Source organism: Jannaschia maritima, from assembly GCF_030973515.1.
GTDB classification, from domain to species: domain Bacteria; phylum Pseudomonadota; class Alphaproteobacteria; order Rhodobacterales; family Rhodobacteraceae; genus Jannaschia; species Jannaschia maritima.
In genome coordinates, this window is record NZ_JARGZA010000003.1 from 1 (window position 1) to 56060 (window position 56060).

Annotated in this window: 53 protein-coding genes, 2 tRNA genes and 1 riboswitch (1 of these 56 running past the window's edge); of the genes, 27 read left to right on the forward strand and 28 right to left on the reverse strand. The window is 70.2% G+C overall.

Going from position 1 to position 56060, the window contains the following annotated elements; translation table 11 throughout:
- The coding region (locus P0084_RS02915) for an efflux RND transporter permease subunit (RefSeq protein WP_308915309.1) at positions 1-1807 on the forward strand (1807 nt) is incomplete at its 5' end.
- A 572-nt stretch (positions 1808-2379) separates the two neighbouring features.
- Here P0084_RS02915 and P0084_RS02920 read toward each other — a convergent pair.
- The 6 genes from P0084_RS02920 to P0084_RS02945 form a co-directional block, all read right to left on the reverse strand.
- Complete coding sequence (locus P0084_RS02920) at positions 2380-3081, reverse strand: DUF4167 domain-containing protein (protein WP_308915310.1); 702 nt, start codon at positions 3079-3081, stop codon at positions 2380-2382.
- A gap of 189 nt (positions 3082-3270) precedes the next feature.
- Positions 3271-4083, reverse strand: a complete 813-nt coding sequence (gene prmC / locus P0084_RS02925; RefSeq protein ID WP_308915311.1) for a peptide chain release factor N(5)-glutamine methyltransferase — start codon at positions 4081-4083, stop codon at positions 3271-3273.
- Positions 4080-5135, reverse strand: coding sequence for a peptide chain release factor 1 (gene prfA, locus P0084_RS02930; RefSeq protein WP_308915312.1), 1056 nt, complete (start codon positions 5133-5135; stop codon positions 4080-4082). The genes prmC and prfA overlap by 4 nt, the downstream gene beginning before the upstream one ends.
- Positions 5136-5217: 82 nt before the next feature.
- Positions 5218-5685, reverse strand: coding sequence for a DUF1499 domain-containing protein (locus P0084_RS02935; protein WP_308915313.1), 468 nt, complete (start codon positions 5683-5685; stop codon positions 5218-5220).
- Positions 5686-5700: 15 nt separating this feature from the next.
- On the reverse strand, positions 5701-6894 hold the full coding sequence (locus tag P0084_RS02940; protein ID WP_308915314.1) for a glycerate kinase type-2 family protein: 1194 nt from the start codon (positions 6892-6894) through the stop codon (positions 5701-5703).
- A gap of 65 nt (positions 6895-6959) precedes the next feature.
- Positions 6960-7044 (reverse strand) — tRNA-Leu (locus P0084_RS02945).
- 205 nt (positions 7045-7249) lie between these two features.
- Between P0084_RS02945 and P0084_RS02950 the strand changes: the two genes are divergently transcribed.
- The 6 genes from P0084_RS02950 to scpB all read left to right on the forward strand — a co-directional run bounded on the left by P0084_RS02950 (position 7250) and on the right by scpB (position 13423).
- Positions 7250-7588: a P-II family nitrogen regulator gene (locus P0084_RS02950; RefSeq protein WP_308915315.1), complete on the forward strand. Its 339-nt coding sequence runs from the start codon at positions 7250-7252 to the stop codon at positions 7586-7588.
- A 40-nt stretch (positions 7589-7628) separates the two neighbouring features.
- Positions 7629-9035 (forward strand): type I glutamate--ammonia ligase, encoded by a 1407-nt coding sequence (gene glnA / locus P0084_RS02955; RefSeq protein ID WP_308915316.1) that lies wholly within the window; start codon positions 7629-7631, stop codon positions 9033-9035.
- A 105-nt stretch (positions 9036-9140) separates the two neighbouring features.
- On the forward strand, positions 9141-10886 hold the full coding sequence (gene argS, locus P0084_RS02960; protein WP_308915317.1) for an arginine--tRNA ligase: 1746 nt from the start codon (positions 9141-9143) through the stop codon (positions 10884-10886).
- Between the two features lie 114 nt (positions 10887-11000).
- A complete protein-coding gene (locus P0084_RS02965; RefSeq protein ID WP_308915558.1) occupies positions 11001-11948 on the forward strand; it encodes an SPOR domain-containing protein in 948 nt (315 codons plus the stop codon).
- 66 nt (positions 11949-12014) lie between these two features.
- The gene (locus tag P0084_RS02970; RefSeq protein WP_308915318.1) at positions 12015-12797 is read left to right on the forward strand and encodes a segregation and condensation protein A; all 783 of its coding nucleotides are present in this window, start codon (positions 12015-12017) and stop codon (positions 12795-12797) included.
- Positions 12794-13423, forward strand: a complete 630-nt coding sequence (scpB, locus tag P0084_RS02975) for an SMC-Scp complex subunit ScpB (RefSeq protein WP_374213587.1) — start codon at positions 12794-12796, stop codon at positions 13421-13423. Before P0084_RS02970 ends, scpB begins: the two co-directional genes overlap by 4 nt.
- A gap of 26 nt (positions 13424-13449) precedes the next feature.
- Here scpB and trmB read toward each other — a convergent pair whose 3' ends face one another.
- Together trmB and nusB are read right to left on the reverse strand one after the other, a co-directional pair.
- Positions 13450-14145 (reverse strand): tRNA (guanine(46)-N(7))-methyltransferase TrmB, encoded by a 696-nt coding sequence (gene trmB, locus P0084_RS02980; protein WP_308915319.1) that lies wholly within the window; start codon positions 14143-14145, stop codon positions 13450-13452.
- Positions 14142-14627, reverse strand: coding sequence for a transcription antitermination factor NusB (nusB, locus tag P0084_RS02985; protein WP_308915320.1), 486 nt, complete (start codon positions 14625-14627; stop codon positions 14142-14144). The genes trmB and nusB overlap by 4 nt, the downstream gene beginning before the upstream one ends.
- 114 nt (positions 14628-14741) lie before the next feature.
- On the opposite strand from nusB, the gene P0084_RS02990 reads away from it, so the two are divergent.
- On the forward strand, positions 14742-15380 hold the full coding sequence (locus tag P0084_RS02990) for a PRC-barrel domain-containing protein (RefSeq protein WP_308915321.1): 639 nt from the start codon (positions 14742-14744) through the stop codon (positions 15378-15380).
- A gap of 107 nt (positions 15381-15487) precedes the next feature.
- Here P0084_RS02990 and P0084_RS02995 read toward each other — a convergent pair whose 3' ends face one another.
- From P0084_RS02995 to P0084_RS03030, 8 genes are all read right to left on the reverse strand, one after another.
- Positions 15488-15991: a 6,7-dimethyl-8-ribityllumazine synthase gene (locus tag P0084_RS02995; protein WP_308915322.1), complete on the reverse strand. Its 504-nt coding sequence runs from the start codon at positions 15989-15991 to the stop codon at positions 15488-15490.
- 1 nt (position 15992) lies between these two features.
- Positions 15993-17114, reverse strand: coding sequence for a 3,4-dihydroxy-2-butanone-4-phosphate synthase (gene ribB / locus P0084_RS03000; protein WP_308915323.1), 1122 nt, complete (start codon positions 17112-17114; stop codon positions 15993-15995).
- A 10-nt stretch (positions 17115-17124) separates the two neighbouring features.
- Positions 17125-17895: an SDR family NAD(P)-dependent oxidoreductase gene (locus P0084_RS03005; RefSeq protein WP_308915324.1), complete on the reverse strand. Its 771-nt coding sequence runs from the start codon at positions 17893-17895 to the stop codon at positions 17125-17127.
- A 64-nt stretch (positions 17896-17959) separates the two neighbouring features.
- On the reverse strand, positions 17960-18514 hold the full coding sequence (locus P0084_RS03010; RefSeq protein WP_308915325.1) for a hypothetical protein: 555 nt from the start codon (positions 18512-18514) through the stop codon (positions 17960-17962).
- Positions 18502-18717, reverse strand: coding sequence for a hypothetical protein (locus P0084_RS03015; RefSeq protein ID WP_308915326.1), 216 nt, complete (start codon positions 18715-18717; stop codon positions 18502-18504). Before P0084_RS03015 ends, P0084_RS03010 begins: the two co-directional genes overlap by 13 nt.
- Entirely contained in the window at positions 18710-19312 is a 603-nt protein-coding gene (locus P0084_RS03020; RefSeq protein ID WP_308915327.1) for a riboflavin synthase, read from the reverse strand. The genes P0084_RS03015 and P0084_RS03020 overlap by 8 nt, the downstream gene beginning before the upstream one ends.
- Before the next feature lie 10 nt (positions 19313-19322).
- Positions 19323-19967, reverse strand: a complete 645-nt coding sequence (gene parA / locus P0084_RS03025) for a ParA family partition ATPase (protein ID WP_308915328.1) — start codon at positions 19965-19967, stop codon at positions 19323-19325.
- A gap of 165 nt (positions 19968-20132) precedes the next feature.
- Positions 20133-20208 (reverse strand) — tRNA-Ala (locus tag P0084_RS03030).
- A 220-nt stretch (positions 20209-20428) separates the two neighbouring features.
- Here P0084_RS03030 and P0084_RS03035 point away from each other — a divergent pair.
- Together P0084_RS03035 and P0084_RS03040 are read left to right on the forward strand one after the other, a co-directional pair.
- Positions 20429-21592, forward strand: coding sequence for a hypothetical protein (locus P0084_RS03035; protein ID WP_308915329.1), 1164 nt, complete (start codon positions 20429-20431; stop codon positions 21590-21592).
- Positions 21592-22413 (forward strand): mechanosensitive ion channel family protein, encoded by an 822-nt coding sequence (locus P0084_RS03040; RefSeq protein ID WP_308915330.1) that lies wholly within the window; start codon positions 21592-21594, stop codon positions 22411-22413. Before P0084_RS03035 ends, P0084_RS03040 begins: the two co-directional genes overlap by 1 nt.
- Positions 22414-22539: 126 nt before the next feature.
- Here the strand turns inward: P0084_RS03040 and P0084_RS03045 are convergent, their stop codons facing one another.
- Positions 22540-23292: a YsnF/AvaK domain-containing protein gene (locus tag P0084_RS03045; protein WP_308915331.1), complete on the reverse strand. Its 753-nt coding sequence runs from the start codon at positions 23290-23292 to the stop codon at positions 22540-22542.
- Positions 23293-23349: 57 nt separating this feature from the next.
- The gene (locus P0084_RS03050; RefSeq protein ID WP_308915332.1) at positions 23350-23748 is read right to left on the reverse strand and encodes a DUF2382 domain-containing protein; all 399 of its coding nucleotides are present in this window, start codon (positions 23746-23748) and stop codon (positions 23350-23352) included.
- A 253-nt stretch (positions 23749-24001) separates the two neighbouring features.
- Between P0084_RS03050 and P0084_RS03055 the strand changes: the two genes are divergently transcribed.
- The gene (locus tag P0084_RS03055) at positions 24002-24220 is read left to right on the forward strand and encodes a hypothetical protein (RefSeq protein ID WP_308915333.1); all 219 of its coding nucleotides are present in this window, start codon (positions 24002-24004) and stop codon (positions 24218-24220) included.
- A gap of 71 nt (positions 24221-24291) precedes the next feature.
- On the opposite strand, the gene P0084_RS03060 is transcribed toward P0084_RS03055, so the two are convergent.
- The 5 genes from P0084_RS03060 to P0084_RS03080 all read right to left on the reverse strand — a co-directional run bounded on the left by P0084_RS03060 (position 24292) and on the right by P0084_RS03080 (position 31316).
- Positions 24292-24420, reverse strand: a complete 129-nt coding sequence (locus tag P0084_RS03060; protein WP_308915334.1) for a hypothetical protein — start codon at positions 24418-24420, stop codon at positions 24292-24294.
- A gap of 209 nt (positions 24421-24629) precedes the next feature.
- Entirely contained in the window at positions 24630-27461 is a 2832-nt protein-coding gene (gene gcvP / locus P0084_RS03065; RefSeq protein WP_308915335.1) for an aminomethyl-transferring glycine dehydrogenase, read from the reverse strand.
- A 106-nt stretch (positions 27462-27567) separates the two neighbouring features.
- Positions 27568-27927: a glycine cleavage system protein GcvH gene (gcvH, locus tag P0084_RS03070; protein WP_308915336.1), complete on the reverse strand. Its 360-nt coding sequence runs from the start codon at positions 27925-27927 to the stop codon at positions 27568-27570.
- Between the two features lie 28 nt (positions 27928-27955).
- Entirely contained in the window at positions 27956-29080 is a 1125-nt protein-coding gene (gcvT, locus tag P0084_RS03075) for a glycine cleavage system aminomethyltransferase GcvT (RefSeq protein ID WP_308915337.1), read from the reverse strand.
- A 111-nt stretch (positions 29081-29191) separates the two neighbouring features.
- Positions 29192-29283: riboswitch (glycine riboswitch) on the reverse strand.
- Positions 29284-29333: 50 nt separating this feature from the next.
- Complete coding sequence (locus P0084_RS03080) at positions 29334-31316, reverse strand: protein-disulfide reductase DsbD family protein (RefSeq protein WP_308915338.1); 1983 nt, start codon at positions 31314-31316, stop codon at positions 29334-29336.
- Between the two features lie 157 nt (positions 31317-31473).
- Here P0084_RS03080 and P0084_RS03085 point away from each other — a divergent pair, with 157 nt between their 5' ends.
- Positions 31474-32199 carry a DsbA family protein gene (locus P0084_RS03085; protein WP_308915339.1) on the forward strand — a complete coding sequence of 242 codons (726 nt, stop codon included), beginning with the start codon at positions 31474-31476 and terminating at the stop codon, positions 32197-32199.
- A gap of 12 nt (positions 32200-32211) precedes the next feature.
- Here P0084_RS03085 and P0084_RS03090 read toward each other — a convergent pair whose 3' ends face one another.
- Complete coding sequence (locus P0084_RS03090; protein ID WP_308915340.1) at positions 32212-33078, reverse strand: methylenetetrahydrofolate reductase; 867 nt, start codon at positions 33076-33078, stop codon at positions 32212-32214.
- Positions 33079-33184: 106 nt separating this feature from the next.
- On the opposite strand from P0084_RS03090, the gene P0084_RS03095 reads away from it, so the two are divergent.
- Positions 33185-34105, forward strand: coding sequence for a LysR family transcriptional regulator (locus P0084_RS03095; protein ID WP_308915560.1), 921 nt, complete (start codon positions 33185-33187; stop codon positions 34103-34105).
- Here P0084_RS03095 and P0084_RS03100 read toward each other — a convergent pair.
- Complete coding sequence (locus tag P0084_RS03100; RefSeq protein ID WP_308915341.1) at positions 34088-34666, reverse strand: TetR/AcrR family transcriptional regulator; 579 nt, start codon at positions 34664-34666, stop codon at positions 34088-34090. The two genes, P0084_RS03095 and P0084_RS03100, sit on opposite strands and share 18 nt — an antisense overlap.
- Positions 34667-34735: 69 nt before the next feature.
- Between P0084_RS03100 and P0084_RS03105 the strand changes: the two genes are divergently transcribed.
- From P0084_RS03105 to argB, 9 genes are all read left to right on the forward strand, one after another.
- Entirely contained in the window at positions 34736-35404 is a 669-nt protein-coding gene (locus tag P0084_RS03105) for a glutathione S-transferase family protein (RefSeq protein ID WP_308915342.1), read from the forward strand.
- 148 nt (positions 35405-35552) lie between these two features.
- On the forward strand, positions 35553-36347 hold the full coding sequence (locus P0084_RS03110) for an inositol monophosphatase family protein (protein ID WP_308915343.1): 795 nt from the start codon (positions 35553-35555) through the stop codon (positions 36345-36347).
- Positions 36348-36661: 314 nt separating this feature from the next.
- Positions 36662-36943 carry a hypothetical protein gene (locus P0084_RS03115; protein ID WP_308915344.1) on the forward strand — a complete coding sequence of 94 codons (282 nt, stop codon included), beginning with the start codon at positions 36662-36664 and terminating at the stop codon, positions 36941-36943.
- A 253-nt stretch (positions 36944-37196) separates the two neighbouring features.
- Positions 37197-38783 carry a bifunctional diguanylate cyclase/phosphodiesterase gene (locus P0084_RS03120; protein ID WP_308915345.1) on the forward strand — a complete coding sequence of 529 codons (1587 nt, stop codon included), beginning with the start codon at positions 37197-37199 and terminating at the stop codon, positions 38781-38783.
- An 87-nt stretch (positions 38784-38870) separates the two neighbouring features.
- Positions 38871-40886 (forward strand): membrane protein insertase YidC, encoded by a 2016-nt coding sequence (gene yidC, locus P0084_RS03125; protein ID WP_308915346.1) that lies wholly within the window; start codon positions 38871-38873, stop codon positions 40884-40886.
- Positions 40883-41611 carry an MOSC domain-containing protein gene (locus tag P0084_RS03130; RefSeq protein ID WP_308915347.1) on the forward strand — a complete coding sequence of 243 codons (729 nt, stop codon included), beginning with the start codon at positions 40883-40885 and terminating at the stop codon, positions 41609-41611. Before yidC ends, P0084_RS03130 begins: the two co-directional genes overlap by 4 nt.
- Positions 41608-42267, forward strand: coding sequence for a ribosome biogenesis GTP-binding protein YihA/YsxC (yihA, locus tag P0084_RS03135; RefSeq protein WP_308915348.1), 660 nt, complete (start codon positions 41608-41610; stop codon positions 42265-42267). The genes P0084_RS03130 and yihA overlap by 4 nt, the downstream gene beginning before the upstream one ends.
- Positions 42264-42761, forward strand: coding sequence for a GNAT family N-acetyltransferase (locus P0084_RS03140; protein ID WP_308915349.1), 498 nt, complete (start codon positions 42264-42266; stop codon positions 42759-42761). Before yihA ends, P0084_RS03140 begins: the two co-directional genes overlap by 4 nt.
- A 13-nt stretch (positions 42762-42774) precedes the next feature.
- Positions 42775-43638, forward strand: a complete 864-nt coding sequence (gene argB / locus P0084_RS03145; protein WP_308915350.1) for an acetylglutamate kinase — start codon at positions 42775-42777, stop codon at positions 43636-43638.
- A 104-nt stretch (positions 43639-43742) separates the two neighbouring features.
- Here the strand turns inward: argB and P0084_RS03150 are convergent, their stop codons facing one another.
- Together P0084_RS03150 and kynU are read right to left on the reverse strand one after the other, a co-directional pair.
- Entirely contained in the window at positions 43743-45017 is a 1275-nt protein-coding gene (locus P0084_RS03150) for a DUF3422 family protein (RefSeq protein WP_308915351.1), read from the reverse strand.
- 25 nt (positions 45018-45042) lie between these two features.
- A complete protein-coding gene (gene kynU, locus P0084_RS03155; protein WP_308915352.1) occupies positions 45043-46254 on the reverse strand; it encodes a kynureninase in 1212 nt (403 codons plus the stop codon).
- Between the two features lie 108 nt (positions 46255-46362).
- Between kynU and P0084_RS03160 the strand changes: the two genes are divergently transcribed.
- The 3 genes from P0084_RS03160 to P0084_RS03170 all read left to right on the forward strand — a co-directional run bounded on the left by P0084_RS03160 (position 46363) and on the right by P0084_RS03170 (position 52227).
- Entirely contained in the window at positions 46363-47928 is a 1566-nt protein-coding gene (locus P0084_RS03160) for a Re/Si-specific NAD(P)(+) transhydrogenase subunit alpha (protein WP_308915353.1), read from the forward strand.
- Between the two features lie 12 nt (positions 47929-47940).
- The gene (locus P0084_RS03165) at positions 47941-49458 is read left to right on the forward strand and encodes an NAD(P)(+) transhydrogenase (Re/Si-specific) subunit beta (RefSeq protein ID WP_308915354.1); all 1518 of its coding nucleotides are present in this window, start codon (positions 47941-47943) and stop codon (positions 49456-49458) included.
- An 828-nt stretch (positions 49459-50286) separates the two neighbouring features.
- Positions 50287-52227, forward strand: coding sequence for a cation:proton antiporter domain-containing protein (locus P0084_RS03170; protein WP_308915355.1), 1941 nt, complete (start codon positions 50287-50289; stop codon positions 52225-52227).
- 186 nt (positions 52228-52413) lie between these two features.
- Here the strand turns inward: P0084_RS03170 and P0084_RS03175 are convergent, their stop codons facing one another.
- Entirely contained in the window at positions 52414-53832 is a 1419-nt protein-coding gene (locus tag P0084_RS03175; protein WP_308915356.1) for a Glu/Leu/Phe/Val family dehydrogenase, read from the reverse strand.
- Positions 53833-54010: 178 nt separating this feature from the next.
- On the opposite strand from P0084_RS03175, the gene P0084_RS03180 reads away from it, so the two are divergent.
- Positions 54011-55669 carry a VWA domain-containing protein gene (locus tag P0084_RS03180; RefSeq protein ID WP_308915357.1) on the forward strand — a complete coding sequence of 553 codons (1659 nt, stop codon included), beginning with the start codon at positions 54011-54013 and terminating at the stop codon, positions 55667-55669.
- Positions 55666-56060 carry the 5' portion of a TadE/TadG family type IV pilus assembly protein gene (locus tag P0084_RS03185; RefSeq protein WP_308915358.1) on the forward strand. 160 nt of this gene lie beyond the right edge of the window, so 395 of the gene's 555 nt are visible here — the first part of the coding sequence; the start codon lies at positions 55666-55668; its stop codon lies off the right edge, out of view. The genes P0084_RS03180 and P0084_RS03185 overlap by 4 nt, the downstream gene beginning before the upstream one ends.

Genomic DNA, 56060 nt, shown 5'->3' on the forward strand with positions numbered 1-56060 from the left:
GGAGCTCGAGGCCGCGAACGTGTTCGTGCGCGCCCGCGGCAACCTGTCCTTGCAGGAGAAGGACGACCTGCTGACCCGCGCGGAGCGCATCGTTCTGGAAACGCCCGGCATCCAGTCCGCCTTCGCCTTCGCGGGCGACGGGGGCCTGTCCACCGGCGGGCCGGGCGGCGGGGGCGGGCCGCGCGACACGATCGGTCAGATCCAGATCGAGATGATTCCGTGGGAGGATCGCCCGACCGTGCAGGTCCCTTGGTTCGACCTGCCCCTGATCGGCACGATCAGCACCACGCGCGTGGATCCCGCCTTCGACGGCGATGAGATCGCGGAGGACCTGCTGACGCGGCTGCGCGAGATGCCTGGCATCAAGGTCGACCTGTCCGCCCAGGATCGCGGCCCGGCCCAGGGAAAGCCCATCCACCTGCGCCTGCGCGGGGACGACTGGACCGACCTGCAACGGGCGGCCACCGACGCCGCCGCGCTGTTCGCCCGGACGCCCGGCGTGATCGACGTCGAGGATACGCTGCCCTTGCCTGGCATCGACTGGGAGATCGACGTCGACGTCGAGAAGGCGGGACGCTTCGGCGCCGACGTGGCGACGGTCGGCGCGATGGTACAGTTGGTCACTCGGGGCATCTTCCTGGACACGATGCGCGTCGATTCGTCGGACGAGGAGATCGAGATCCGCGTCCGCCTGCCGGAGGACGACCGCGTCCTGTCCACGCTGGACAGCCTGAAGGTCCGCACCGCCGATGGTTTGGTGCCCCTGGCCAACTTCATTTCGCGCCAGCCCGTCCCGCGTCTGGCTCAGATCGACCGGATCGACGGCGAACGGTTCTTCGACGTGAAGGCGGATGCCGCCGCCGATCTCGTGAAGCTGGTCGACGCGGACGGCGCCGCAGTGGGTCTGGTCCCGGCGGCGGACGCGGAGGGCACGGACCTGAACGCCGTGCCCGTCACTCCGAACGAGCGCATCGCCGTCCTGACGGAGATCCTGGATGGGGGCGACGTGCTACCCCCGTCCGTCAGCTACGAATGGACCGGCGATCAGGAGGAGCAGGCCGAGAGCGGGGCGTTCCTGATGCAGGCCTTCGCGGGGGCGCTGGGGCTGATGTTCATCATCCTGCTGGCGCAGTTCAACAGCGTCTATAACTCGATCCTGGTGCTGCTGGCGGTGGTGCTGTCGACGACGGGCGTGCTGATCGGGATGCTGGTGATGGGCCAGACCTTCAGCATCATCATGACGGGCACCGGCATCGTCGCCCTGGCCGGGATCGTGGTGAACAACAACATCGTGCTGATCGACACGTATCAGGAATACAGCCGCTACATGCCCCGGCTGGAGGCGATCGTGCGCACGGCGGAGGACCGGATCCGTCCGGTGCTGCTGACGACGCTGACGACGATGGCGGGCCTGACCCCGATGATGTTCGGGGTGTCGGTCGACTTCCTCCGCGGGGGCTATTCGATCGGCTCGCCCACGGCGCTGTGGTGGATCCAACTGGCGACGGCGGTGGTCTGGGGCCTGGGGGTCGCGACGATCCTGACGCTGCTCTTCACCCCTTCCATGCTGGCCGCGCGCGTGTGGTTCACGACGTACTGGAACGCAGGGACGCGCACCCTGCAGCGCATAGGCCTGGGTCGGGCCAGCCGGGCGGCGGAGGACTGGGCCATCCGGCGGCAGGCCCGGCGCGTCCGCGCGCCGACCCTCCTTTGGGCGGAGGAGGACGACTTCGAGCCGGCCGTCCTGGCTAGCGAGGCACCGAAGGACCAGGCCCGACCCGTACCGCCGCTGCGCGCGGCCGAGTAGGCGAGACCCCGTCCGGCCAGGGTCGAGGCGCGGCGGTCATGCTGCACTGCAGCGACGCTTTTCCCGTCCGTGCCGCTTCGCAAGGGCGGTCGTGGGAACAGTGTGACCGGGAGCGGGACGTGGAGCAAGCGGGGGCCGGTTGCCTGCATCGCAAGGGTCCCTCGCGAGCGTCGGTCCCGAGCCGCAAGGGCGATGGCACGGTTCCGGACCGCCGGACCCGATGTCTGCATTCCGTCTGCGCCGCGTCTGCCCTGCGTCCGACGTTTCGGTGATTCGGTCGAGGTGAGTACCCGGCGATCCGAGTGACGGACTTGACGGGGACGACCTGCGGACCCTGGCGAGGCGGTCCCGGCATCGGTGCTTCGTGTCGGGTCCGGAACGCCCGGCGAGCCGCGGGCGGCGGCGCGCTCGGGACTTCGGCGTCACGGTCCGATCGAAGTGCGGATACGGTCGGTCGGATCGCGGGGTCGCGCCATCACGGCTGCCCTACATCCGCGACCTGGGATCGCGAACGGCACGCGGGACGGCGAGGCGGGCATCGCGACGGGGACGCGCCCCGGCAGAAGGCCCCGTCAGGCGTCTTCGGGGGACGTGTTGTCGGTGGCAGGCGCGCCCTCGTCGGCCTTGGGGGCCTTTCGACGGGTGCGGCGCTTCGGCTTCGGAGCCTCCTCCCCCGCGGCGGGGGCGTCGGCTTCTGGCGTCGCGTCGGCCTGCGCTTCCGGCGTCTCGACCAGGCCGGCATCGCCGGGCGCGTCGATCACGTCGTCGGAGCCCGACCGGCGGTCGTCGCGGTCGCCCCGGTCCCGGTTGCGGTCGCCCCGGCCGCGGTTGCGACCGCTGCCGTCGTTGCCGCCGCCATTGCCGCCACCGCCGCCGTTGCCGGCGTCATCCTGACCGCCGCCCCCTTGGCCGTTCTGCGGTTGGCCGCCCTGCTGACCTTGCTGGCCGCCCTGCTGTTGGTTCGGACCGCCCCCCTGCTGGTTCCCGCCCCCCTGCTGGCCACCCTGCTGTTCGCGCTTGGCGTCCATCTCCTTCTGGGCCTGGGCCAGCATGCGGGTGTAGTGTTCGGCATGCTGCTGGAAGTTCTCGACGGCGACCCGGTCCCCGGCCAACTGCGCGTCGCGAGCGAGCTGGTTGTACTTGTCGATCACCTGCTGCGGCGTGCCCCGCACCTTCCCTTCGGGCCCCGAACTGTCGAACACCCGATTGACGACGTTGCCGCCGGACGGGCGGTTGCGGTTCTTGTTCCGCGAACGGGACTTCTGGCTTCTCATGGATGGTCTTTCGAAGACTGGCGTTCGACCGTCATGCGCGACTGCGTGCGGCAGGATCGGTCAGGTTCCACGGTTGCGGCGTCCAAGGGGGCACGCGATCGCCGCACGCCACATCCTGACCCGGACTGTATGGGGGGGACCGGCGGGGGTGACAAGCGCAAAAACGGATCCGATCGGCGATAAATCGCCCTAGGGGGTCGCCGCGGCCCGGCCTTCGACGACGCGATCCCGGCCGTCCAGGTCCGGGTGGATCGCGATCCCGGTCAATCCGCCACGGTCGAACAGATCCGCCACGATCCGACCTTGCGAAGCGCCCACCTCGACCATCAGGCGACCGCCGGGGGTCAGGTGCGCGGGCGCGCGGGCCGAAAGGACGCGATAGGCCGACAGCCCGTCGCCTTCGTCCGTCAGCGCGATCCGGGGCTCGTGGAACAATTCGGGCGCGAGGTCCCGCATCTCGTCCCGCGCGACGTAGGGGGGGTTCGAGACGATCAGGTCGAACCGCCCGGTGACGCGGTCGAACCAGTCCGAGCGCGCGAAGGTCGCACGTCCGGCCACGTCCAGCGCAGCCGCGTTGCGCCGCGCGACGGCCAGGGCGTCCGTCGACAGGTCGATCCCCGTCCCCTCCGTCCCGTCCCGTTCCGCCAGCAGCGAACACAGGATGCAGCCCGAACCGGTGCCCAAGTCCAGGACGGTGGTCCAGGGGCGGTCCAGGGCGGCGGCGACCAGGGCTTCCGTTTCCGGGCGGGGATCCAGCACGTCGGGGGTCACGGCGAAGTCGTGTCGCCAGAACGCGCGACGACCCACGATCTGGGCGATCGGACGCCGCTCCCCCCGTGCCCGCACCAGGGCGGCGAAGCCGTCCGGGTCCGGCACCGCATCGTCCGGAAACAGGCGACCGGCGTGATGGTCCAGCAGACGGCGGGCGTCGCGGGCCGGGTCGGCCACGCCGGCGGCGGCCAGCCGTGCGGTGGCGTCCGCCAGCGCCGTGCGGACGATCACCCGTCCAGGTCCGCCAGCATCCGCGCCTGCGCGTCCGCCGTCAGCGCGTCGACGATGGCGTCCAGATCGCCCGCCATCACCTTGTCCAGCGCATAGAGGGTCAGGTTGATCCGATGGTCGGTCAGGCGACCTTGCGGGAAGTTGTAGGTGCGGATGCGTTCGGACCGATCGCCGCTGCCCACCTGCGCACGCCTGTCGGACGCGCGCTCGGCGTCGGCGCGCGCGCGCTCCGCCTCGAACAGGCGGGCGCGCAGGACCTGCATCGCGATCTCCCGGTTCCTGTGCTGAGACTTCTCGGACGACGTGACGACGATGCCCGTGGGGACGTGCGTGATGCGGACCGCGGAATCGGTCGTGTTCACGTGCTGCCCCCCCGCACCGGAGGCGCGCATCGTGTCGATCCGGATGTCCGCGTCCGCGATGGCGACGTCGACCTCCTGCGCTTCGGGCAGGACGGCGACGGTCGCGGCGGAGGTGTGGATCCGGCCCCCGCTTTCGGTCGCGGGGACCCGCTGGACGCGGTGGACGCCGGATTCGAACTTCAGCCGGGCGAAGACGTTCTCGCCCGCGATGCGCATCACCAGCTCGCGGATGCCGCCCAGGTCGCTTTCGGCCCGCTCCACCACGTCCACGGTCCAGCCGCGCGCATCGGCATAGCCGCGGTACATGGATTCCAGATCGGCCGCGAAGAGGGCGGCTTCCTCGCCCCCCGTGCCGGGGCGGATCTCCAATATGGCGGGGCGGGCGTCGGCGGCGTCGCGGGGCAGCAGCGCCACGCGCAGCGCGGCCTGCGCCGCGTCGATCCGGGGGGCCAGGTCCTCGAGGTCCGCGCGCGCGAGGTCTCGCATCTCCGGGTCGTCCAGCAGGGCTTCGGATTCGGTCTGACGGACGGTCAGCGCCTGCCATTCGCGGATCTGGTCCACGACGGGTCGGAGGTCCGAGTATTCCCGCGTCAGGTCCGCGATCTCCGCGCCGGACGGACCCGCGTTCATGCGCGCTTCGAGATACTCGAAGCGGGCGACGATCTGTTCCAACCGGTCCTGCGGGATCATGGCGGACGCGGTGCCATCGCCCCCCCGGATGGTCAAGGGCGAGCCGTCCGCCCCACCCCGTCGCGATCCGACGACCGGGCGTCTATCCGTCCAGCGCGGCGCGGATGCGGCCCAGCCAATCCGACACCCGTGCGGCGTTCATGCCCAGATCCGAACGGCCGTACCGCGACCGGCTCCAGATCGTGAGCGCCGTGCCGCCGTCGGTCGCGTCGGCCTTGACGGACACGGCATCGGGAAACCCCATTACCCGGCTCCGCTGCACGTAGGTGACGTGACCGTCCGACGGGTCCCCCGCCAGGCGGAAGGTGCGGGGCTGCTCGGCGGCGACCGCGTCCACGGCTTCCATGACGGCCGCCACCGGGGCGTCCAGGATCTGAACCGGCAGGTCGCCGCCCGGCCCCACGAGGAAGTCGTTGGGCTGTCCGGACCGGGGACCCGACGACGGGTCCGCGTGCCATTCCGCCGGGTCCATCGGCACGATCCGAACGGCCAGCGCGCCCGCCACGACCAGCGCGGCGGCCCCGAGGCCTATCCATCCCAACACGCCCATGCGTTCCCCCTTCCCTCAGCCGACCCACAGAATCTGCAGGTCGGCCACGTTCGTTCCCGTCGCCCCGATCCGCAGCAAGTCGCCCGCCGCGTCCAGGACCGGGTGGCTGTCGTTCTCGGCCAACCGGGCGGCGACGTCCATCCCCGCGGCCCGGGCGCGTGCCACCGTGCCGTGATCCACCAGCCCGCCCGCCGCGTCCGTGGGCCCGTCCCGCCCGTCGGTTCCGCCCGAAAGGAACGTCCAGGGGCGATCGAGGTCCTCCAAACGCATCGCGACGCGCAGGGCCAGTTCCTGGTTGCGCCCGCCGGTCCCCCGGCCCGTCACGACCACCGTCGTCTCGCCCCCCCATAGGTGAAGGCCGGGCCCGCGCCGGGCGGCGGCGGCGATCCGGGCGGCGGCTTCGGCCACGTCGCCGGTCAGGGGATCGGGATGGGCCACGGCCTCCGGCGCGGCGCGGGCCATGGCGGCGACGGACAGGGCGTTGGATCCCACCAGCCGCCAGTCACCCCGCGCCGGCGGGGGCGGTTCGGGCGCCGAAAGGGCCGCGCGGACGCCCGGTGGAACGTCGTCCCACAATCCCGCCCGCCGCAGGATCGCGCGCGCGTCCGCCAACGTTCCGTTCGGCGCGACCGTCGGGCCGGAAGCGATGGTGGCGGGGTCGTCGCCCACGACGTCGGACAGGATCAGCGACGTGACCCGCGCGGGCGCCGCGGCGCGCGCGAGGCCACCCCCCTTCAGCCGGGACACGGATTGCCTGACGCGGTTCATCGCGGCGATGTCGAGGCCCGCCGCCAGCAGGTGCCGGGACAGGTCGGCCTTGTCTGCGACCGTCACGCCGTCCACCGGGGCCACGGCCAGCGCGGACCCCCCGCCGGACACGAGGACGAGGCACCGTTCCCCTTCCCCCAGCCGTTCGGCGGCATCCAGCAGCGCCACCCCCGCACGCGCCGATCCCCCGTCCGGAACGGGATGGCCGCCCGCGATCACGGTCGCGCCGGGGACGGGAACCGCGTTCTCCGGGTTGGTGACGACGATGGCGCGGATGCCGGGGTGGCGTTCCAGGACGGGCCCGACCATGCCGACCGCCGCCTTGCCCAGCGCCAGCACCAGGTCGGGGCGGTCCAGGTCGTCGAGCGCCGCCGCCACGGCGACCCCGGGTTCCGCCCGCGCGACGCCGGCGCGGAACAATTCGAGCAAGCGTCCCCGCATCGGGCCCCTCCCCATCGGCGGCCCCGGACCCGCGTTCGCGCCGGGGGTCCACGGGCGGACGGACGTGGTGCGGGTGAAGGGACTCGAACCCCCACGCCTCGCGGCGCCAGAACCTAAATCTGGTGCGTCTACCAGTTCCGCCACACCCGCACGGGCGGGGCGATAGCAAGATCACCGGCATGCGGAAAGTGCCGTTCGAAGGCCCGCGCACGGTTTGCCCCTTTTATGTGCAACCTGCCCAATTCGACGACATCATGCGTCGTGCGGCCGATCCGGGACCGACGGACACCCCGTCGCGCGATTGAGGTCCATCCCTCAGCATGGTGTAGCCGCCCCGAGACCGGGGAGGCGGGGCATGAAGAAGATCGAGGCCATCATCAAGCCGTTCAAGTTGGACGAGGTGAAGGAAGCGCTGCAGGAGATCGGCATCCAGGGCCTGTCCGTGACCGAGGTGAAGGGCTTCGGTCGGCAGAAGGGTCATACCGAACTGTATCGCGGCGCCGAGTACGTGGTCGACTTCCTTCCGAAGGTGAAGGTGGAGGTGGTCCTGTCCGACGACCAGGTCGACGGGGCCATCGACGCCATCGTCGCCGTCGCCCGCACCGAGAAGATCGGCGACGGCAAGATCTTCGTCAGCCCCGTCGATCAGGCCATCCGCATCCGAACCGGCGAGACCGGCGAGGACGCGATCTGATCGGCCCCCCATTCCACGAAACGCAACAGGGAAATTTGCCATGAGCAAGGACAGCGTTCTCAAGACGATCAAGGACGAGGAGGTCGAGTACGTCGACATCCGATTCACCGACCCGCGCGGCAAGCTGCAGCACGTGACGGTGATGGCCGATCAGGTGGATGCCGACTTCCTGGACGAGGGGTTCATGTTCGACGGATCCTCGATCGCCGGCTGGAAAGGCATCGAGGCGTCGGACATGAAGCTGATGCCAGACACCGAATCGGCCTATATCGATCCGTTCTATGCCGAGAAGACGCTGTGCGTGCACTGCTCCGTCGTGGAACCGGACACGGGCGAGGCCTATGACCGCGACCCCCGCGGGACCGCCGAGAAGGCGGAGGCGTATCTGAAGTCGTCGGGCATCGGCGATCAGGCGTTCTTCGGGCCGGAGGCCGAGTTCTTCCTGTTCGACAACGTCCGGTTCTCGAACACGATGCAGAAGGTGTCCTACGAGGTGGACGCGGCCGACGCGGCTTGGAACTCGGATGCCGAGTACGAGATGGGCAACATGGGCCACAGGCCCGGGATCAAGGGCGGCTACTTCCCCGTGAACCCCACCGATGCCGCCCAGGACCTGCGCTCCGAGATGCTGTCCACGATGAAGCGGATCGGCATGAAGGTCGACAAGCATCACCACGAGGTCGCGTCGTGCCAGCACGAGCTGGGCCTGATCTTCGACAGCCTGACCAAGCAGGCCGACGAGCTGCAGAAGTACAAGTACGTCATCCACAACGTGGCGCATGCCTACGGCAAGTCGGCCACGTTCATGCCGAAGCCCATCGCGGGCGACAACGGCACGGGGATGCACTGCAACATGTCGATCTGGAAGGACGGCAAGCCGCTCTTCGCGGGCGACCAGTACGCCGACCTGTCGCAGGAGGCGCTGTGGTTCATCGGTGGCATCCTGACCCATGCGAAGGCCCTGAACGCGTTCACCAACCCGTCGACCAACAGCTACAAGCGCCTGATCCCGGGCTTCGAGGCGCCGGTGCTGCGGGCCTATTCCGCGCGGAACCGGTCGGGCTGCGTCCGCATCCCATGGACCGAATCGCCCAAGGCCAAGCGCGTGGAGGCCCGCTTCCCCGATCCTTCTGCGAACCCCTATCTGTGCTTCTCGGCCCTGCTGATGGCCGGCCTCGACGGGATCACGAAGAAGATCGACCCGGGCCAGCCGTCGGACAAGGACCTGTACGACCTGCCGCCCGAGGAACTGGCCGGCATCCCCACGGTCTGCGCCAGCCTGCGCGAGGCGTTGGACGAGTTGGAGAAGGACCATGAGTTCCTTCTGGCGGGCGATGTGTTCACCCGCGACCAGATCGAGGGCTACATGGCGCTGAAGTGGGACGAGGTTTACGCCTTCGAGCACACGCCCCACCCGGTCGAGTACCAGATGTACTATTCCTGCTGAACGACGGGACCGCATGGTCGGAACGGATCGGGGCGCCTGCGGGCGCCCCTTTTTCGTCGGCGACCCTTTCGGTAAGGGGTGCGGGCTGTCCCTAGGAGTGGTCCCATGAACCTGTTCGCCGACATTCGCGCCCTCGTGATCGACGCCCTGGGCGCGATGCAGCGCGACGGCGACCTGCCCGGCGACCTGGATCTGTCGAACGTCGCCGTCGAACCGCCCCGGGACATGGCCCACGGAGACATGGCGACGAACGCCGCGATGGTGCTGGCCAAGCCGGCCGAACGGAAGCCGCGTGACATCGCGGGGCCGCTGGCCGCGATCCTGGTCCGAGACGCCCGGATCGAGACCGCGGAGGTCGCGGGCCCCGGCTTTCTGAACCTGCGACTGACCGCGGACGCCTGGCGCGGGCTCGTCGGCGCCGTCCTCGATGCGGGCAACGATTTCGGTCGGTCGGATCTCGGCGGCGGGACGAGGATCAACGTGGAATACGTGTCCGCGAACCCGACGGGCCCCCTTCATGCGGGACACGCCAGGGGCGCCGTGTTCGGGGACGCACTGGCATCGCTGCTATCCTTCGCGGGCCACGACGTGACGCGGGAATACTATATCAACGACGGTGGCGCGCAGGTCGACGTCCTCGCGCGGTCCGTCTATCTGCGCTACCTCGAAGCGCACGGACGAAGCTTCGCGCCCGAGGACGGGACCTATCCGGGCGACTATCTCGTACCGGTCGGACAGGCCCTGAAGCACCAATTCGGCGACGCCTTCGTGGACCGGCCGGAAGACGTGTGGCTGTCCCGCGTGCGGGACTTCGCCATCGACGCGATGATGGATCTGATCCGCCAGGACCTGGCCCGCATCGGCGTGGCGATGGACGTGTTCTATTCGGAAAGGTCGCTCTACGGTACGGGTCGGATCGAGGCGGCGCTGGACGATCTGAAGGGCAAGGGCCTGATCTATCGCGGCACGCTGGAGCCCCCGAAGGGCAAGCTGCCCGAGGATTGGGAACCTCGGGAGCAGACGCTGTTCCGTTCCACGGCGCATGGCGACGACGTCGACCGCCCGATCCAGAAGTCCGACGGCGGCTGGACGTACTTCGCGCCCGACATCGCGTATCACTACGACAAGATCACGCGTGGCTTCGACGCGCTGATCGACGTGTTCGGCGCGGATCACGGCGGATACGTCAAGCGGATGAAGGCCGCCGTCTCGGCCCTGTCGGACGGACGCGTCCCCTTGGACGTGAAGCTGACGCAGCTGGTCAAGCTGAAGCGGGGCGGCGCGGAGCTGAAGATGTCCAAGCGCGCCGGCACCTTCGTCACGCTGGCCGACGTGGTGGACATGGTCGGGCCGGACGTCACGCGGTTCGTCATGCTGACGCGAAAGAACGACGCGCCGCTCGACTTCGACGTCGACGCGGTGCTGGAGCAGTCGAAGGACAATCCGGTCTTCTACGTCCAGTACGCCAGCGCCCGGATCCATTCCGTGCTGCGCCGCGCGAACGAGGCGGGCATCGACGTGTCCGACACCGCGCTGCGGGCCGCGGACCCGTCCGTCCTGACGCACGAGGCCGAACTGGCCCTCCTGGCGCGGCTGGCCGAATGGCCGCGGCTGGTCGAGATCGCGGCCCGCGCGCACGAACCGCACAGGGTGGCCTTCTACCTCTACGATCTAGCAGCCTCGTTCCACGGCTTGTGGAACCGTGGACACGACGACGCGACCCTGCGCTTCGTGCAGGAGGGCGATCCTGCCACATCCCAGGGGAAAATCGCGCTGGCCCGCGCGACCGGCGTTGTCATCGGGTCGGGCCTGTCCATACTCGGGGTCGAACCGGCCACCGAAATGCGGTGACAGACCCCTCAAGGGGCGATGCCGGTCCGATCGGGCGAGCGGGCGACCGCTCTGGGCAGTGACGACGAATCGCCCCCCGCGAACGGGGGCGCGGAGGGCAGGCATTTGGCGGACATGGACTATTTCGGCTCGGACTACGGGGCCGAGGACGGGGCGCGCATGGGCGATGCCCTGCGCGGCTTCGGCTGGACGAACTGGCTCGGGGCGTTGACCTCCGTGGGGCTGATGGCCGGTGCGGCTTGGTGGGCCGTCGATCTGACGATGCGAGACGTCAGCGCCGTCCCCATCATCCGCGCCATGGAGGGTCCGATGCGCATCGCGCCGGAGGATCCCGGCGGGCAGGCCGCGCCGTTCCAGGGCCTCGCCCTCGCCGACATCACCGCGGGCGGGGCCGCCGCGCCGGCGCCGGACGCCATCCGCTTGGCGCCGACGGTCGCCACGATCGATGCCCCCACGCTGGGTGAACGCCTCGCGCAGGCGGAAGCAGCCGAGGCCGAAGCGGCCAAGGCGGCGGCCATCGTGCCGAAGGCCCCGGTCAACGATCGCGTGGCAGCCCTGGGCGGATCGACCGCCACGCCTGGCCTGGTCCTGTCGGAGGCCGTGGAAGCCGGTCCCTCCGCGATCCTGCCGGAGGATATCGACGACGCCGTCGCCGCGGCCCTGGCGGAGGCCGGGCTGACCCCGCAGACGGATGCGACGCCGGTGACGGCGACCCTGCCGACATCCGTCCGCCCCGAACGCCGTCCGGCACGCCCCGTTCGCGTCGCGGCCGCGTCCCACACCCGCGACGTGGACCCCGCGACGCTGCCCGCCGACAGCCGCATGGTTCAGTTGGGCGCGTTCGACTCGGAGGACGTGGCGCGGGGCGAATGGACGCGCATCCAGGGGCGGTATGGCGATTACCTGCATGGAACGGCACGGGTCGTGCAACGTGCGACGTCCGGCGACGCGGTGTTCTGGCGTCTGCGCGCTGCCGGTCTGTCCGATGGCGATGCCGCCCGGCGTCTGTGCACCGCGCTGATGGCGCAAGGACAGCCCTGCATCGTCGTCGCCCGCAACTGACCGGCGGCGCGGCTTGACACCGCGCCCCGCCCCGCGAAGCGTGCCCCGGGTGAAGAGGGGCACGCCATGAAGGATGTGGACGACCTGCGTGAAGGTGCCGTCGCCCCGCGCCGCGAGGCAGCCGACACGCTGGTCGTGGACGTCGAAGGGTACGAAGGGCCGCTCGACGTGCTGTTGGCGTTGGCACGCAGCCAGAAGGTCGACCTGCGTCAGGTCAGCATCGTGCAGCTCGCCCGTCAGTATCTCGGATTCGTCGAGGAAGCGCGCGCCTTGCGGATCGAACTGGCGGCCGACTACCTCGTGATGGCGGCTTGGCTCGCCTATCTGAAGTCCCGCCTGCTGCTTCCCCCCGACCCCTGCGATGGCGGCCCGACGGGTGACGAGCTGGCCGCCCGCCTGGCGTTCCAGCTGCGACGGCTCGAAGCCATGCGCCGGGCCGCAGCCGATCTTGGGGACCGGGCGCGACTGGGGCGGGAACGCTTCGCGCGCGGAATGCCGACCGTCCCGGACCGGACCCGCGACGTGATCTGGACAGCCAACCTGATCGACCTGCTGCGCGCCTATGCCCGCACACGCACGAAGGACGAGTTCCGCCCCTTCGTCTTCGATCGCCGGCACCTGATGACCATGGAGGAGGCGCTGGACCGCCTGCGACCCATGCTGGGCACCACGATGGGCTGGTCCGACCTGATGCGCTTCCTTCCCGGCGACGTGCTCGACGATCCCGCACGCCTGCGGTCCGCGGTGGCGGCGACCTTTGCCGCGGCGTTGGAGCTGGCCCGCCATGGCCAGGTCGAACTGGAACAGACGGTCCCGTTCGCCCCGATCCGCGTCCGGGCGCGGTCGTGACGGATGCCGACACGCCAGCCCTGTTCGATGCCCCGGACGCCATCGCGCAGGAGCGGATGGTCGAGGCGTTGCTCTTCGCGAGTGCGGCCCCCCTGACCCGGGCCGAGATACAGGCCCGCCTGCCCCATGGCTGCGATGCACGCGCCGCATTGGACGCCCTGGCCGAACGCTATGCCGGGCGGGGGGTCGAACTGGCTCGGGCGGGCGAGACTTGGGCCTTCCGCACCGCGCCGGACCTGGCCGCCCTGATGACGGATCACAGGACCGAAACGCGAAGACTGTCCCAAGCGGCGACGGAGACGCTGGCGATCATCGCGTATCACCAGCCCGTGACGCGGGCCGAAATCGAGGAGATTCGCGGCGTATCGGTATCCCGCGGCACGGTCGAGCACCTGATGGACATGGACTGGGTCAAGCTGGGCCGCCGACGCGACACGCCGGGCCGCCCCGTCACCTTCGTGGTGACCCCCGCCTTCCTCGACCACTTCGGCCTGGAGTCCCTCCGCGATCTGCCCGGGCTGAAGGAACTGCGGAGCGCCGGGCTGCTGGAGGCGACGCCGATGGAAGCCACGACCCCGGAGCCGGAGGCGGACGACCTGTTCGACCGCCCGTCACCGGAAGGCTGACGGAACCGGCCGCGGCGCCGCCGACCCTAGAGCCGCACGAACGTGAGGTAATGGGGCACTCGCCCTTCCCGCACGGCCTTCGCCTCGTACCGCGTGCGCGTCCAGTCGTCCCATGGGGTCCGCCAATCCGCGGCGCGGTCCGCGGTCCAGCGGAAGCCGTGACGCGGCACTTCCAGCAGGGTCTGCCGGACATAGTCGGGGATGTCGGTCGCCACGCGGAACTGCGAACCGGGCTTCAGGACGCGGGCGAGCGGTTCCAGATGCTCGGCCGTCACGAAGCGGCGCCTGTGATGCCGCACCTTGGGCCACGGATCGGGATACAGCAGGAACGCACGCGATATGCTGGCGTCGGGCAGCACGTCGAACACGTCCCGCGCATCGCCGGGGTGGATGGCCACGTTGTCCACCGCGGCCCGCCGCAGCTTTCCCAGCAGCATGGCGACGCCGTTGATGTAGGGTTCCGCCCCGATGATCCCCACGTCGCGGTTCGCGACCGCCTGGGCGACCATGTGCTCGCCGCCGCCGAAGCCGACCTCCAGCCACACGTCGCGCCCGCCGAACCGTGCAGCCAGATCGAGCGGCGTGCGGTCCGGGTTGTCGTCCCAGGACACCGCGCCCGGCGCCAGCGCGGCCAGATCCTCCTGCACGTATCGGGCCTGCGCGCCCTTCAGGCTGTGCCCCTTGCGCCGGCCATAGAAGTTGCGGTGCGGACGGGCGTTCACGCGAAGGCGTCCGGCTTCGCCTCTCGCGCGATGTGGTCGAGGACGGCGTTGACGAACCCGCCTTCCTTGCCCTCCGGAAAGAAGGCCCGGGCGACTTCGATGTATTCTGTGATGACGACCTTGGGGGGCGTGTCCGAGGTCAGCAACTCGGACGCGGCCGCGCGGAAGACCGCCCGCAGCACGGGATCGAGGCGTCCGATCGGCCACTTTGCGACGAGGGCGCGATCGATCATCTGATCGATCCGGGCCTGCCTGTCGACGGCCTCCGACAGGACGTGACGGAAGTGGTCGACGTTCCCTTCGGAGAACTCGACCCCGTCGATCACCATGCCGAAGCGATGGCTCTCGAACTCGGCGCGGACCTTGTCCACGGTCAGGCCCATCGCCTCCATCTGGAACAGCGCCTGCACGGCATACAGGCGCGCGGCGGAGCGCATGCGCTTGCGCAGGGCGCGCGCGTCGTCTGGGTTGGCGTTCGGCATCGGAGGCGCACCTAGGCGCGGCATCCGGTGGGGTCAACGGGCGTCTGCGGTTGCCCCGGCGTCGGCGACGTGACTAGGCTTTACGCGACGCATAGCTTATCCCGGGAGCTTCCGATGCTGATCCGCCTTCGCGACCTGCAGTCCCTGTCCGCCGTGTCCGAGGACGGGGGGCGTCATCACGTGAGCGACCTGATGGGCGCGCAGGCCGAGCCCAGCGTCACCCACGTCGTCACACGCCTGGCCGGCTGGTTCGAACGCCACGGCTGCGCGGTCCGGGCGGACGCGTTCGGCACCCCCGACCTCGACGCGGGAACATGGCCCAGCGCCCTGTCGAAGGACGCCGCGGAGGATGCGGGCGCGGGCGGCATCGTCGCCGTCCTTTGCGATCCGGACACGACCCCTGCGCCCGCGCAGGTGGCGCAGGCCGAAGGGTCCGGTCCGCTGGCGAACCTGTCCGACCTGCACGGTCTGCCGGTGCGGGCGGCGGACGGCACCCGGGCCGGCACCGTCATGGACATGGTGATCGACACGGACGCCCGGCGCGTCGCGATGCTGGTGGTCGAGACGGGTGGCGGCACGAACCAACGCGTCGTGCCAGCGGAGGTGTTCGATCGGATCGACTGGGTCGGTGGCACGGTGCACCTGAAATGCGGCGCCGATCCCGTGTCGGGCGCCCCCGACCTTCACGAAGTCGGAACCGCGATCGAAGGGCATTGGTACAACCGCGTCCTGGCCTATTACGGCTTCGGCTGAGGGGCGATCACGTCCCGCATCGGCACGGCATCGCCCCAGGAGGATCACCGATGACCGAAGCGTCGTCACCCGGATCATCGCGGATGCGCGGCTGCGGACGGCCTGGATCAGGACCCGGCGCGGAACCCGATCCCCTTCGTGTCCTTCTTCAGCGTCCTGGCGAGCTTCAACAGGTGCAGCGCCGCGTTCGCCGCATGTCCCGCCGTGTCGAGGCGGGCGCCGTCGGCGCGCTCGAGGGCCTGGTCCATGTCCTCCACGGTGATGATGCCGTTACCCACGCAGGCCCCCATCAGCGTCAAGGTGGTGATGCCACGCGCGCTCTCGTTCACGACGAGGTCGTAATGGGACGTGGCTCCCCGGATCACGCAGCCCAGCGCGACATACGCGTCGTAGTCCGCCTGGCGGTGGGCGATCGCGATGGCGGGCGGAACCTCCAGGCTGCCGGGCACTTCGACCACGTCATGGGTCGCGCCCGCACGGTCCAAGACGGCACGGACGGCGTCCAGCTGCATGCCCGCGATCGTGCCGTAATAGGGGGCGGTCACGACCAGGACCTTCACGGGGTCGTCGAAGGTCGGGACGTCCAGGACGTTGTCCGCGGTGCCGGCCATGTCAGGACCCTTCCGGAATGGGGCGCGTGCCCGTGATCGTTAGCCCATAGGCGTCGAGGCCCACGATGCGCGGCGTGCCCGAATTGGTCACCAACTCCATCTCGCCCACGTTCAGGGCCGCGAGGATCTGCGCGCCGAGGCCATAGCGGCGCAGCTTCTCGGGCGACACGCCATCGGGGTCGAGCTTCATCTCGGTGTCGCGCAGGAGGACGACGACGCCGCGGCCCTCATCGGCGATGACGCGCATCGCGCCCGCCAGGTCGCTGCCGCCGATGCCAAGCACGTCCTCCAGGGGATTCAGGGCGTGCATCCGGACTAGCAGGGGTCCGGGGCCTGTCAGGTCGCCCTTGGACAGGACGATATGCTCCGCCCCCTGCGTCTCGTCGGAGAAGACGCGCATCAGCCACTCGCCACCCACGGCAGCGGAGACGGGCTGCACGCGGGTCTGGCTGACCAGGTGGTCGTGGCGGCGGCGATACGCGATGAGGTCGCTGATCGTGCCGATCTTGATGCCGTGCCGTTGGGCGAACGCCACCAGGTCGGGCAGGCGCGCCATCGTCCCGTCGTCGTTCATCACCTCGCATATGACGCCGGACGGGTTCAGGCCCGCCAGGCGGCTGATGTCGACCGCGGCCTCCGTGTGGCCCGCGCGGACCAGGACCCCACCATCGCGGGCGCGCAGGGGGAAGACGTGGCCCGGCGTGGCGATGTCGGCGGCACCCTTGGACGCGTCGATGGCCACGGCCACGGTGCGGGCGCGGTCGTGCGCGCTGATCCCGGTGCTGACGCCTTCCCGGGCCTCGATCGAAGTGGTGAACGCCGTCTCGTGGCGGCTGGAATTGCTGGACGCCATCAGCGGCAGGCCCAGGGCGTCGATCCGCTCGCCCGGCAGGGCCAGGCAGATCAGGCCGCGACCGTGGATCGCCATGAAGTTGATCGCGTCGGGGGTCGCCATCTGCGCGGGAATCACGAGGTCGCCCTCGTTCTCCCGGTCCTCGTGGTCGACCAGCAGGAACATGCGCCCATTGCGCGCGTCCTCGATGATGTCCTCGATGCGCGAGATGACGTCGGAATGCTCGCGTTCCACGGGGCCCGGTTTCTCGAATGGGATGAGATCTGCCATGGCGGAAGCCTTACTTGGTCTGCATCTTGCGCACCATGCGCATCAGCGCACGGGTGGGGACGAACGGCAGCACGGCCTTCGACGCGAAGGACAGCGCCGGCTCGTTCACGACCTCCAGCTTGCCCAAGCGCATCGCGTCGTAGCCGACCTTCGCCACGGACGCCGCGGACCTGCCGGACTTGGTCAGATCGGTTCCGTCCAGGTCCGCGCGGGCGGCGAAGCCCGTCACGACGTAGCCGGGGGACAGGGCGGTCACCGTGACGCCGGTGCCGCGCATCTCCTCCGCCAGGGCGAAGGAGAACGACCGCACGAACGCTTTCGACGCGAAGTAGGTCGCCTGCAACGGTCCCGGCATCATGCCCGCCGTGGACGCCACGTTCAGGATGCGGCCCCGACCCCGCGCGACCATCGCGGCCCCGACGCTGTGGCACAGGACCATCAGCGCCTTAACGTTCAGGTCGACCATCGCAAGGTCGTCCGACAGGTCGCGTTCCACGAACAGGCCACGCCCCCCATAGCCCGCATTGTTGATCAGCACCTCCACCGGACGGCCCTCGGCCGCGGCGACCGTCGCGCGCACGCCTTCGAGGGTCGTCAGGTCGGCCGCGACCGTGTCGACCGTGACGCCGTGCGCTTGGCGCAGGTCGGCGGCGATGTCGTCGAGCACGTCGCCCCGCCGGGCGACCAGCAGAAGGTCGCCCCCCTTTCGCGCGTGCAGGCGCGCAAGCTCCAGCCCGATGCCGCCGGAAGCGCCGGTGATGAGGGCGAGGGTCTGGGTCATGGGCGTCTCCGCATGGGCTGCGCGTGCCCCCCCGCAGGTGGACCCTGCGGTGCACGAGGGCAAGTCACGCGGCGAAGTAGCGTTCCGCGTCGATCCACCCGGCCGCGCGCGCGGCGGCACACCATTCGCGTTCCACCGCCGTGGCCCCCACGAGCAGCACCGCGTCGGGGGGCAGACCCCGATCCCGGAGGGGTGCCATGACCATGGCGCGGATCGTGGACCAATCGGCGGTGAAGGCCGGTGCGGGCGCCGCCCAGTCGAGCGGCAGCGGGGCCGTGGCGGGGAGAGGACGGTGAACAAGGACGCCGCGTTCCACGGCCAACGCGCTCAGCTTGGCGGCGGCGCGCCCATCGAGTTCCGCGCGCCGCAGCATCCCCACGGCGGAGGACGAGAAGAGCAGCGCCACCACGTCGCGCCCCGATGCGGCGCGGATGGATGCATAGGTGGTGAAGTCCAGTCCGAGGGCCGCGGCGCGGCGCATGCGGGTTCGGATCACCTCCACCGGGATACGGTTGGACACCAGGGATGCGCGGGCCTTGCGCCACAGGTGAAGGCGCCCGGCATAGCCGTTCGCGTCCCAGCCCGAATTGTGGCCGATGCCGGGGGTCAATTCAACCAACCGACCGCGGACGCCGCCGCGCGATGGGCCTCGTCCAGGGACGCGAACCCCATGCGCGGTGCGTCCAGGCGGCGCCAGCCATGCGCGTCCTCCGGATCGCGGCGGCATCCGACCCAACCGTGGTCGCCACCCGTTGCCAGGATGTCGACGCAGCGATCCCCTGTCGCGTCCTCCAGGGACCGCATGACCACGACCCTAGCCATCGCAGTCGCGCAGCCGGGCGACATAGCGGGCCACCGTGTCCACCTCCAGGTTCACCGGGTCCCCTTCGGCGGCATCGCCCCAGGTGGTGACCTGTTGCGTGTGGGGAATCAGGTTGATGCCGAAGCGCGTGCCCTCGACCTCGTTGACCGTGAGCGAGGTGCCGTTCAGCGCGACCGATCCCTTCGGCGCGATGAACCGCGCCAGGCCCCCGGGTATGTCGAAGGTCAGCCGCGTGCTGTCGCCCTCGTCCCGGATGGACACGATGCGGGCGACGCCGTCGACATGGCCGCTGACGATATGGCCACCCAGTTCGTCACCGACCTTCAAGGCGCGTTCCAGGTTGACCCGCGTACCTTCCGCCCATTCCCCAAGACGGGTCTTGGACAGCGACTCCGCGCTGACGTCGACGTCGAACCATGCACCCGCCCCGTCGCGGCCCCGGTCCACGACCGTCAGGCAGCAGCCGTCGCAGGCGACCGACGCGCCGAGATCGAGGCCCGCGGGATCGTAGGTCGTGCCGATGCGCACGCGCAGATCGCCCCGGGGGTCGAGCGCGCGGACGGAGCCGATGTCGGTGACGATGCCCGTGAACATGGACCGGGGCCTAGCCGATGGGTCCCAGACGGTCCAGCACCTCGTCGGCCAAGGCCGCCACTTCCGCCGCGCCGGCCTTGGCACCGGGATACTCGCAGATGCCCTGGCCCGCGCCGATGGCTTCGGCATAAGCCACCCGCTGCGCCAAGACCGTCTCCGCCGGATCCGCGTCGAGTTCGGTGATGGCGGCGCGTATCTTGTCGGTCAGGCGCGTGCCCGCGCGGGCCCGGTTCAGTACGGCCAGGGGGCGCCGCTTCTCGCGCGCGGCAAGCTCCAGCACGCCTTCCGTCGCCCACAGATCCACCTCGGAGGCGGAAACGGGGACGACGACCAAATCGGCCACCTTCAGGGCGGGCCTCAGATCGCCGTCGATCTTGGGGGGCGTGTCGATGAGGATCACGTCGTGTGTCCTCGCGTTTTTGGAAACCTCGTAGGTGACGCCCCAGGCCGACGCGGTGCCGAACCCGATGTCGCCCGTGGCCGAAGGATGGCGGTCGAGCCGGATCATGAACCAGCGCCCCAGGCTGCCCTGCGGATCGAGGTCCAGGACGGCGACCCGCAGACCGCGGCGGGCGAGTTCGACGGCGAGGTGAATCGTGACGGTGGTCTTGCCCGACCCGCCCTTCTGCTGCGCCATGGTGACGACCTTGGCCATCGGCATACCCCCGGCTACGTGGGTCCGTGTCCCATGGCGTCGTGGGGCGTGCAAACCCTTTCTCCGTTGGGGGTTCGGAGGGGCGGCACCGCCGGTCGTCGCGGGGGGCGCGCATTCCACGGGTCGGGATGTTCGGGGGACGGGAAGCGGCCATCCGGGTGGGGATGGTGGAGCCAAGGGGAGTCGAACCCCTGACCTCGTCATTGCGAACGACGCGCTCTACCAACTGAGCTATGGCCCCGATGGGAGGGCGTATGCGGGCCGCGGCGGGGGGTGTCAAGCGGTGGGCGCGGGCTGTCTGCACCGCGTCTGCGCGGCGTCTGCTCCGCGTCGGACAGATCCCCTGCCCCATCGTCGGACGACCGGCACGGACGCGGTCGCGCTGCCCGCTCGACCGGCCCCCTTCGAACGGTGCCCACAGACCGCTGGACACCGGGCGGCGGCGGGCCACAATCGAGGCGATGCCGGACGAACCCACCGAATTGGTGCCCCTGGACGATTATGCCCCACCCCAACTGGCGGCCGACGACAGGTTGCGGCAGGTCTGGGGGCGGTGGCGGGACGCGCTGAACGGCGCCGAGGCGGCGGACGAGGCACGGCCGGGCGAGGGGGCGTTCGACGCGGTGCCCGCCGAACGGCTGGATCGGATCGCGCCCCGCTCCGGGTTGGGATACGTGCCCGCGATGCTGGATCGCGGCCTCGGTCCCTGGGTCCGGGGCGAACCGGGCCCGCGGGTGCGGGTCGTCGTCGTGCCCCCCTGCGCGCCCGGGCCGGTGGTCGCCGATTGCGCGCGACGGCACGGGATGGAGATCCTGGAACCGCCGGCGGCGGCGGCGCTGATCTCGGACCCCGAACCCGACCCGCCGGACCTGAACGGCACGGGCCCCCTCGTCGTGCCGGATCTCGGACGGTGGTTCCTGCGCCACCGCCTGGGGCTGCGGCACCTGCGGGGGCTCCTCGACGCGGCCGCCGTCACGGATCGGCGGGTGCTTCTGGGCGCGGGCGGTTGGACCTGGGCATACCTGGACCGCGTGCTCGGGGCGGGGCTCGTGGCGGGCGACGTGTCGACCCCGTCCGCGCACGACGCCAGGGCCCTGCGGGACTGGCTGGTCGGGGCCGCCGCGGCGGCGGACGAGCGCATCCGCGACGCGACCGACGAACGCGACGTGCTGGACCCCGACCGCGCGAACGGTGGCCGGGACGACCCGATGGCGAAGCTGGCCGCGCGGGCCCGCGGCATTCCCTGGGTGGCTGCGGCGGTCTGGCGCGACGCGTTGCGCACGGCCCGCCCGGACGCGGACGGCGACGCGGGTGACCGTGCGCGTGGGGACCGCGTGCAGGACGGCGAAGCGTTGTGGCTGGTCCCGTGGCAGGCCCAGGTCCTGCCGCCCACCGACCGGGAAGGGGCGGCCCTGCTGTTGCACGCGATCCTGATCCACGACGGCCTGTCGCCGGATGCGATCGAACGGATCGTGCCCGTCCGCGCGCCCCTGCCCCTGATCGCCGCCTGCCTGGAACGCGACCTGATCGTGCGCGACGGCGAACACCTGCGCGTCCGGGCCGGGGCCTATCCGTCCGTCCGTCAGGCCCTGGCCGATGCGGGCCTTTCGCTGGGAGAGCCGTGATGGGCGACGACATCGGTTCCGACGCGGACGCGAAGGCCAGCACCCTTCTCAACGATCTGGGCGAGATCAGCTTCGGTTGGATCGCGCTGATCGTGCTGGGGACATGGGCCACGATCGTCGCGCTGCGCATCGTGCTTCCGTTCCTGGCGGAGCGGGGGCCGTCGCCGCTGCGCCTGTATCTGCTGGGCGCGGTTCCCATCGCGCGGCTGCTGCTGATCACGGTCGCGGTCCTGCTGCTGATCCCGGAGGTGTTCAACGTCACGTTCCAGAACTTCCTGGTCATCGCGGGTGCGGCCAGCGTGGCCATCGGCTTCGCGTTCAAGGACCTGGTCACCAGCGTCGTGGCCGGCGTGGTGGCCGTGTTCGAGCGTCCCTATCGCCCGGGGGACTGGGTGCGCGTCGGCGACGATTACGGCGAGGTCCGGTCCGTGGGGCTTCGCAGCTTCCGCATGGTGACCGCGGAGGACAACGCGATCATCGTGCCGCATTCGCAGATCTGGGACGACAACGTGGCAAACGCGAACGACGGGACGCGGACCTGTATGGTGGTCGCGACCTTCCGGGTCGATCCGGACCACGACGGGGCGGCGGTGCGGGCCGCGCTGCACGACGTCGCGGCGACGAGCGCGTACCTTCATTTCGACCGTCCCGTCGCGGTCATGGCCAAACCCGACGTGACCGGGACGTCGTACATGGTGAAGGCGTATCCCTTCGATCTGCGCGAGCAGTTCCGGTTCAAGACCGATCTGACCCTGCGGGGAAAGGCGGCGCTGCGGGACCTGGGCGTGGCGGAGGTCGTGGGAGTCGAGGGAATGGCCTGACGGGTAAAGGTCCGGATCGGGTCCGGGCCGGACGGTCGACCATGGAACGTCCGCGTCGAACGGCCGGACGTGAAAACGCCCCGCCTGCGGGGCGGGGCGCTTCCTTCGTTCTGACCGGCGGAAGGTTCAGGCCGCGTCGGTGCGGCCGTTCTTGCGGTCGACGTCCACCTCGGTCTTGCGCACGGTGTCGGACACGACTTCCTCGTGCTCGGTGACCTCCTTGCCGACGACGACCTCCTCGGTGACGACGGCTTCCTTGGAGACCACGGCCTCCTCCGACTGGGTCGTCACCTCGATGTCGCGGTCCTGGAACAGGGCGTCCGCATCGGCGCCCTCGACCACCCGGTCCACGGGGCGGCGTTCGACCGACAGGCGCTCCTCGCGCAGGCGGATGCGCTCCTCGACGGGCACTTCCTGGACGTAGGTGCGGACATGCGCGGACCCGCGGTCCGTCACGCGCTTGCCGACGCGCATGCGCTCCTCGGCCAGCGGGATCGACGTCTCGCCTTCGACGGCGTCCGTCGTGCCGGTCGTGCCGGTCGCGGCATAGGCGTCCGCGTCGTAGTCCGGCTTGCTGCGATAGTCGGTCTCGTAGCTGTCGATGTCGACGCCGCCTTCCGGGTGGCGCATGATCTCGGCAACCTGGTCGATATGGGCGTCCTCGACGTCCGCGGAGACCACGTAATGCCCTTCGCGCAGCGCCTGCTTGTAGGTCGCCGCCTCGTCGTGGGGCAGGTGCAGGGTGTCGATGTCGTCGTAGCGGTCGGCGCCGCCGAACACGTGGACGTAGCGGTCGCCGACGCCGAGTTCGGAGATCTTCGCGCGGACCAGTTCGGCCACGTCGTTGGTACGATAGATCGCTGTGATGGTGTTGCTCATGGTGTTGCCTCCTTGGGGGCTGGGGTTTCGTTGTTCGGAGCGGGAACGACGCGGCCGTCAGGCCGGGTCGTCGGTGGTCGCAGGCTCGACCGTCGCCCGTTGACGACGCAGGGTGACGACCTCGGCGTGATCGACGGTATCGGTCCGACGGGTCAGCCGGATCTCCTCCACCACACGGTATCGCTTCACGAGGACTTCCTCGACCACCGGTATGATCGTGGTCGTACCTTCGGTGCGCGTGCGCGGCGGCTCGTCATGGATGCGGTCGGCCGGGACGCGCTCGATCTCGATGCCCTCCCGGGTCAACCGTTCGTCCACGCTGACGTCCTCGGACCGGGTCCGCAAACGGATCGTGGCGGCCGTGTCCGTGGTGGCGCGCTTGTCGACACGCAAACGCTCCTCCACCACGGGAATGCGCGTCACGTCGGGGGCGTCTCGGTCGATTCGGTCCGTCATCGCACCCTCCCCTCCGGGCATTGGATCACCGTGGCGGGAGGCGGTCGCCCGCCCCTCGGAAGGACCGGACGCCGCCGTCGTCGTCACGGCATCACAACAGGGGGTGGGGCGATTCGTTCCCTGTGGAAAAGTCAATCGGTCGGAGCGGAACCACCCACTGGGGTCCGCGCGTTCCGTTGGCATATCGGCCCCACTCGCGGGGCGTGAAACCGGCCGATGCGATCGGTCCCCAACGACATGCAAGGAACGCCCCATGGCAGACAAGTCTTCCGACTTCCGCGATCCCAAGGTCCACCGCGACGCCTCGACCGGCCCGGGTATCGGCAAGATCCTGTTGTACGCCCTTCTGGCGCTGCTGGCCCTGCTGGCGCTTGCCTGGCTGCTGGGCTTCTTCGACAACGACGTCGACACGGCCACGGTGCCGGCGGCGACGACCACGACCGAGGAGGCCGTCGTCGTCACCACCGACTGAGGTGACCGTCCGATGTGAGTGATGGTGCCCCGGCCGTTCGCACGGTCGGGGATACTTCTTCATGCAGGCCCTTACTGCACGGGGGTCGGGGTCGCGGCCGGCGCGTCCGTCGCGGCGTCCGGCGTCGCGGTCCCATCCTCCTGACAGGCCGCCAACGTCAGAAGGGCGGCGAGGGCGGCGATGATCTTCAACTGGGTCATGTCTCGCTCCGTTCGTTGGGACGCGCCATGCGCGCCATGACGGAACCTAGCGAGCGGTCGGGGCGGCACGCACGTGCCCCTACCCCGGGCGAACGGAATGGGCCGGGCCTCGCCTGACAGGTCGGCCAAGCCCCGCCAATCATGCGCGAAGGGTGGCCGTTGGCGGAACGGCGCCGGGTCGCACCGATGCCGTCCGCCGCGCGCCGTCCCTACTCAGCCGCCTCCAGGTACTCCTCCACCGGCGGGCACGTGCAGACGAGGTTGCGGTCGCCCGCGACGTTGTCCACGCGGTTCACGGGCGGCCAGTACTTGTCGATCCGGAACGCGCCCGGGGGGAAGCAGCCCTGCTCCCGGCCATAGGGGCGGTCCCAGTCGCGGACCAGATCCTCCATCGTGTGGGGAGCCTGGCGCAGGGGGCTGTCCTCCACGGCGTATGCCCCGTCCTCGACCGCGCGAATCTCGTCCCGGATGGCGAGCATCGCGGTGACGAAGCGGTCGAGCTCGGCCTTCGTCTCGGATTCCGTAGGCTCCACCATCAGGGTGCCCGCCACTGGCCAGGACATGGTGGGGGCGTGGAAGCCGTTGTCGATCAGCCGCTTGGCGATGTCGTCCACCGTCACGCCCGCGCCGTCCTTGAAGGGCCGCGTGTCCAGGATGCATTCGTGCGCGATCCGGCCCTTCCGGCCGGTGAACAGCACGTCGTAGGCCCCGTCCAGCCGCGCGGCGATGTAGTTGGCCGACAGGATCGCGACCTTCGTGGCCTGCGTCAGCCCCGCCCCGCCCATCATGCGCACATAGGCGTAGCTGATGGGCAGGATCGACGCCGACCCGTAGGGCGCGCCCGAGACGGGGGCATCGGTGCCCAGGTCGGGGTGGCCCGGCAGGTGCGGCGCCAGGTGGGCGCGCACGCCGATGGGGCCCATGCCGGGGCCACCGCCGCCATGCGGGATGCAGAACGTCTTGTGCAGGTTCAGGTGACTGACGTCGGCGCCGATCTCGCCCGGCTTCGACAGGCCGACCATCGCGTTGAGGTTGGCCCCGTCGAGATAGACCTGACCCCCGTGCGCGTGGGTGATCTCGCAGACCTCGCGCACCGTGTCCTCGAACACGCCGTGGGTGGAGGGATAGGTGATCATGCAGGCGGCCAGCGCGTCGCCCGCGGCTTCGGCCTTGGCGCGGAAGTCGTCCAGGTCGACGTCGCCGTTCGCAGCGGCCTTCACGACGACCACCTTCATCCCCGCCATCTGCGCGGAGGCCGGGTTGGTGCCGTGCGCGGAGGTGGGGATCAGGCAGACGCGCCGACGCTCGTCGCCGTTGGCCTTGTGATAGGCCGCGATGGTCAGCAGGCCCGCATACTCCCCCTGCGCGCCGGAATTGGGCTGCATCGACATCGCGTCGTAGCCGGTGATGACGCACAGCCGGTGGGCCAGATCGTCGATCATCGCCTTGTATCCTTCCGCATCCTCGGGCGGGGCGAAGGGGTGGATGCGGCTGAACTCCGGGAAGGTGACGGGCATCATCTCGACCGCCGCGTTCAGCTTCATCGTGCAGCTGCCCAGGGGGATCATCGCGCGGTCGAGCGCCAGGTCGCGGTCGGCGAGACGGCGCATGTAGCGCATCATCTCGGCCTCCGCCCGGTTCATGTGGAAGGTCGGATGCGTCAGGTAGTCGGTGCGCCGGCGCAGGGCGTCGGGGATGTCGGTTCGGGTCGGGGCGACCTGTCCTTCGATCCCGAAGGCCCGCAGCAGGCGGGTCAGGACGTCCGCGTCCGTCACCTCGTCGCAGGCGACGCCGATGCGGTCGCGGCCCACCCGGCGCAGCGTGATGCCCTCGGCCCGGGCGGCACGCCAGATCACGCCCTGCATCGGACCGACGGTGACCGTCAGGGTGTCGAAGACGTGCTTCGGGGCGACGTCGAAGCCGGTACCGGCCAGCGCGTCGCGCAGGGCGACCGCGTGGGCGTGGACGCGGGTGGCGATGTGGTGCAGGCCCTTCGGCCCGTGGAAGACGGCATAGAAGCTGGCCATCACCGCCAGCAGCGCCTGGGCGGTGCAGACGTTGCTCGTGGCCTTCTCGCGGCGGATGTGCTGCTCGCGGGTCTGCAGCGACAGGCGGAACGCCTGGTTGCCGTGGGCGTCGACGCTGACGCCGACCAGGCGGCCGGGCATGTGCCGCTTGTGGGCATCGACGCAGGCGAAGAACGCGGCATGCGGGCCGCCATAGCCCAGGGGCACGCCGAAGCGCTGCGCGGAGCCCACGGCGATGTCGGCCCCCATGGCACCCGGCTCCTTCAGCAGGCACAGCCCCAGAAGGTCGCAGGCAACGATGCCCAGCGCGTTCTCGCGGTGCAGGTCGGCGATGGCGTCCGTGGGGTCGTTCAGGTGCCCGTGGGTGCCGGGGTACTGGAAGATCGCCCCGAAGACCTTTGACGGATCGAGGTTTTCCGGTTCACCCACGATCACTTCGATGCCCAGCGGCTCGGCCCGGGTGCGCATCACGGCGATGTTCTGGGGGTGGCAGTTCGCGTCGACGAAGAAGGCGTCGGCCTTCGACCTGGCCACGCGGCGGGCCATGACCATCGCCTCCGCGCAGGCCGTCGCCTCGTCCAGCAGGGAGGCGTTGGCGACCGGCAGCCCGGTCAGGTCGGCGATCATCGTCTGGAAGTTCAACAGCGCTTCGAGCCGGCCCTGCGCGATCTCCGGCTGATAGGGGGTGTAGGCCGTGTACCAGGCCGGGTTCTCCAGGATGTTGCGCTGGATGGCCGGCGGCGTGAGCGTGTCGTGATAGCCCTGCCCGATCATCGACGTGGTGACGCGGTTCCGGCCCGCCAGCCCCCGCATCTCAGCCAGGATCTCGGCCTCCGTCATCTGCGGCCAGGACAGGGGCTCGGCCTGGCGGATCGACGCGGGCACGGTCTGATTGATCAGGTCGTCCAGGCTGCCCACGCCCACGACGCGCAGCATCTCGGCCATCTCCTCCGGCGAGGGGCCGATATGGCGGCGGTTCGCGAAATCGTAGGTGTCGTAGTCGGTCAGGGGCATGGTGCGTGGTCCGGAACTGGCATGGATCGTGGGGTGGGCATCACCATGCCCACCGGGGCGCATCGGGATACATCGGCGCGGTGGGCATGGTGATGCCCACCCCACGTCATTCGCCGATATGTTCGTTGTAGGCATCCTCGTCCATCAGGTCGTCCATCTCCTCCGGCGTGGTGGTGGTCATCTTGAAGAACCAGGCGGCTTCGGGGTCCTCGTTCACCAGGCCGGGGTTGTCGGCCAGCGCCTCGTTCACCTCGGCGATCTCGCCGTCCAGTGGCGCCGTGATGTCGGATGCGGCCTTCACGGATTCGATCACGACGATCTCCTCGCCCTTCACGACCTCGCGGCCGACCTCCGGCAGTTCGACGAACACGACGTCGCCCAACTGCTTGGCCGCGTATTCGGTGATGCCGACGGTCACGAGGTTGTCGTCGGCGTCCAGCCATTCGTGGTCTTCGGTGTACTTCATGGGATCCTCCTGTCTCGGGGTCGGCCGTTCAACGCTTGTAACGCGGAGTGTGGAAGGGAAGGTCCGTCACCGCGACGGGCAGGCGCCGCCCGCGGACGTCGCCCATCAGGACGGTGCCGGCGGCGGTGCCCGCGGGGACGTAGCCCATGGCCACGGGTGCCCCGACCGTGGGGCCGAACCCGCCGGAGGTGACGGTGCCCAGTGGGGCCGTAGCCGCACCATCGGCATAGAGCATCGTGCCCGCGCGCATGGGCGCCCGGCCCCGCGGGGCCAGCCCGACCCGGATGCGCGAGGGGCCGTCCGTCAGTTCGCCCAGGATGCGCTCGGCCCCCGCGAAGCCGCCTTCGCGCGCGCCGCCCTCGCGGCGGACCTTCGGGATCGACCAGGCGAGCCCCGCCTCCACCGGCGTGACCTCCGGCGTCAGGTCCTGACCATAGAGGGGCATGCCCGCCTCCAGCCGCAGGCTGTCGCGCGCGCCCAGACCGATGGGTGCGACGGCATCGTGCGCGAGCAGCGCACGGGCGAAGGGTTCGGCGGCATCCACGGGCAGGCTGACCTCGAAGCCGTCCTCGCCGGTATAGCCCGACCGGCTGATCCAGAGATCCGCGCCCTGCCAGTCGTTGCTGGCGGCGTCCATGAAGCGCATGGACGCCACCGCCGGGACCACCGTCGCCAGCGCATCCTCCGCCGCCGGTCCCTGCAGCGCTAGCAGCGCACGGTCCTTCAACAGGCGGGGCGCGTGATCCGGCAGGCCCGCGCGCAGGACGTCCATGTCGACGTGCTTCGTCGCGCCGTTGACCACCAGGACTAGGCGTTCGCCGTGATTGGCGACCATCAGATCGTCGAGGATGCCGCCGCGATCGTTCAGCAGCACGCCGTAGCGCTGCCGCCCGGCCGGCAGATCGACGGCGTTCATCGGGGCCAGGCGTTCCAGCGCGGCCGCCGCGCCGTCGCCTTCCAGCACGACCTGTCCCATGTGGCTGACGTCGAACAATCCCGCATGGGTGCGCGTGTGAACGTGTTCGGCCATCACCCCCATCGGGTACTGCACGGGCATGGCATGACCCGCGAAGGGGACCATCCGCGCGCCCAGCTCGGCATGCAACGCCGCCAGGGGCAGCGGGATCGGATCGTGGGTTGCGTCCTGCGACACGGGTACCTCCCCCACGGCCGCGCGGGCCGCTTCGATACCCCCTCTGTCCCTTGCGCCTGAGATCGCTATCCCTTCGGCGTCCCGCACGGCGGCGGGATCTCTCCAGAGTGTTGCACGCGTCCGGTCCTTTCGCCTGAGAGTTTCCGGGGCGGTTGCTCCTTCGGCACCGGCCCCGGAGGGCCGGGTTCTCCCGTGCGCGTGGATCCCGATTAGATCGGTGGCGCGATCCCGACAAGGGGGATGTGCGGGGACGTCACCCGCCCGCGCGGGCCAGCGCGTCGAGCACGATCGCGTCCGTCAAGATCTCCGGCAGGGGGATGCCGTCGGGCGCCCCTGGGCCATAGACCGCGTTGAACGGGATGCCGTACCGGTCCCACCCCGCCAAGTACGCGGCGATGGCCGGGTCGGGCCGCGTCCAATCGGCCTGCATCGCGGCGACGCCCGCCAGGGCGCCCGCGACGGGCTCGGCGTCCAGGACCGCGCGCTTGTTGACCTTGCAGGTCAGGCACCAGTCGGCGGTGACATCCACGAAGACCACCTCGCCCGCCGCGACGCGATCGGTCAGCGCGGCGCGGTCGAACGGCAGCCAGATGCCCGACGGCGTCGGCGCAGCCTGCGGGCCGGAGGGCAGCACGAGCGCGGCGGCGATCGCGGCGACGAGGGCTGCCGCGCCGATGCGACCGGGGGCGGGGCGAAGGCGCAACGCGGCCAGCGCGAGCAGGGCCAGCCCCGCCACGGCGAGCGCGGGGACCGGGCCCGTGCCCGACCAGATGACCGACACGACCCAGGCCGCGGCCACCAGCATCAGACACCCCAGCACGCCGCGCACGGCCCCCATCCACCGGCCCGGCCGCGGAAGAGCGTGGACCAGCCGGGGCGCGGCCGCGACGAGGAGATAGGGCAGCGCGAGGCCCAGGCCCATTGCCAGGAACACGGCCAGGGTCCGGGGCCAGTCCTGCGTAAGCGCGAAGGCCACGGCCGAGCCAAGGAATGGGGCGGAGCACGGCGTGGCCATCAGGGCCGCGAAGGCCCCGGTCGCGAAGTCACCGCCTCGTGATCCGCCCATCGCGGTCTGGACCCGGGACGGCAGCGACAGTTCGAACCAGCCCAGGAGGTTGGCCGCGAACAGGGTCATCACCACCGCCAGGGCCGCCAGAAAGGCGGGCTGCTGGAACTGCATTCCCCAGCCCACCGCCACGCCGCCCGCGCGCAGTGCGATCACCAGCCCCGCGAGTGCCGCGAAGAAGCACAGGATGCCCCCCGCCGCCGCCAGGAAACCCAGGCGGATGCGGGTGGGACCCCTGTCCCGCGCCTGCAGCGCGGAGGCCAGCTTGATCGACAGGACCGGCAGGACGCAGGGCATGACGTTCAGGATCAGCCCGCCCAGCAAGGCGGCCAGCAGCGCGCCGCCCAGCGCGCGGTCGGGCGCCGCCGGTCCGGGCGCGGGCGGCGGGGCGGCGGCCAGGGGCAAGTCCGCCAGGGTCGCGTGATGGGTCCCGTCCACCAGCGTCAGGTCCAGCGGCCCCTCGCCCGGGTTCAGCACCGGCAGACGGGCCCACAGCGTCCGCCCGTCCCCCGCGATCCGCACCTCCGGCGCGCCGAATGCGGCGTAGTCGCCGTGCTCCGGAAAGACCTGCGGATCGGCGAGGGGCCGGTCGGAGGTGGCGGTCAGCGTCAGGGCATCGCCGTCGAGGTGGACCGCCGCCACGTCGAACCCGTCCGCGTCGGGCACCCGCGCCACCCATTCCCCCAGGCGATCCGCCATCGCCGCGTCGAGACCTCCGCCCGCCGGCAGGTCGAGCGACAGGTCCACCGTTTCCGGGATGCAGATGTCCGCGCAAACCAGCATCGTCGCGGTGACGGCCAGTCGGGCGGGCGCGTCGGGTTCGACCAGGGCGACCGACAGGGGGAACACGACCTCGTCGGCATAGCCGTAGTTCTCGATCTCGAAGGCCGTGAACCGGGCGGGCGCGGGATAGGCCAGCGTCACCTCGGCCACGTTCCGGCTCGCGGACCAGTCGATCCGGGGCGGCAGGCCGACCTCGCCCGGGCTGCGCCAATAGGTCTTCCATCCCGGCTTCAGCGTCAGGTCCAGCCCGGCCGACAAGGTCCGGCCCGTCACGCCGTCCCGGGCCGCGATCAGACGGGCATCGACGGCGGTGCCCTGCACCACGGGCGACTGCGCCGCATGGATCGGCGCGGCGAGCAGGACCAGAAGGGCGAGCAGGCGCAGCATGGCCCCGTCCTATGGTCCCGGACGGGGCTGCGACAGGGGGTGCGGCATCCCTGACGCAAAGGTGAAGGCCGCGCCGGGTTGCGCCCGGGCGACGGATGCCGGACCCTGTCACGCGCACGTGATACCCTGTTCCGACCCAACCCCCGGAGGCCGCGCCATGCGCCCGACCCTGCCCGCCCTCTTGGCCGCGACGCTGGCCCTGACGCCCCTGGCCGCCCCCGCCCAGGACCTGTCCGACGAACGGATCAAGGAACTGGCGCTTCAGGCGATCCTGGAGAATCCCGACATCGTCATGGAGGCCGTGGCGATCATCCAGCAGCGCGAGGCCGACGCCCAGGCCGCCCAGGCCCGGGCGACCCTGGAATCGAGCCGCGACCTCCTGACGAACGATCCCAACGCGCCGGTCGGGGGCAATCCGGACGGCGACGTCACGGTGGTCGAGTTCTTCGACTACAATTGCGGGTTCTGCCGCAGGGCCGCGCCCGAGGTGGCCGAGATGCTCGAACGCGACGGCGCGGTGCGCGTGGTGTACCGCGAATGGCCCATCCTGGGCGAAGGGTCCGTGTTCGCCGCCCGCGCCGCCCTGGCCGCCCGCGCGCAGGACCGGTACGCGGACCTCCACCACGCCCTGATCGGGGCGGGCAGCCGGCTGGACGAGGCGACGGTCATGGAGATCGCGGAAGGCGTGGGGCTGGACGTCGACCGGTTGCGCGCGGACATGGACGCGCCGGAGGTGCAGGCGCATCTGGACACCTCGATGCGGCTGGCCCAGTCGCTGGGCTTCAGCGGCACGCCGTCCTTCGTGATCGGGGGCGAGCTGGTGCCCGGCATGGTCGATGCCGACGCCATGCTGGAGCTCGTGGACGCCGCCCGCGACGGCTGAGGCGTTCGCCCGTCAGGCGACCCGCGCCAGGGCCGCGGGCTTGGACACCAGACCCAGCGCCGTGCAGACGTCGTGCGTCAGCTCCGGACGGTTGAGGGTATAGAAGTGGACGTGCTCCACCCCCTCCTCCGTCAGGGCATCGGCCAACTCGGTGGCCTGCGCGACGGCGAACAGGTCGGCATGGCCCGTGGCGGCCGCGCGCTCGAACCCCGCCGCCAGGTCCGCGGGAATGACGGCCCCGCAGCTATCCGCGAACTTGCGCGTCTTGGTCCAATCCTCCACCGGCAGGAGGCCCGGGACGATGGGCGCGTCGATGCCTGCCGCCGCGCAGCGGTCGCGGAACCGCAGAAAGGTGTCTGCATCGAAGAAGAATTGGGTCACCGCCTCCGCCGCGCCGGCCTCGACCTTGCGCTTCAGGAAGGCCACGTCGTCGTCCAGGCTGCCCGCCTCCGGGTGGCCGTCGGGATAGGCGCCGACGCGCACGGTGAAGCCGCGCTCCGCCAGGGCGCCGACCAGCTCCACGGACGAGGCGAAGCCCTCGGGATGCGCGGTGAACCCGTCCTGCCCTTCCGGCGGGTCGCCGCGCAGGGCGACGATGTCGGTGACGCCCGCGCGGCGGAAGCCCTCCGCGACCTCCAGCGTCTCGGCCTTCGTGGCGTCCACGCAGGTCAAGTGGCCCGCGACGCGCAGGTCGAACGCGCTACCCAGCGCCTCCACCGCCTCGCGGGTCAGCTTTCGCGTGCTGCCGCCCGCGCCATAGGTGACGCTGACCCATTCGGGGCCGAGCGGCGCCAGCGTGCGCATCGCGTCCCACAGCCGGAACGACCCCTTCAGCGACTTGGGTGGGAAGAACTCGAAGCTGACGGCGGGGGTGGGCATGGCGCGGTCCTGTGGTTCGTTCCTGGTCGAACCGCTTGTGGCACCGTGCCGTTCCGCTAAACAGGCTCATAATCCTCATCATCGACATGAAGCGAACCGCATGAAGCTGCATCTGGAGTTCCGCCACCTCCGCACGATCCAGGCGATCCACGATTGCGGGTCGATGGCGCGCGCGGCCGACCGGCTGCACATCACGCAGTCCGCGCTCAGCCATCAGGTCAAGGGGTTGGAGGCGCAGGTGGGCGTGGAGCTGTTCGTCCGGCGGTCCAAGCCGATGACGCTGTCGCCCGCGGGCCGCAGGCTGCTGCGCCTGGCCGAACAGGTGCTGCCGCAGATAGGCGCCGTCGAGCAGGAGTTCGCGGCGCTGAAGTCCGGGCGCGCGGGCCGGTTGCACATCGCCATCGAATGCCACGCCTGCTTCGAATGGCTGTTCCCGGTGCTGGAACGGTTCCGCCGCGCCTGGCCCGACGTGGACGTGGACATCCGCCCCGGCCTCCAGTTCCAGGCCCTGCCCGCCCTGATGCGCGAGGACGTGGACCTGGTCGTGTCCTCCGATCCGGAGGATCTGCCCGGCGTCACCTTCGCGCCACTCTTCGATTACGAGCCCGTGTTCCTGGCCTCCGCCCTGCACCCCCTCGCCGCGAAGGACCACGTGGACGCCGCCGACTTCCGAGGCGAGACGCTGATCACCTATCCCGTGGACCGGCCGCGGCTGGACGTCTTCAGCCAGCTGCTGATCCCCGCGGGGGTGGAGCCCGCCGCCGTCCGCCAGGTGGAGCTGACGGCCGTGATCCTGCTGCTCGTGGCGTCGAACCGGGGCGTGGCCGTGCTGCCCGACTGGGTCGTGCGCGAGGTGCGGTACAATTCCGACTACGTCACCAGGCCGCTGACGGCGGGGGGCGTGACGCGGCGGCTGTATGCGGCGGTGCGGGACGTGGACGCGGACAAGCCGTTCCTATCCCACGTCCTGCGTCTGATGCGGTCCGAGCCGGTAAAGCTGCAGCGCGGGTCACAGGAACTGGCGTAGCGCGACGTCCAGCGCCGCACGGTCCATGCCGGTCCGCGCCGCTGCCGACAGCCCCATCATCGCCACCGACAGGCCCGTCACGAAGTCCCGCGCTTCGCCGTCCGAGGCCCCCAGCGCGCGGGCGCGGTCGGTCATGGCCCCGCGGCGGGCCGCCACGACGTCGGCCAGGGCCGTTCGCAGGTCGGGATCCGCCGTGGCCGACAGGTTCGACAGCACCAGGCACCCGACCCCGCCATCCGCCGCATAGAGGTCCGCGGCCGTGCGCAAGACGTTCGCGCGCAACTCGTCCAACGCCTCCGCCGCATCCATCGCCGCGGCATAACGGTCCCGGCTGGCCGCGTCGTACCGGTCCAAAACCTGCTGGAACAGCGCCCGCTTGGACCCATAGGCCGCGTAGAGGCTGGGCGGCGCTATACCGAGCAAGCCGCAGATCTCCGCCACGCCCACCGCGTCGAACCCGTCGCGGGCGAAGAGCACGTGAACCCGTTCGATCCCCTCCACGGGATCGAAGCGGCGCGGACGGCCACGCTTGGACGTCGAGGAAAGGGCGACGGACGACATCTTGACGACCCCCGGGTATTTCTTTATCGATCGCTATATAAATACCATGGCGCCCCCGAAAGGTCCACCATGTTGAAGTTCTACTACCATACCACGCCCAATCCCTTCAAAGTCGCGCTGATGCTGGAGGAGTTGGGGATCGACTACGACACGGTGCCCGTCGACACCCGCAAGGGCGAGCAGCACGCCGCCGACTTCCTGGCGCTGAACCCCAACGCAAAGCTGCCCGTCATCGACGACGACGGCACGGTCGTGTTCGATTCCAACGCGATCCTCCTCTACCTCGCGCGCAAGCACGGTCGGTTCATGCCCGCGGAAACGGACGGGCAGGCGCTGTCGTGGTTCTTCTTCGTGGCCACCGGCCTGTCGCCCTTCAGCGGGCAGGCAGTCCACTTCACCCGCGTCCACACCGACAGCGCCTATGCGACCAACCGCTACGAGAAGGAGATCGCGCGCCATTACCGGCTGTTGGACGACCACCTGGCGTCGAACGAATGGATCGGCGGGTCGGACTACGACATCGCCGACATCGCCGCCTGGGGCTGGGTCGCCATGGCCCCCTTCGTCCTCGAAGCGCAGGGTGGGCTGGACCCCTATCCGAACGTGAAGGCTTGGTTCGACCGCGTGAACGCCCGCCCTGCCGCTGAACGCGCGATGGCCCTGCGCACGAAGTTCGACTTCAAGCAGGAGATGGACGAGACCGCGATGCGCGCGATGTTCCCGTCGAACTTCGACTGAACCGCCGAGCCGGATCGGTCGGACCCCTGCCCCCGGACCGGGGTCCCGACATCGACCCTCCGACACATGTCGTTCCGGGGCCGCCGCCGTTGCGGCCCCCACCCACATGCGCTAGGCGCCCGCGTCCCACCACCCGCCGGAGACGACCATGCAGGGCAGCGCCAATCTCAACGTGATGATAAAGGCCGCGCGCAAGGCGGGCCGCAGCCTGGTGAAGGACTTCCGCGAGGTCGAGAACCTGCAGGTCGGCCGCAAGGGACCGGGCGACTTCGTCAGTCGCGCCGACCGTGCGGCGGAGGACATCATCCGGGAGGAACTTTCTGAAGCCCGCCCGAACTACGGCTGGCTGGGCGAGGAGACCGGCGCCGCCGAGGGCAAGGACCCCACGCGTCGCTGGATCGTCGATCCGCTCGACGGGACGACCAACTACCTGCACGGCATGCCGCATTGGGCCGTCTCCATCGCCCTGGAGCACAAGGGTGAGATCGTGTCGGCCGTCGTCTACGACCCCGCGAAGGACGAGATGTTCTTCGCCGAGAAGGGCGCGGGCGCTTGGCTGAACGACAAGCAGCGCCTGCGCGTTTCGGGCCGGACGGCGATGATCGAGACGGTCCACGCGACCGGCATCCCCTGGGCCGGGTCCAAGTACCTGCCCGCCACGCTGAAGGATCTGGGCCGTCTGATGCCCGTCTGCGCGGGGGTGCGCCGCTGGGGCGCGGCGTCGCTCGACCTGGCCTATGTCGCGGCGGGGCGTTTCGACGGGTATTGGGAACGGGGTCTGAAGCCCTGGGACGTCGCCGCGGGCATCCTGATCGCACGGGAGGCGGGCGCCCTGGTCGAACCCATCCGCGACGGACAGTCGATGCTGGAGGACGGACACGTCCTGGCCGCGTCCAGCGCGATCTTCGACGCCTTCGCCAAGATCATCCGCACCCGCGACTGATCGGCGGATCCCGGCCACCCGGGCGCAGACCCGGATCCGACGTTGACCGAATCGTCGCGCCGTGCGACCGGACCCCTGCCGCGACCCGACGGAAGGAGGCGCATATGATCATCGTACGTCTTGCCCCCGCCAACGGTCCGCAGCCCCGTGCCCTGTCCGCGATGAGCCGCCTCATCGCCTGACCGGCCGCCGCCGGGACCGTCCGGCACCATTCCGCACCGCATGTCCCGTCCGCGCGATCCGCGCGGCCCCGTCGTGCCGTCCGGTTCCCGCCATCGCGACCCAGAGGACCCGGCCCGCGCCGGGACGACCCCATGACCGTCATTCCCTTGCGCGGCACCCCCGCGCCCGATCCCGAGACCGATCTGATCGCCAGGGCCATCGCCGCGGCGGGACCCGGCCGCGTACTGCGCGCAGCCGTGCTGGCCATGCTGAGCCGGCGCGCGCGTCCGCCCGACGCGGCGGCGCTGCCGCCCCGGTTGCGGCGCGACGTCGGCCTGCAGGACACCGCGCCCCCCCTGCCCAGCGAGCGGTCGGACCCGTTCGCGCATCTGGGACCGGGGCAGCCGACCCTGCCCGGCCAGACGCTTCGCTGACGGATGCCTGTCGCTTCGCACCGGCGACCTGTGCGGATCGGGGGACGGACTGTTGCGCCACCGGGCGGGGGCGTCGTCGATCGGGGGCGCCCCGGCTCGCCGGAGCGTCCCCGAACCCCTTGTCCACCACGCCGGAACGCATGGCGGGGGCGCGCGGCGAACGCTGCGCCCAGGCGATGTCGGGGCGTGCCGGGTCCCAGAACGGGAATGGCCGTTAAGGCGCCGTCCACCTTTCGCCGGCTAGTGCGGTCGCATGAGCCCGGAGATCGAAGCCACGCCCCCCCTGCCGCGCCGCCGCAATCGACGCGCGAAGCCCCGCTGGGGCCGGGCACGCTGGCTGCGCGCGATGGCGGGACCGCAGGCGATGGTGGCGCTGCCCGTCGTCGCCGCGGGGGTCTGGCTGACGGGGTACGAGGCCGCGGCCATCGTCGCGGCGCTGGGCCTGCCCGCGCTCCTGCTGCTGTCCGGCCTGACGCCCCTGGGGCGGCCCGGTCCTGGCAGCGGGACGTTCGACCACGTCCTGACCCGGACGGAGGCGCAGGACGTCATCGACGACATCATGGCGCATTGCCGCCGGAACAGGACCTCCACCGCCGCGCTGATCGTGCAGGTGGATGGGCCGGGCCTGTCGGGACACGACTGGGGCGACCGAACGATGGATCGCGCGCTGACGGCATGCACCCGTCGGATCGAGGCGGTGATGCGCGACCGCGACGCGGTCTTCCGCATGGGCGACCAGCGCATCGCCATCGTGCTGCAACCCACCCGCCGGGTCGATCTGGACCTCGCCATCATGATCGCCGACCGCGTGCAGCTGACCCTGACCGAGCCCGTGTCCCTGGACGGCGAATTGCTGAACCTCGGCTCTCGCGTGGGGATCTGCACCGCCGACGCCTCGCCCCAGCGGTCGGGCGTGGCCCTGCTGGCCGCCGCGGACTGCGCGCTCGGCGCGGCCCTGCGGCAGGAGGACGGGGCCGTTCGCGCCTTCACCCCCGCCATGAAGCAGGAGGTGGAGGTCGCGAAGCGCCTGGTCCTGCAGGTCGGCCCCGCCCTGGAGGCGGGCGAGATCCGGCCCTGGTTCCAGGCGCAGGTGGCCGCCGGGACCGGTGCCCTGACTGGGTTCGAGGCGCTGGCGCGCTGGTACCACCCGGACCTGGGCATCCTGACGCCGGCGCAGTTCCTGCATGCCGTGGAGGCGTCGGGCGCCGGTGGCGCCCTGGGCGAGGTGATGCTGCGGGCCTCGCTCGCGGCGCTCGCGCGGTGGGACGCGGCGGGCCTCCACGTCCCGCATGTCGGCGTGAACCTGTCCCTGGAGGAGCTGCGCGACCCCCGCCTGGCCGACCGCATCATCTGGGAGGTCGACCGCCACGACGTTCCCGCCTCCCGCATCTCCGTCGAGATCCTGGAGACCGTGACCCTGGCGGATGCCGAGGACGCGATCATGCAGAACGTCGAACGCCTGCGCGCGGCAGGATTCCGGCTGGACCTCGACGACTTCGGCACGGGCGCGGCGTCGATCAGCCACATCGCCCGCTTCGGCGTGCATCGCATCAAGATCGACCGGTCCTTCATCGCGGGCCTGGAGGCGGATTCCGAGAAGCGCCGCGTCGTGAACGCCATCCTCAGCCTGGCGGGGCAGCTGAACATCGAGACGCTGGCCGAAGGGGTGGAAACCCCCGCCCAGGCGGAGGCGCTGGCCGGAATGGGCTGCGACCACCTCCAGGGCTATCACGTCGCCAGGCCCATGCCGTTCGAGGACGCGCTGGCCTGGGCCCGGGGCCGCATGACCCCCCCGCCCGAACGCGACCTCGCCCGCCTGGAGCCCCGCGGCACGGCCTAACCGGCACCCCCCGGCCTTGACCTTCCCCGCCCGCCCCTGTTGAACGGCGCCCGATCCCGCAGGCCGAGCGACAGGGTGTCTCCCCCCATGGACGACCAGAACAAGAACACGATTCTCGCCGTGGTGCTGTCCGGCCTGGTCATCCTGGTCTGGATGATCCTGTTCCCGCCGGAGCAGCGCGCGCCCACCGTGGCCGACGTCGAAAGCGCGGACGGCATCCCCGATAGCGCGCTGACGCCGCCGCCCGGATCGACCACCACCGGGGCGGTCCCGCGCGGCGCGGTCGCCACCCCGGCGGAGACCCGCGCCGACGCGGTCGCGGCCAACCCCCGCGTCGTCGTGGACACGCCTCGCCTGACGGGCTCGATCAACCTGACGGGCGGGCGCATCGACGACCTGTCGCTGAAGGACTATCGCGAAACGCTGGACGACGATTCCCCGATCGTCACGCTCCTGACGCCCGCGGGCGGGGGCGACGCCTACTATGCCCTGCACGGCTGGGTGCCGGCCGGCGATCTGACCTTCGACGACGTGCCGGGCCCCGCGACCGACTGGACGGTGGAGGGCAACGACGTCCTGTCCCCGGGCGCCCCCGTCACGCTGGTCTGGGACAACGGCGCCGGCCTGACCTTCCGCAAGTCCTTCGCCGTGGACGAGGACTTCATGTTCACCGTCGCCCAGGGCGTCGAGAACGCCACCGACGGCCCCATCCGCCTGGCCCCCTATGGCCTCGTGGCCCGCCACGGCGAGCCGGGCGACCTGTCGAACTTCTTCATCCTGCACGAGGGCGTCGTCGCCCGAGCGGACGGCGAGCTGACCGAGCTCGACTACGACGACCTGACCGACCTCGACGTCGTCCCCGCCGAAGGCGGCCGCGTCGAGATCACGGAGGCCACGACCGACGGTTGGATCGGGTTCACCGACAAGTACTGGATGGCCGCGATGATCCCCCCGCAGGGGACACCCTTCCGCCAGGTGGCCAAGTACGTCGACAGCGCCGACATCTATCAGACCGAGACGCGCCAGCCCCCGGTGGAGGTCGCCGCGGGTGGCACCGCGCAGTCCGAATCACGCCTGTTCGCCGGCGCGAAGGAATGGGAGGCGATCCGCCATTACCAGAACGAGGAAGGCGTCGCGGGCTTCGTCGACAGCATCGACTGGGGCTGGTTCTACTTTCTGACCAAGCCGATCTTCATGGGGCTGCACTGGTTGAACGCCGCGATCGGAAACATGGGCATCGCGATCATCGCGCTGACCCTGGCGATCAAGGCGATCCTGCTGCCGCTCGCCTACAAGTCCTACGTCTCCATGGCCCGGATGAAGGAACTCCAGCCGGAGATGGAGAAGCTGAAGGAGAAGGCGGGCGACGACCGCCAGAAGCTCCAGCAGGGGATGATGGAGCTCTACAAGACCAACAAGGTGAACCCGGCCGCGGGCTGCCTGCCGATCTTGTTGCAGATCCCCATCTTCTTCAGCCTCTACAAGGTGATCTTCGTCACCATCGAGTTGCGGCACGCGCCCTTCTTCGGACCGTTCCAGGACCTGTCCGCGCCCGATCCCACCAGCATCATGAACCTGTTCGGCCTGCTGCCCTTCGCGGCGCCTGCGCCCGACAGCATCCTGTCGCTGGTGTTCATCGGGATCCTTCCGATCCTCCTGGGCATCTCGATGTGGCTGCAGCAGAAGCTGAACCCGACGCCGACCGACCCCACGCAGGCCATGATCTTCGCCTGGCTGCCCTGGGTGTTCATGTTCATGCTGGGCGGCTTCGCGTCGGGCCTCGTCGTCTACTGGATCGCGAACAACACGATCACGTTCATCCAGCAATATGCGATCATGGCCAGCCACGGATCGCGGCCCGACCTGTTCGGCAACATCAAGTCGTCGTTCAAGCGCAAGCCCGCGAACCCGCCGGACGTGGGCAAGGACGCCCGCCCCGTGAAGGCCGGCGCGAAGGAGGAAGCCGCCGCCGAGGGCGATGCCGTCGCCGACGTGGTGGCCGAACCCGACGAGGTGCCCGCCCCCGCGACCGCGGTCGATGCCGCGCCGAAGCCCACGAACAAGCCCACGCCCCCGCGCCGCCGGCGGAAGAAGCGCAAGTGACCCTGACCTCGATCTGGCGCCACCCCGTCAAGGCCGTGGGCCGCGAAGGGCTGGAGGCCGTCGCGATCACCACCGGGCACGCCCTGCCCGGCGACCGCGTCTGGGCCGTCACCCACGAGGGCACGCGCGACGCCGGCCCCGGCTGGGCCAGGAAGGCCAACTTCCTGCGCGGGGTCAGCGGTCCGTCGCTGATGGCCGTCACGGCGCGGACCGAAGTGGACGGGCGCGTCACCCTGCGGCACCCGGACAGGCCCGACCTGACCGCCGACGCGGACGCGGATGCCGGCGCCATCGTCGCATGGCTCGACCCGATCTGGCCCGACGACCTGCCCCGCCCGACCGGGGTCGCGCGCTGCGACACCGGCTTCACCGACGTTCCCGAACCCTGGATCAGCATCCACGCCGCCGCCACCCACGCGGCGGTCGAGACCGCGGCAGGCGGCCCGCTATCCATCCACCGCTGGCGTGGGAACCTGTGGCTGGACGGGCCCGCTGCCTGGACGGAGTTCGACCTCGTGGATCGCCCGTTCCGCATCGGCGGGGTCGAGTTCATGGGCCGCGAACCCATCACCCGGTGCAAGGCCACCATGGCCAACCCCGAAACGGGTGAACGCGACGTGGATACCCTGGCAGCGCTTCGGACCTTCGATCATCAGGATTTCGGCCTTTATGCTGAAGCGATGACCGACGGCACCATCGCGCCCGGCGACCCCCTGGTCGCATGACCGCCACGCTGCCCTTTCCCATAGCCCCGGATCCCGACCCGCAGACGGCGGAGGCGGCGCGCGTCCTGTTCGCAGGCGAGACCGACTTCCTGAAGGGGGTGGTCGCCATGGACGGCCTGCCCCCCGACGACCGGGTGGAGGTGTGCTTCGCGGGCCGCTCCAACGTCGGCAAGTCCAGCCTCATCAACGCGCTGACGGGGCGCAAAGCGCTGGCCCGCGCGTCCAACACTCCCGGCCGCACGCAGGAGATCAACTTCTTCACGCTGGGCGGCGAACGGTATCTGGTGGACCTGCCGGGCTACGGCTTCGCCGAAGCGCCGGTGGACGTCGTGCGCCGCTGGCAGGACCTGCTCAAGACGTACCTGTCGGGCCGCCAATCGCTGCGCCGCGCCTTCGTGCTGATCGACCACCGCCACGGCGCGAAGGCCGTGGACGACGAGATCATGGACCTGCTCGACCGCGCCGCCGTGCCCTTCCAGGTCGTTCTGACGAAGGCCGACAAGGTGAAGGCCCGCGACCGCGACGCCGCCCTCGCCCGCACCCGCGCGGTCCTGCAGAAGCACCCCGCCGCCTTTCCCGAGCTTGTCGTCACCTCGTCGGAGACCGGCGCGGGCCTACCTACGCTTCGCGCTGCCATCGCCGGGCTGCAGCCTTGATCGTCCGGGCGGCGACGGGCGGCGATGCGGCGGGCATGGCCGCGTTGCAGAACGCGTTGGTGACCGCGGGCCGCCGCGCGAAGGCTACCGACCAGCCGACCGTCAGCCGGCTCTACCTGGACCATTGCGACCTCCTGGGCTGTGCCTTGGCCGACGACGGCGGCACGGTGCTGGGATTCCAGGCGCTGCTGTCGGCCGAACCCGGCAACCCCTACGACACGCCGGCGGGCTGGGGCATCGTCGGCACGCATGTCCACCCCGACGTGATCGGCACGGGCATCGGGCGCAAGCTCTTCGACCACACCCGCCGCACGGCGCAGGCGGCGGGCCTGCCGTGTCTGGAAGCCTATATCGGCGCCGACAACGACGGCGCGCGGGCCTATTACCACGCGATGGGGTTCCGCACCTGGCGCCGGCCCGTGAACATCGACGCCAAGGCCATGCCGTTGGCGGACGGGGTCGACCTGACCCCGCCCCCGGACGAGACGCCATGAAGGCCCCCGACCCATGAAGGCCCGAGACGACATGACCCGCGACAACGCCGCCATCGCCCGCACCCTGAACGAGGCGCTCCCCTATCTGCGCCGCTACGACGACGCCGTCGTGGTCATCAAGCTGGGCGGCCACGCGATGGGGTCGGACGAGGGCATGGCGTCCTTCGCGCGCGACGTGGTTCTGATGCGCACCGTGGGGATCAACCCCGTGATCGTCCATGGCGGCGGCCCGCAGATCAACACGATGCTCGATCGGCTGGGCGTCCCGTCCACCTTCGTGCGCGGCAAGCGCGTCACCGACCCGGAAACCATGCGCGTGGTCGAGATGGTCCTGGCGGGCGAGGTAAACGCCCGCATCGTGCAGGCGATCAACACCGCCGGCGGTCGTGCGGTGGGCCTGACGGGCAAGGACAGCGACATGATCGTCTGCACCCAGGACGACCCCGAACTGGGCTTGGTCGGCACGCCCGCCACCGTCGATCCGCGCCTGCTGCAGGCGCTGTTCCGGGACGAGATGATCCCCGTCATCGCGCCCATCGGCACGGGCGAGGACGACGAGACGTTCAACATCAACGGCGACACCGCCGCTGGCGCGGTCGCGGGCGCGCTGGGCGCCGACCGCCTTCTGCTGCTGACCGACGTGGCGGGCGTCAAGGACGCGTCCGGCGCGGTCGTCACAGAACTGACCGCCGATCAGGTCCGGGCCATGACTGCCGACGGCACGATATCGGGCGGCATGATCCCCAAGACCCAGACCGCGCTCGACGCGCTGCGCACCGGCGCCCGCGCCGTCGTCATCCTCGACGGCCGAGTGCCCAACGCCGTCCTGCTGGAACTGTTCACGCCGGAGGGGGCGGGCAGCATCGTGCGGGGCTGAGACGAGGCCGCACCCCGGGCTTGACCCGGGGTCCCGATGGGCGATGCGCAACCGTCGGATCAAGACCGTCGGGGCCCCGGGTCAAGCCCGGGGAGTGTGGTCGATCATTCCAGCTTCTTGCGCACCTGCCGCAGGATGAACCACACCCCCAGGATCACCGGGACCACCGCCAGCGCCGTGACCGTCCCCTCGCGCATACCAACCCGCGCGGCCAGCGGATACAGCATGTACGCCACCAAGTTCAGCGCGTAGTAGCTGATCGCCACGACCGACAGCCCCTCGACCGTCCGTTGCAGGCGCAGTTGCGCCGCCGCGCGGGCGTCCATCGACTTCAGCAGGACGGCATTCTGATCGGCCCGGTCCACGTTGACCCGTGTCGACAGCAAGTCGCCCGCCCGCTTCGCCCGTTCGGCCAGCGCGCTCATGCGGTTCTGCACCGACCGGCAGGTCCGCATCGCGGGGTCGAAGCGGCGCATCATGAACTCCCCCAGCGTCTGCCGCCCCCCGAAGCGTTCCTCCCGCAGGACCCGGATCCGCTCGTTCACCAGCGTCTCGTACGCCTCCTGCGCGCCGAAGCGGAAGGCGGACCGCGCCAGCATCGTCTCCAATTCGGACCCGATGGTCAGCAGCCCCTCCAGCGTTTCCTCCGTCGCGGCCTCGCCCGCCCGCAGGCGTCCGACCAAGCCCGACAACTCCGTGTCCATGCGGCCCACGTCGCCCGACAGGGCCCGCGCGCGGGGCAGGGCCAGCATCGCCATCGTCTTGTAGGTCTCGATCTCGGTCAGCCGCTGCACGATCCGGCCGACGCGCTTCTCGCCGGTGTCGTCGGCGGCGAAGACGGCGAAGCGGACATGCCCCGCCCCGTCGATGCGGAAGTCGCTGGCCACCAGCGCGCTGTCGTCCAGCACCCGGCTGACGGCTAGGCTCTCGCCCACGAACCAGTCGTCCAGCTTCTCGACGATCCGGTCGCCCGGCGTCTGCTGTTCGACGCGCACCAGCGCCGAGGTCAGGCGCATGCCGGGCGCCTCGTCCAACCAGTCACGGGGGAAGACGTCGAAGATCGCACCGTCGAAGGGCCGGTCCGCCACGCCGTCGCTGAACAGCGTGTAGGTCACGAACTCGGTATGGCTCTCCCACTTCAAACGGTGCCTGCCCAACGCGCCGAAGAAATGCGTGGCGTCCGGCGCCGGGCGCGGCCCGCCGAACCGGTCCAGCAGCGCATCCAGATGCGCCCGGTCCAGGGACCGGTCGCGGCCCGCCGCGTCGCTTTCGCGCTTGATGGCCAGGAACGCCGCCCGGCACGGCGCTGTCAGCGCGGGGAAGGGCCGCGCGTGCAGCTCGTTGGCCAGCGCGTATCGTTGGGGGTGATCCTTCAACATCCCGCGGACGTAGCCCCCCCTGCCCTCAGGTCACGGCCCGGCGGACGCGGTGTCGCGGGTCGTCCCATTCGCGCCCCGCCATCACCGCGGCCAGGTGGTCCACGGCGGCGTCGATCTCACGTTCCGACAGGTAAAGGGGCGTGACGCCGAAGCGCAGGATGTCGGGCGCGCGGAAGTCACCGATCACCCCCCGGGCGATCAGCACCTGCATGATCGAATAGCCTTCCGGGTGGCGGAAGCTCACTTGGCTGCCCCGCGACGCCGCGTCCCGGGGCGAGGCCAGCGTCAGCGCCGGGCACGACGCCTCCACCCCCGCGATCAGGCGCTCCGACAACGCCACCGACCGCGCTCGCACCGCGTCCATCGACACCCCGTCCCAGACATCCAGCGCCGCCGAGAGCGCGGCCATCTGCAAGACCGGCGGCGTGCCGATCCGCATCCGCCCGATCCCCGACGCGGGGCGGTACGCCGGCTCGAACGCGAAGGGGGCGGCATGGCCCAGCCACCCCGACAGCGCCGGCTCCACCGCGTCGATCAGGTCTGGCCGGACATGCACGAAGGCCGGGGCGCCGGGCCCCGCGTTCAGGTACTTGTAGGTGCAGCCCGCCGCGAAGTCCGCGCCCGCCCCGGTCACATCCACCGGCACCGCCCCCGCCGAATGCGCCAGGTCCCAGATTGCCAGCGCACCCACGTCGTGCGCCCGCGCCGTCAGCGTGGCCATGTTGTGCATCCGCCCCGTGCGGTAATCCACATGCGTCAGCATCATCGCCGCCACGTCGCCGTCCAGCGCGTCCGTCACCCCTTCGGGCGGCACGACGCGAAGTTCGTGCCCCCGCCCCAACGTGTCCAGCAGCCCCTGGGCGATGTACAGGTCCGTCGGAAAGTTGCCGCTGTCCGACAGCACCACCCGCCGGTCGGGGCGCATCCGCAACGCGGCGGCCAGCATCTGGTGGACCTTCAGCGTCAGCGTATCCCCCACCGTGACGCTGCCCTCAGGCGCGCCGATCAACCGGGCGATGCGGTCCCCCTGACTGTCCGGCGCGTCCATCCACCCCGCCCCGGTCCACCCGCCGATCAACCGCGCCTGCCAGTCGTCCAAGGTCCTCGCCACGGCGTCCCGCGCGCCACGCGGCAACGGCCCCAGCGAGTTCCCGTCCAGATAGATCACGCCCTCCGGCAACGCGAACGCCGCCCGCGTCGCGTCCCAATCCATGCCCGCCCCTTCGATCCGATCCATTCGCGCGTCCTGCCGCGCAACGATGTTTCGCGCAAGCGCGACCGTCTGTTGCGTGCGCGGGGTGGGGTGATTAATGCGGAACGGACAGCCTGCCCGGGGGAGATTGCGATGAAGATCGGCGCACCGAAGGAACGCGACGGGGAGACCCGGGTCGCCATCACCCCCGAAAGCGCGGGCCACCTGGCCAAGCTGGGCCACGACGCGATGGTGGAGGAAGGCGCGGGCGCGTCGTCGAACTTCACCGACGACGCCTATCGCGACGCGGGCGTGGCCGTCGTGGACCGCGACACGCTGTGGCGCGACGCCGACGTGATCGCCAAGGTCAACAAGCCAACCGACGACGAGGTCGCGCGCCTGCGCGCCGACCAGACGCTCATTTCCTTCTTCGGCCCGGCGGAGGACAACCCCCAGATGGAGGCCGCGAAGGCCACCGGCGCCACGGTGATCGCGATGGAGATGGTGCCCCGCATCTCCCGCGCGCAGAAGATGGACGCGCTGTCGTCCATGGCCAACATCGCGGGCTACCGCGCCACGATCGAGGCCGCGAACCAGTTCGGCCGCTTCCTGACGGGCCAGGTCACCGCCGCCGGCAAGGTCCCCCCGGCCAAGGTCCTCGTCGTCGGCGCGGGCGTGGCCGGCCTGGCTGCCATCGGCACGGCCACGTCGCTCGGCGCGCAGGTCTATGCCTTCGACGTGCGCCCGGAGGTGGCCGAGCAGATCGAGAGCATGGGCGCCGAGTTCGTGTTCCTCGACTTCGACGACGCCGCCACCGACGGGGCGGAGACGGGCGGATACGCCAAACCGTCATCGCCGGAATTCCGGGAGGCCCAGCTGGCGAAGTTCCGCGAGCTGGCGCCCGAGATGGACATCGTCATCACCACCGCGCTGATCCCCGGCCGCCCCGCCCCCGTCCTTTGGACGGAGGACATGGTCCGCGCCCAGAAGCCCGGCAGTGTGATCGTGGACCTGGCCGCCGCCAACGGCGGCAACTGCGAATTGACCGAACGCGACGCGGTCGTCGAACGCCACGGCGTGAAGATCGTGGGCTACACCGACTATGCCAGCCGCATGGGCGCGCAGGCCTCGACGCTCTATGCCAACAACGTCCGCCACATGCTGGCGGATCTGACGCCGGACAAGGACGGCACGATCCACCACGACATGGACGACGACGTCATCCGCGGCGCCACCGTCGTCCACAAGGGCGAGATCACCTGGCCGCCCCCGCCGCCGAAGGTGAAGGCCATCGCGGCGCAGTCCAGGAAGCCCGCCCCGCCGGAGCTGACCCCCGACGAGAAGCGTGCGCGCGAGGTCGCGGCCTTCAAGGCGGAAACCAAGCGCCAGGCCATCCTGATCGGGTCGGCCGGCGCGCTCCTGCTGCTGGCGGGACTGTTCACGCCGGCCAGCTTCATGCAGCACTTCATCGTCTTCACGCTGGCCTGCTTCGTGGGCTTCCAGGTCATCTGGGGCGTGGCCCATTCGCTGCACACGCCCCTGATGGCCGTCACCAACGCCATCTCGTCGATCATCATCCTGGGCGCGCTCTTGCAGATCGGGTCTGGGTCGGTCCTCGTGATCCTCCTGGCGGCGCTCGCGGTGTTCATGGCCAGCATCAACATATTCGGCGGCTTCCTCGTGACACGGCGCATGCTCGCCATGTTCCAGAAGTCGTAAGGGGCGCACGTCATGGAACTCGGATTCACCAACGCCGCCTACGTCGTCGCGGGCGTCCTGTTCATCCTGTCGCTGGGCGGGCTGTCCAGCCAGGAAAGCGCCAAGCGCGCGATCTGGTACGGCATCGTCGGCATGGCCATCGCGGTCTTGGCCACCCTGATCGGCCCGGGCAGCGGGCTGTGGCCCGTGTCGCTGATCTTGATCGCGCTGGGCGGCGCGGTGGGCTACCAGCTCGCCAACCGCGTGCAGATGACGCAGATGCCCGAACTGGTCGCGGCCATGCACTCCCTCGTGGGCCTGGCCGCCGTCTTCGTGGGCATCAACGCGCATGTGGAGATCGGGCGCGTGGCCCATGCCTTCGCCGAAGCGGGCTTGCCCTTCCCCCGCGGCTACGCCCAGACGCCCGAGGTGGCCCTCGCCTCCGCCGTCGTGGCCGACACGTTCCGCGGCTTCGGCAGCGTGGTGGCTGAGAAGATCCCAGTCGAGATCACGATCCTCCAGATCGAGCTGGCACTCGGGGTCTGGATCGGCGCCATCACCTTCACCGGCTCGGTCGTCGCCTACGGCAAGCTGTCGGGCAACTCGTCGCTCCTGCCCTTCAAGATCGACACGTCCGCCAAGCAACTGCCCGGCGGACACCTGCTGAACGCGGCCGCCGCGATCCTGTCCGTGGTCTGCCTGTTCTGGTACCTGTCCACCGGCGGGGCGCTGCCCTTGATCCTGCTGACGCTCGCCGCGCTCTTCATCGGATATCACCTGATCATGGGGATCGGCGGCGCCGACATGCCCGTCGTCGTGTCCATGCTGAACAGCTATTCGGGCTGGGCGGCGGCGGCGATCGGCTTCAGCCTCGGCAACGACCTCCTGATCGTGGTGGGCGCGCTGGTGGGTTCGTCCGGCGCGATCCTGTCCTACATCATGTGCAAGGCAATGAACCGCAGCTTCGTCAGCGTCATCCTGGGCGGCTGGGGCGGCAGCACCGGCGAGCAGATGGCCATCGAGGGGGAGCAGGTCGCCATCGACGCCGACGGCGTGGCCAACGCGCTCGAGGATGCGGAACGCATCGTCATCGTCCCGGGCTACGGCATGGCGGTGGCGCAGGCGCAACAGGCCGTGGCCGAACTGGTCCGCAAGCTGCGTTCCAAGGGCAAGTCGGTCCGCTTCGCCATCCACCCCGTCGCGGGCCGCCTGCCCGGTCACATGAACGTGCTGCTGGCCGAGGCGAAGGTGCCCTACGACATCGTGCTGGAGATGGACGAGATCAACGACGACTTCCCCGACACCGACGTCGTCATCGTCATCGGCTCGAACGACATCGTGAACCCCGCAGCCCAGGAGGACCCCAACTCCCCCATCGCGGGCATGCCCGTGCTGGAGGTGTGGAAGGCCAAGCAGGTCTTCGTGTCCAAGCGTGGCCAGGGGACGGGATACTCGGGCATCGAGAACCCGCTCTTCTTCAAGGACAACACGCGGATGTTCTACGGCGACGCCAAGGCCAGCATCGACGCGCTGAACGCAAAGATGGGCTAGCCCCCCGCGCCGGGGTTCCGATCGACCGGGCGAACCATCGATAGACGGGTCAGCCCTGTCACCCGGCGCCGGTCCCGGGACACGATCGAACGAAACAAGGGGCGTCATGACGATATCGCCCCAGCCCTCCATCTCGGCGAGGTCCTCCGGACGGAGTTCACCGGTGAGGTCGGGCGGGGCGCCGGCCGGATCGCGCCGGCGCTGCACCTGCCGCGCACCCGGATCGAACGTCTGGCGCTCGGCGAACGGGGTGTGACGGCCGACACGGCGGCGCGCCTCGCCCGTTCGTTCGCGCACCACGCCGGAGCTCTGGATGAACCTCCAGCGCGGCTACGACGGCGGGATCGCGGCGAAGAACGAACGCCTCGCTGTCGACCGCTCCCCGATCGAACGCATCGCGGCTTGAAGGTCCGGTCGGCGGAGTGGCATCCGCAGCCCGCGAAAGGTAGGCCTGCCGAACCTGTTGCGCGCGCGCACCGGTTATGGACGCACGAAGGATTGGATCGCGACCTGGAATGGTAAAGACGCCCCGGCCTGTCTAGGACCGGGGCGTCGCTCAAACGAACGCTTCCCGCACCGCACAACCACCAGAAAGCGTCCGGAGCCTCGGTGTCCCCGATCGTCAGGGGGCGTTCCGGTCCTCCGCGGGGCCAGTCTCGGCCGCGTTGGTGATGACATGGGTTGAACGGGTGGCGCATCGCTGCGGTTCCGCCCGCCGGCCGCATTCCCCGAAAATACCCGGATGCAACCCCGGGGTGTACCGCCCACATGGTCCGCCGCGACCCGTGCGGCATTGCGGGACCCCACCCCCTCCCCCATAGATCGGGCATGGAGTCCGTCCTCATCATGGCCAGCGTGTACCTGCTGGCGGCGACCGTGTGCGTTCCGCTCGCGGTGCGGTTCGGGCTGGGCAGCGTGCTGGGATACATCGTCGCGGGCATCCTGATCGGCCCCCTGACCGGCCTGGTCGGGTCGGAGGCGACGGATCTCCAGCACTTCGCCGAGTTCGGCGTCGTGATGATGCTGTTCGTGATCGGGTTGGAGCTGGACCCCAAGACCCTGTGGGACATGCGCGCCCGTCTGGTGGGGCTGGGGCTTGGACAGGTCGCGGCGACGATGGCGGCCGTCGCGGGGCTGGCCCTGCTGCTCGGGCAGTCCGTGTCCTTCGCCATCGCCGCCGGCATGATCCTGGCCCTGTCGTCCACCGCGATCGTCATGCAGACCCTGCAGGAGAAGGGGCTGACCGCGACCCGGGGGGGGCGTTCGGCCTTCTCGGTTCTCCTGGCGCAGGACATCGCCGTGATCCCCATGCTCGCCGTCCTGCCCCTGCTGGCGATGAGTGGCGTCCGCGGCGGGGACGACGGCCATGGCGACGCGGCTCACGGCACCGAGGCGATGGGCGATGGCGCGACCGCGCAGATCACCGAAGGCGTCCGCCACTGGATCGAGACGCTGCCCGGCTGGGGCGTAGGCGCGGTCACGATCCTCGCCGTGGTCGTCGTGGTGCTGGGGGGCCACTTCCTCACCCGTCCGGTCTTCACCTTCGTCGCGCGCGCCGGCCTGCGCGAGATGAACACCGTCGTGTCGCTCCTCTTCGTCGTGGGCGTCGCGTCGCTGATGATGCTGGTCGGCCTGTCGCCGGCGCTGGGCACGTTCCTCGCCGGCGTGGTCCTCGCCAACTCCGAGTTCCGGCACGAGCTGGAAGCCGACATCGAGCCCTTCAAGGGCCTGCTGCTCGGCCTGTTCTTCATCACCGTGGGCGCGGGCATGGACTTCGACGTCATCGCCGCCGCACCCCTGCTGATGGCGGGGCTGGTGCTGGGCGTCATCGCCCTGAAGGCGGCCATCCTCTACGGTTTGGCAGTCGTCTTCCGCATCCGGTCGCGCGACCGGATCCTGTTCGCCCTGTCGCTCGCGCAGGCGGGCGAGTTCGGCTTCGTCCTCGTCTCCGTGGCGCGGGGCAACGGGGTGATCGACGGGGGCGAGGCGGCGATCTTCCTCATGGTCGTGGCGCTGACGATGATGCTGACCCCGATCCTGTTCATCCTCTACGAAGCCCTGGCCCGGCGGCAGGAGGGGACGGACGACGCCCCCCCCGACGACGAGATCGACATGCAGGCGGAGGTCATCGTCGCGGGCGTGGGCCGCTTCGGACAGGTCGTCCAGCGCCTGCTGGCGGGCGCGGGCCTGCCCTGCGTCGTCCTCGACCGCGACGTCGAGACGATCCAATTGCTGCGCGGCTTCGGCATCCGCACGTTCCTGGGCGACCCGACCCGCCCCGAGCTGCTGCAGGCCGCGGGCCTGGAGCGCGCCAAGGTGCTGGTCGTGGCGCTCGACGACAGGGTGGCGGCGGTCCGGCTGACCAAGATGGCGCGCGCCATGAACCCCGACATCCACATCGTTGCCCGGGCCTACGACCGGGTCCACGTGTACGAGCTGTTCCGCGCGGGCGCCGACGACATCGTGCGCGAGATGTTCGACAGTTCGCTGCGCGCGGGCCGCTATGTCCTGGAACGGATGGGATGGACCGAAGGGGACGCCGCCCACGCCCGCGACGCCTTCTACCATCACGACCGGGAGGTGCTGCAGGAATTGGCGAAGCTGTGGAAGCCCGGCGTGCCCCTGAAGGACAACGCCCCCTACCGGAAGCGCGCGATGGCCTACAACAACGAGCTGGAGAACGCGCTCCTCGCCCGCTTCGGCGAGGACGAGGCCGCCGCCGCCGAGGTCAGCGACCACGCCCCCGCGCAGCGCCACGACAGGGGGTGACGCCCCCCCCCGCGTCCGGACCGTTGCGCAGCCGGCGCTCGGGGCCGCCCGAGCGGACCACCGGACACCGCCCCGCCCCCCGATCGGAACGGCCCGGCATACCGCTACGTCGACCCGGAGTGGTGCCGCTGCGTATGTACGGGGGGTGTACAGGGGGTGTACGGGGGGTGCATCCCCTTTGAGGGGCTACAACCCCTTCGCGCGATAGCTGCTGGCGATGCGGCCGATGGCCACCACGAAGGCCGCCGTCCGCAGGTCCGAGACGTCGTCTCGGGTGCGCCACACCTCCCGGATGGACTGGAACGCGGCGCGCATCGTGTCGTCCAGACCCGACCGCACCAGTTCCAGCTCGCCCGCGCCGCGCAGGTATTGCGACTTGAAATCGCTCGACAATTCCCATGGCACGTCGCGCGCGCGGGACAGCCGTTCCAGCTCGTCCACCAGCAGTTGGTGCCGCGCCTCCTCCGCCCGCCGCTGCATCCGACCGAAGCGGATATGCGACAGGTTCTTCACCCATTCGAAGTAGCTCACGGTCACACCACCGGCGTTGGCGTACATGTCCGGGATCACGATCGTCCCCTTGTCCCGCAGGATCGCGTCCGCATCCGACGTGACCGGCCCGTTCGCCGCCTCGATGATCAGCGGGGCCTTTATGTTCGCGGCGTTGCCCGCGTGGATCACCCCCTCCAGCGCGGCGGGGATCAGGATGTCGCATTCGGCCTCCAGCAGAGCCGCGCCGTCGGGCTCGAAGGTCGCGCCGGGGAAGCCCTTGACCCCTCCGTTCTCCTGGATGTGCAGGTGGACGGCATCAACGTCCAACCCGCCCGGGGAATGGATCGCACCGTCGCGCTCGATGATTGCCGTGATGCGGCAGCCGTCTTCGGTCTGCAGGAAATGGGCCGCATGAAATCCCACGTTTCCAAGGCCTTGCACGATGACACGCTTGCCGTCCAACGTGCCCGACAACCCGGCCTCCGCAACGTCCTCCGACGTGCGGAAGAACTCCCGCAGGGCATACTGCACGCCCCGGCCCGTGGCCTCGACCCGTCCCGCGATTCCCCCTGCATTCAGGGGCTTGCCGGTCACGCAGGCGCGCCCGTTGATGTCGGTCGTGTTCATCCGCTGGTACTGGTCGCTGATCCAGGCCATCTCGCGCTCGCCGGTGCCCATGTCGGGGGCGGGCACGTTCTGCGCCGGGTTGATCATGTCCCGCTTGATCAGCTCGTACGCGAATCGCCGCGTGATCAACTCCAGCTCATGCTCGTCCCAGGCCCGGGGATCGATGCACAGCCCCCCCTTCGAGCCGCCATAGGGAACCTCGACCAGCGCGCACTTGTAGGTCATCAGGCTCGCCAGCGCCTCGACCTCGTCCTGGTTGACCGACAGCGCGTAGCGGATGCCGCCCTTCACGGGCTCCATGTGCTCCGAATGGACGCTGCGATACCCGGTGAAGGTATGGATCGCACCCCGCAGGCGGACCCCGAAGCGGACGGTATAGGTCGCGTTGCACACGCGGATCTTCTCCTGCAGGCCGGGGCCTAGGTCCATCAGGCCCGCCGCCCGCTCGAACATCGCATCGACGGATGCACTGAATCCTGTCGCCATCGGTTTCCTCCCAGCGGCTTGGCGTCGTGTCGTTCCGCGAACCGATGACGCCCGATCGGCCCTGAACGTCACGCTAACGGGAACAATGGCGTTTTCCCACCGCAATCCCATCCTTCCCGGGGCCGAATGTTCCGTCACGCCGAACGGACCAGACCCCGCCGATTCGCTTGGACCCCGCATGATCCCGCCCCACCCCCCGTCGCGCACGCTGTCCCGCTTCCTGCGGGCGGAGGACGGCGTGATGACCATCCTGGGCGTCATGGTGTTCCTCCTGATCCTCCTGGCGGGCGGCGTCGCGCTGGACTTCATGCGGTTCGAGGAACGCCGCGCGCACCTGCAGTACACGCTCGACCGCGGCGTCCTAGCCGCCGCCTCGCTGCGCCAAGTCGAGGATCGAGAGATCGTGATACAGAACTATCTGCGCGCCGCGGGCCTCGATCCCGATGCCGTCGTCGTGAGCGGCGAGGAGGGCGTGAACTTCCGCACGGTGCGCGGCCGCATCGACGCCCCCGTCGATACCCTGTTCCTGAACATGCTCGGCATCGACCGCCTGATCGCGCCGGCCGCGTCGGAGGCGAGCGAGCGCATCCAGAAGGTCGAGATCTCGCTCGTGCTCGACGTGTCAGGGTCGATGGGCGCGCGGTCCTCCGTGTCGGGACGGACGAAGATGGCCGAGATGCAGGAGGCCGCGAAGGCCTTCGTCACGGAGGTCCTGACCGACCGCCGCGATCTGGTCTCGGTTTCGCTGATCCCGTACAACCATGCAGTCAACTTGGGATCGACGCTGGACGACTACTACGCTCTCGACGCGACCCATGCCTTCTCCAGCTGCGCGCGGTTCACGGCCGCGGACTACGGACGGACGGACATACCGACCGACCGGACCCTGCGGCGGTTGGCGCCGTTCGACCCGAACTGGCACGGGGAGAACCGGAACAGCGGCTGGTGGCGCTACTGGCATTGGTTCTCGGAGGACGGCCAGACGCCGCGCCCCGAATGCCCCATGTCCGATCAGGCCCGGATCCTCGCCTGGTCGAACGACATCGCCGCCCTCCACGATGCCATCGACGCCCTGCGCGCCGACGGCCGCACCGCCATCGACCTCGGGATGAAGTGGGGGGTCGCCCTGCTCGACCTGTCCGCGCGCACTCGGCTGAACGCGATGGTGGAAGACGGGCACGTCGCCGAAGCGTTCCGCGACAGGCCCCACGACTATCGCCTCCAAGACGTTCTGAAGATCGTGGTGGTGATGACGGACGGCGAGAACACGACGCGCTACGACGTGAAGGCCGACAAGCGTCCGGCCTCGTCCGGCGTCTATGCCTTCGCGGCCGACTTCCCGTCGCTGACGATACCCCAACGGCGCGCCAGGGTCATGCGCGATGCGGGCGACCTGACCTTCAGCTTGTGGGACTCGGAGGCTCGAACGTTCCGCCCCGAGAACGGAACCGCGAGCATGAGCGCCCCGGTCGGCGGGGCGAACGCCTATCAGCTGACCACCGACGAGTTGTTCGTCATCCGCGCCCAACCCTACGTCCACTCGTTCATGGCAGCCGGCATGTCCAACGCCGCCAAGTCCCGCTGGACGGGCACGAACGAGACCGTCGCCAACGACACGGGAGCGGACGCGAACCTCGCGAGCGTCTGCGCCGCCGCCCGCGGGGCGGACGTGATCACCTTCGCCATAGGCTTCCAGGCCCCGGCCGGCGGCCGCCACGTCATGAAGACCTGCGCCAGCAGCGACGCGCACTACTACGACATCGAGGGAGACACCCCGATACTGACCGCGTTCAGCGACATCGCCCGCGTGATCAATCAATTGAAGCTGACCCAATGACCCGGATCCGATCCCTCTGGTGGCGAGCGCGAGACGAGCGTGGGGCGGGTTCCGTCGAGTTCGTGATGCTGTTCCCGGTATTCATGCTGATCTTCTTCGTGGCCTTCGAATCGGCGATGCTGCTGACCCGGCAGTTGATGCTGGAACGCGCGCTGGATGTCGTCATGCGCGACGTCCGCCTGTCCACGAACGAGACGTTCCCCCTGCCCATCCTGCGCCGCGCGGTATGCGAGCGCGCGCGCATCCTGCCCGATTGCGACCGGAACCTTTCGTTGGAGTTCGTGGCCGTCAGCAAGGCCGACTATGCCGTCCCGAACACGGCCCAGCGCTGCGTGGACCGCGGCGCGGCGCTACGCCCCCTGTCCACGCGCCCGACGGTCGGCGCGGATAG

Coding starts and splice junctions, on each gene's coding strand:
- P0084_RS02935 (WP_308915313.1), bottom strand. CDS start 5,685: ATGGGCGTGTTGGGATGGATAGGCCTCGGGGCCGCCGCGCTGGTCGTG.
- P0084_RS03040 (WP_308915330.1), top strand. CDS start 21,592: ATGGGCGACGACATCGGTTCCGACGCGGACGCGAAGGCCAGCACCCTT.
- P0084_RS03165 (WP_308915354.1), top strand. CDS start 47,941: ATGGAACTCGGATTCACCAACGCCGCCTACGTCGTCGCGGGCGTCCTG.
- P0084_RS03080 (WP_308915338.1), bottom strand. CDS start 31,316: ATGCTGCGCCTGCTCGCCCTTCTGGTCCTGCTCGCCGCGCCGATCCAT.
- parA (WP_308915328.1), bottom strand. CDS start 19,967: ATGGCCAAGGTCGTCACCATGGCGCAGCAGAAGGGCGGGTCGGGCAAG.
- P0084_RS03050 (WP_308915332.1), bottom strand. CDS start 23,748: ATGACGGACCGAATCGACCGAGACGCCCCCGACGTGACGCGCATTCCC.
- P0084_RS03120 (WP_308915345.1), top strand. CDS start 37,197: ATGAGCCCGGAGATCGAAGCCACGCCCCCCCTGCCGCGCCGCCGCAAT.
- P0084_RS02920 (WP_308915310.1), bottom strand. CDS start 3,081: ATGAGAAGCCAGAAGTCCCGTTCGCGGAACAAGAACCGCAACCGCCCG.
- P0084_RS03150 (WP_308915351.1), bottom strand. CDS start 45,017: ATGTTGAAGGATCACCCCCAACGATACGCGCTGGCCAACGAGCTGCAC.
- argS (WP_308915317.1), top strand. CDS start 9,141: ATGAACCTGTTCGCCGACATTCGCGCCCTCGTGATCGACGCCCTGGGC.
- P0084_RS03180 (WP_308915357.1), top strand. CDS start 54,011: ATGATCCCGCCCCACCCCCCGTCGCGCACGCTGTCCCGCTTCCTGCGG.
- P0084_RS03160 (WP_308915353.1), top strand. CDS start 46,363: ATGAAGATCGGCGCACCGAAGGAACGCGACGGGGAGACCCGGGTCGCC.
- P0084_RS03170 (WP_308915355.1), top strand. CDS start 50,287: ATGGAGTCCGTCCTCATCATGGCCAGCGTGTACCTGCTGGCGGCGACC.
- P0084_RS02950 (WP_308915315.1), top strand. CDS start 7,250: ATGAAGAAGATCGAGGCCATCATCAAGCCGTTCAAGTTGGACGAGGTG.
- gcvP (WP_308915335.1), bottom strand. CDS start 27,461: ATGCCCCTGACCGACTACGACACCTACGATTTCGCGAACCGCCGCCAT.
- kynU (WP_308915352.1), bottom strand. CDS start 46,254: ATGGATCGGATCGAAGGGGCGGGCATGGATTGGGACGCGACGCGGGCG.
- P0084_RS03110 (WP_308915343.1), top strand. CDS start 35,553: ATGCAGGGCAGCGCCAATCTCAACGTGATGATAAAGGCCGCGCGCAAG.
- ribB (WP_308915323.1), bottom strand. CDS start 17,114: ATGGCAGATCTCATCCCATTCGAGAAACCGGGCCCCGTGGAACGCGAG.
- P0084_RS03090 (WP_308915340.1), bottom strand. CDS start 33,078: ATGCCCACCCCCGCCGTCAGCTTCGAGTTCTTCCCACCCAAGTCGCTG.
- P0084_RS03085 (WP_308915339.1), top strand. CDS start 31,474: ATGCGCCCGACCCTGCCCGCCCTCTTGGCCGCGACGCTGGCCCTGACG.
- P0084_RS03020 (WP_308915327.1), bottom strand. CDS start 19,312: ATGTTCACGGGCATCGTCACCGACATCGGCTCCGTCCGCGCGCTCGAC.
- P0084_RS03060 (WP_308915334.1), bottom strand. CDS start 24,420: ATGACCCAGTTGAAGATCATCGCCGCCCTCGCCGCCCTTCTGACGTTG.
- yihA (WP_308915348.1), top strand. CDS start 41,608: ATGACCGCCACGCTGCCCTTTCCCATAGCCCCGGATCCCGACCCGCAG.
- prfA (WP_308915312.1), bottom strand. CDS start 5,135: ATGATCCCGCAGGACCGGTTGGAACAGATCGTCGCCCGCTTCGAGTAT.
- glnA (WP_308915316.1), top strand. CDS start 7,629: ATGAGCAAGGACAGCGTTCTCAAGACGATCAAGGACGAGGAGGTCGAG.
- P0084_RS02940 (WP_308915314.1), bottom strand. CDS start 6,894: ATGCGGGGACGCTTGCTCGAATTGTTCCGCGCCGGCGTCGCGCGGGCG.
- P0084_RS03100 (WP_308915341.1), bottom strand. CDS start 34,666: ATGTCGTCCGTCGCCCTTTCCTCGACGTCCAAGCGTGGCCGTCCGCGC.
- nusB (WP_308915320.1), bottom strand. CDS start 14,627: ATGCCGAACGCCAACCCAGACGACGCGCGCGCCCTGCGCAAGCGCATG.
- yidC (WP_308915346.1), top strand. CDS start 38,871: ATGGACGACCAGAACAAGAACACGATTCTCGCCGTGGTGCTGTCCGGC.
- P0084_RS03175 (WP_308915356.1), bottom strand. CDS start 53,832: ATGGCGACAGGATTCAGTGCATCCGTCGATGCGATGTTCGAGCGGGCG.
- P0084_RS03105 (WP_308915342.1), top strand. CDS start 34,736: ATGTTGAAGTTCTACTACCATACCACGCCCAATCCCTTCAAAGTCGCG.
- P0084_RS03055 (WP_308915333.1), top strand. CDS start 24,002: ATGGCAGACAAGTCTTCCGACTTCCGCGATCCCAAGGTCCACCGCGAC.
- P0084_RS03115 (WP_308915344.1), top strand. CDS start 36,662: ATGACCGTCATTCCCTTGCGCGGCACCCCCGCGCCCGATCCCGAGACC.
- P0084_RS02995 (WP_308915322.1), bottom strand. CDS start 15,991: ATGGCCGGCACCGCGGACAACGTCCTGGACGTCCCGACCTTCGACGAC.
- P0084_RS03005 (WP_308915324.1), bottom strand. CDS start 17,895: ATGACCCAGACCCTCGCCCTCATCACCGGCGCTTCCGGCGGCATCGGG.
- gcvH (WP_308915336.1), bottom strand. CDS start 27,927: ATGAAGTACACCGAAGACCACGAATGGCTGGACGCCGACGACAACCTC.
- argB (WP_308915350.1), top strand. CDS start 42,775: ATGAAGGCCCGAGACGACATGACCCGCGACAACGCCGCCATCGCCCGC.
- P0084_RS02965 (WP_308915558.1), top strand. CDS start 11,001: ATGGACTATTTCGGCTCGGACTACGGGGCCGAGGACGGGGCGCGCATG.
- P0084_RS03035 (WP_308915329.1), top strand. CDS start 20,429: ATGCCGGACGAACCCACCGAATTGGTGCCCCTGGACGATTATGCCCCA.
- P0084_RS02990 (WP_308915321.1), top strand. CDS start 14,742: ATGCTGATCCGCCTTCGCGACCTGCAGTCCCTGTCCGCCGTGTCCGAG.
- P0084_RS02970 (WP_308915318.1), top strand. CDS start 12,015: ATGAAGGATGTGGACGACCTGCGTGAAGGTGCCGTCGCCCCGCGCCGC.
- P0084_RS03045 (WP_308915331.1), bottom strand. CDS start 23,292: ATGAGCAACACCATCACAGCGATCTATCGTACCAACGACGTGGCCGAA.
- P0084_RS03015 (WP_308915326.1), bottom strand. CDS start 18,717: ATGGCTAGGGTCGTGGTCATGCGGTCCCTGGAGGACGCGACAGGGGAT.